Genomic DNA, 46,420 nt, shown 5'->3' on the forward strand with positions numbered 1-46,420 from the left:
GTTGAAACACTTTTACCAAACACGACGCTATGCCTATCTCCGGGCGGCGCGGCGCGCGGCCCAGTCGGGCGCGGCGGCGACGACCGCGCCGGAGGTGTCGTAGAGCGCGGCCCAGCCGTGGACGTGCGCGGCGAGCTTCGACAGCAGCTCGGCGGGCCCGTCGGCGGACAGGGCGGCCCGCGTCAGTTCGCGCTGCGCCTCGAAGCCGGCGGTCACGGCCCGGTACTGGTCGGCGGCGAGGGCGGCGGAGACGGCCTTGCTGATGGCCAGGAACGGGGTCCGCCTCGGCACCTCCAGCAGCGGCAGGTCCTCCTCCCGGGCGGCCTCGACGAGCGCGTCGGGGACGGCGTCGTAGTTCACCCCGACGGCGAAGCCGATGCCGACGACGCCGGCGGCCGCGAGCCGGCGCACGTAGCGGCGCATCTCCTCGGGATCGTCCGCGTCCAACTTCATGGCGGTGACCAGCAGCAGCTCGCCACCCTCCATGTAGGGGACCGGGTCGGCCAGCTCACTGACGTGGGCCCAGCGCACGGGCGTGTCGAGGCGGGTCTCACCGGCCCGGACGCTGAGCTTGAGCGCCGAGTGCTGGACGAGCGAGGCGAGGGTGAGCGGCATCGGGTACCAGGTGCCTTACGCGGGAGGACGGGTGACGGGTATCGGGGTTTTCGCCGTGTCGTATGAACGACTCTCTCGATTCTGCCACCCCGTACGGGTTCGCTCAGCCCTTCCCGGCCAGCCGCAGAAGCAGCGGAGCGGCCCGTTCCCCCCGTACGGAGGTCAGCGACAGCACCGCGCAGCCGGGCGGTACGGCGTGCGCGAGGTCGGAGGCCGACCAGCGCTCCCGCTCCACCTGGCGCACGGTCACCGCGTCCGTGGTGACCGCCTTGCCCGTGACGAGCTTGCGGAAGGCGTGGATGGCCCGGGTCAGCGGCTGGTCGGCGAAGACCGTCCGGTGCGTGACGTCGCGGGTCTCGACCCACTCGGTGCCCCAGGCCTCGGCGAAGCGCTTGCCGTCCCAGGTGGTGACCCCGGAGAAGGCCATCCGGCAGCCGACCGCGCCGAGCAGCGGGGTGCGCAGGCCCTCCGGTACGTCATCCAGGGTGCGCAGGGTCAGCAGCACCCCGGCGTTCGCGGACCGCAGCCGCTGCACGCCGCGCACGGTCTCGGGAGCCAGGGTGTGCGAGGCGTCGTCGAGGGCGAGGAAGGCGAAGAGCGAGCGGTCGCCACGGGCCGCGGCGGCCGCGTTGAACTGGGCGAGGAGCAGCCGGGACAGCATCCGCGAGGCGTCGGCGTGGCCGCGCTCGGGAAGGTCGACGCGGACCCGGATCGGGTGTTCCAGGGCGCGCATCGAGAACGGCCGGCCCTGGCCGCCGGTATCGAAGAACCCGGCGAACGCGGGCCGGTCGAGGAGGGCGAGCCGGTCCGCGAGAGCCGGGCCGGGGTCGCCGTGGGCCCCGTGCTGGCGGGTCCGGGCGTCGAGCTCGCGGAGCATGGCGTGCCGCCCGGCGCCGTCGGCGTCCTCCAGCGCCCGCCGGAGCGCGGCGAGGGCGGGCGGCAACCCGTCGAGCAGCTCGCGCAGCTCGGGCACGGCGGGGAACCGGCCGTGGGCGGCGTGGAACGGCCCGAGCAGCTGCGCGAGCGCGGTGGCGGAACGGCGCACGTCGACGCCGGGGACGTCCCCGACGAAGGCCTCGGCGAGCAGGGTGGCGGCCTCGTCGGGGTCGACGGCGCCGCCGTAGAGGTCGAGGTCGTAGAGGGAAGCGGGATCCCCGACGCGGACGACGACGTCGTACGCCGCGTCCGGCCCGAGCCGCGCCCCGGCCGCGCCGACGGCGACGACGGCGACCTGCCCGGCCAGCGCCTGCAGGGCGAGGCTCTCGACGACCGGTCGCACGAGCCGGGAGGTCTTGCCGCTGCCGGAGGGGCCGACGGCGAGGAGGGAGGTGCCGAGCACACCGGGGTCGAGGGCGAGGGAGGTACCGCGTCGGGCGTAGGGGTTGCGCTCGCCGTCCTCGACGGTCCCGAGCAGCACCTGCCGGGCCAGCAGGTCGTGCCGAGCGGCCCGCGCCGGCAGGTCCCGGGCCCCGGACGGGTGCACGCAGGCGGCGGCCCCCTTGTCCCGCACGGCCTCCGCGAACGCCTGCCGCCGCGAGGGCTCGACCCGCACGGACTCCCAGGCCCGCCGGATCCGCACGTAGTCGACGTCGTTCATCCGCCCACCGACGACCTCCCCCCGAAGCCGATCGGCAACGTCCCCCAACCCGGCTTCCCGAACCTCGGGCCAGGCGACGGGGTCACCAGAAGGGTCCGCCGGTACCGCCACGGGGGGCGCGGTATCCGGTCCGAGCGGCATGGGCCCGCGGGCAAGCCGGAGGAAATACACGATGATCGGCGCTGAGACCACGAGGTAGGACAAGTTGCCCACCAGGGTGACCATTCCCGCGCTCATGTCCTGGTACGGCAGATGATCCGCGACGAGACCGAGCAGCGGCAGCGTCCTCGTCCAGATGAGCAACAGCACAAACAGGGCCCCCGCAGTCGCCCCCACGACCCTGGCCCGGCGTCCGCGCGCCGCGACCAACCGGACGAAGGCCAGGCGCCAGGACCCGAGACGGCTGAACCACACCACCAACAACACCGTCACCAGCGTCATGTACGCCTGCAGCGCGGCGACACCACGCCCGTCCACCGGAGCACCCCGCAGCTCCCACCAGTCCCGGGGAGTGAAGAGCTTGAGGGGCAGGTCCGTGTAGGGGATGTAGTTATTGCTCAACAGCGACCAGATGAGCACACACGCCAGAAACGAGATGACCGCTCCGCTCAGCAGCGCGCGGTCGGCGGCGGGTTCCTCCTGGACTCTTTGGCGGGGCTGGTGACCCGGCCGCCAGATCCCCGGCTCAGCCAAGGGCCTCGGCGTTCGGAGCCAGTCGGCCAAGGGCGAAGCCGCACCGGCCCCCGGCGGCCTCGTCGGCATCGGCGGTGCCCCAGCCGGCGCCCCAGCCGGCCGGGGCACCTGCCCCGCCCGGGTCGCCTGTCCGTCGTACGCACCGTCGGTGTCCATGAACCCCTGCCCCCTACCCGTGCCGTGCGCTGCGCTGCGGCGCTCAATCTAGTGCCCGGCCGGGGCCTTCGGCCCGTGGCCGGGCACGATCCACGAGACACCGGCGGGTCGCGTCCTATGGCCGTCGCGGACAAGGACACGCCGGCACCACTCCCGAACGGAGCATGCCTTACCCCCTCTCCCGGACCTAACCTGCGGACAAAGACACAAGTGCGTCCGAAAACACCCCCCAGGAGCCCCCTATGACCGCTGTCCCGCAGGAGCGCCGCATCGTCACCGCGATCCCCGGCCCCAAGTCGCAGGAGCTGCAGGCCCGCCGCCTTTCGACGGTGGCCGGCGGCGTGGGCTCCGTGCTGCCCGTGTTCACGGCCCGCGCGGGCGGCGGGATCATCGAGGACGTCGACGGCAACCGCCTGATCGACTTCGGTTCCGGCATCGCTGTGACCTCGGTCGGCGCGTCCGCCGAGGCCGTCGTGCGCCGCGCCTCCGCGCAGCTCGCGGACTTCACGCACACCTGTTTCATGGTCACGCCGTACGAGGGCTACGTCGAGGTCTGCGAGGCCCTCGCCGAGCTGACCCCGGGTGACCACGCGAAGAAGTCGGCGCTGTTCAACTCCGGCGCCGAGGCCGTCGAGAACGCCGTCAAGATCGCCCGTTCGCACACCAAGCGCCAGGCGGTCGTCGTCTTCGACCACGGCTACCACGGCCGTACGAACCTGACGATGGCGCTGACCTCGAAGAACATGCCGTACAAGCAGGGCTTCGGTCCGTTCGCCCCCGAGGTCTACCGCGTCCCGGTCGCCTACGGCTACCGCTGGCCCACCGGTGCCGAGAACTGCGGCCCCGAGGCCGCCGCCCAGGCGATCGACCAGATCAGCAAGCAGATCGGCGCCGACAACGTCGCCGCGATCATCATCGAGCCGGTCCTCGGCGAGGGCGGCTTCATCGAGCCGGCCAAGGGCTTCCTGCCGGCGATCGTGAAGTTCGCCAACGACAACGGCATCGTCTTCGTCGCCGACGAGATCCAGTCCGGCTTCTGCCGCACCGGCCAGTGGTTCGCGTGCGAGGACGAGGGCATCGTCCCCGACCTGATCACCACCGCCAAGGGCATCGCGGGCGGCCTGCCGCTCGCCGCCGTGACGGGCCGCGCCGAGATGATGGACTCCGTCCACGGCGGCGGTCTGGGCGGCACCTACGGCGGCAACCCGGTGGCGTGCGCGGGCGCGCTCGGCTCGATCGAGACCATGAAGGAGCTCGACCTCAACGCCGCGGCGAAGAAGATCGAGTCCATCATGAAGTCCCGCCTGACGGCCATGCAGGAGAAGTACGACATCATCGGCGACATCCGCGGCCGCGGCGCCATGATCGCGATCGAGCTGGTCAAGGACCCCGCGTCCAAGACCCCGAACCCGGAGGCGGCCGGCGCGCTCGCCAAGGCCTGCCACGCCGAGGGCCTGCTCATCCTCACCTGCGGCACCTACGGCAACGTGCTCCGTTTCCTCCCGCCGATCGTCATCGGCGAGGACCTGCTGAACGAGGGCCTGGACATCCTGGAGACCGCGTTCGCGGGCATCTGATCCACGGGCACCTGATCGAACGGCTAGAACGTCCGGTCGCAACATCCCGACCCTACCGGCGGTAACCGTCGGGCACTGTGAAGAAGCTGTGCGGGGCCGATGACGGGAGCGCGTTCCCGCTGTCGGCCCCCCTTCCGTTGGCGTACGGTTTCTGCAGATGAGTGAGACAGACCGTTCGCGGGAAACCGAGGACGACACCAGTACCGGGCTTCCCCAGCGCCGTACTGGGCATGCGTTCGCGCACACTCCTCACCGATCGGACGGCCGTCCGCCCCAAACCCCCCGGGGCGCGCGGCAACCCGATCCGGGCGGCCGTCCCGGAACCATCCCCCCTGTTCCGGGACGGCCGGCCATTCTCCTCCTCGTGGGCCTCTGCCCCCTCCTCTTCGCCCTGATCACCTGGCAGGTCCTGGTGACCGGGCCGCTGCTGACCCCTGATCGGGCGCTGAGCCGCGCGCTCGTCCGCGCGGTCCCCGACGCGGTCACCGAAGCCCTCGCGGACATCGGCAACATGCCCGTCGCCCTGCCCGTCCTCCTCGTCGCGATCGCGTACGCCCTGTACCGCGGGGACCGCCGCGGGCCGCTCGCGGCCGCCGTGGCGATGGCCCTGGTGCCGGCGCTCGTCATCCCCCTCAAGGAGTGGACCGCCCGGCCGGGCCCGCTGGAGCCCTGGGCGGCCGGCTACTTTCCCTCGGGCCACACGGCCACCGCCCTGACGGCCTACGCGGGCGCGGCCCTGCTCGTCTCCCCGTACGCACGCCGCCACTGGCCCCTGCCCCTCGCGGCCGTCCTGACCGCCCTGACCGCGACGGGCCTGATCCTGCGCGGTTTCCACTGGCCCCTGGACGTCCTGGCCAGCCTCCTCCTGTGCGCCCCGCTCCTCGTGTGCGTCCACCGGGCGGTGGCGTACGGCCGGCCGCCGCGAGGGGCCGGCCGACCGGGTCAGCCGCCGAAGTAGGAGTCGAAGTTGCGGCTGAACTCCCAGCCGCCGAAGCGGTCCCAGTTGATGGACCAGGTCATCAGGCCCCGCAGAGCCGGCCAGGTGCCGTGGGTCTGATAGCCGCCGCAGTTCTGCTTCTTCATGAGGCAGTCCAGCGCCTTGGTCACCTCCGCCGGGGAGGTGTGGCCGTTGCCCGCGTTCGTGGTCGCCGGGAGGCCGATGGCGACCTGGTCGGGCCGCAGGGGCGGGAAGACGCGGGCGGTGTTGCCGGCGACGGGGAAACCGGTGAGCAGCATGTCGTTCATGGCGATGTGGAAGTCGGCGCCGCCCATGGAGTGGTACTGGTTGTCGAGGCCCATGATCGGTCCGGAGTTGTAGTCCTGGACGTGGAGGAGGGTCAGGTCGTCGCGCAGGGCGTGGATGACGGGGAGGTAGGCGCCGGCGCGCGGGTCCTGGCCGCCCCAGGGGCCGGAGCCGTAGAACTGGTGGCCGAGTTGGACGAAGAACGTCTCGGGGGCCATGGTCAGGACGAAGTCGGGGCCGTACTTGGCCTTGAGGGTCTTCACCGCGGCGATCAGGTTGACGATCACCGGGGTGGTGGGGGCGCGGAAGTCGGTGTCGCCGGTGGCGAGGGAGAGGGAGTGGCCCTCGAAGTCGATGTCGAGGCCGTCGAGGCCGTACTCGTCGATGATCTTGCCGACGGACGTGACGAAGGCGTCGCGGGCGGCAGGGGTGGCGAGCTGGACCTGGCCGTTCTGGCCGCCGATCGAGATCAGGACCTTCTTGCCCGCGGCCTGCTTGGCCTTGATGGCGGCCTTGAACTCGGCCGGGGACTCGACGTTCGGGCACTCGGCGACCGGGCAGAGCCGGAAGCGGATGTCCCCCGAGGTGACGGAGGTCGGTTCACCGAAGGCGAGGTTGATGACGTCCCAGGAGGCGGGGACGTCGGCCATGCGTACGTAGCCCGATCCGTTGGCGAAGCTTGCGTGGAGGTAGCCGACGAGGGCGTGCGCGGGAAGGCCGGGGCCGCCCGGGCCGCCGCCGTCGGGGGGCGTGGTGGCGGAGGCCGGGGCGCTGCGCGGGGATTCGCCCGCCGCGTTCACGGCGCTGACCTGGAAGGTGTGCGTGGTGGCGGGGGCGAGCCCGGTGACCGTGGCCGAGGTGCCGGCGGCGGTCTGCGGGTCGGCGCCCGCGCGGTGGATCCGGTAGGAGGTCGCTCCGGTGACCGGGGCCCAGGTGAGGGCCACCGATCCGGCGGAGGCGGCGGTCGCGGTCAGGCCGGTGGGGGCGGCCGGCGGCTGGGGTTGGCCCGGGCCGCCGGGGTCCGGGCCGATCAGGGTGACGCCGTCGGTGTGGTGGGCGGGCCGGCCGTACCAGCCGTGGGTGTACACGGTGACCGAGGTGGTCGAGGGGCCGGTGCGGAAGCCGGTGGTGAGCTGCTTCCAGGCGCCCGCGCTCTGGGTCCAGACCGAGGTGTCGGTGGTGCCCGTTCCGGTCGCCCCGAGGTAGACGTAGGCGCCCTGGACCCAGGCGGCGAGCGTGTAGGTCGAGTCGGGCTTGACGGTGACGGTCTGGGAGCAGCGGGCGTTGTCCTGGCCGGCCGGGGTCGCCCTGAGCGCCGAACCGCCGCTGTGGACGGGGGTGGTGACGGTGGCTCCGCTTCCGCCGGAGCAGCTCCAACCGTCGAGGCCGGCCTCGAAGCCGCCGTTGCGTACGAGATCGGCGTCCGCCGCCGCGGCCGGCGGGCCCGCGGCGAGGAAGCCGGCCGCCGCCAGGGCGGCGGCCGTAAGGATGGACCAGGTTCTGCGCACAACTGCCTCCGGAACGTGGGGTGATGGAGGGGGTCAGCGGCGCCCAAGATGGTCCAGACCAATGCGCTTGTCAAGGCTTCCACCCCTCCGGCCCCCGCGGACCGGTCGCGCCGGCGGACGCGGCGGTCGCCGCCGCCTCGTGCATGGCGAGTTCCAGGACGGCCGGGTCGGTGAGGGTTCCGCTGCCGTCCGGGACCACCAGCCAGCGGACCCCGCCCGTCGCCCGGCCGGGGTACGGGACCACGATCCAGGTGCCGCACCCGGCTCCCCGTACGCCGGTGCCGAGCCAGCGCGAGGCCGTCCCCGGGGGTACGAGGAAGCCGACCCGGGAGTCCCCGAAGTCGGCCAGTACCGGGCCCGGTCCGCCGGGCAGCAGGCGCAGTACGTCGAGGGCGGCCAGCCCCAGTTCCCCCGGGAGGATGAGCACGTCCCAGCCCCGGCCGGCCGGGAGGAGGGTGACCCCGAGGGGGTTGCGCTCCCACTCCCGGCGGCAGGCGTCGGGATCCGGCGCCACCGATACCAGCCATTCCACTGCCGTCTTGGTGCCCGCGAGCGTCATCGCCCGGCCTCCGTTCGTCTCGTGCGGTGAGGGGTTCTCACCGGGAGAGAGCGGGGCCGGGACGGATTATGACGCGGGTTGCGTTACTCCGCGGTAGTGAGGCGGGTCACACGGCGATCGCGCGTGCGCCCGGCGCGCGGCGGTGGGCTCATCCGTTGATCGTCCGGCCGCACCGGACGAAGCCTCCGACCGGCCGCGGATCGGCGCGCCGGCGGATCAGCGGGGCCGCGGATCGGCGCGCCGGCGGATCAGCTGTCGAACCCGAGGCCCAGTCGGTCCAGCGTCCTGAGCCAGAGGTTCCGGTGCCCGCCCTTGGCGTCCGCGCGGGCCAGCGACCACTTCGTGAGGGTGATCCCGGTCCAGGCGAAGGGCTCCGGCGGGAACGGCATCGGCTTGGAGCGCACCATCTCCAGCCGGGTGCGTTCGGTGGGGACGCCGTCCAGCAGGTCGAGCATCACGTCCGCGCCGAAGCGGGTGGCGCCCACCCCCAGGCCGGTGTACCCGGCCGCGTAGGCGACCTTCCCGGAGTGCGCGGTGCCGAAGAAGGCGGAGAAGCGCGAGCAGGTGTCGATGGCGCCGCCCCAGGCGTGGCTGAATCTGACCCCTTCCAGCTGCGGGAAGGCGGTGAAGAAGTGCTCCGCGAGCTTGAGGTAGGTCTCGGGGCGGTGGTCGTACTCGGAGTCCAGCTTGCCCCGGTAGGGGTAGATCGCGTCGTAGCCGCCCCACAGGATCCGGTGGTCCCGGGTGATCCGGAAGTAGTGGAACTGGTTGGCGCTGTCACCCAGCCCCTGCCGGTTGCGCCAGCCGATGGCGGCGAGCTGCTCCTCCGTCAGGGGCTCGGTCATCAGCGCGTAGTCGTACACCGGGACCGTGAACGGCCGGATCCGCTTGACCAGCGACGGGAAGATGTTGGTGCCGAGCGCGACCCGGCGCGCGAGGATCACCCCGTACGGGGTCTCCACGGTCATCCCGGCCCCGGCCGGTGCCATCCTCAGGCCGCGGGTGTTCTCGTAGATCCGTACGCCGAGGTCCAGGCAGGCCCGCTTGAGGCCCCAGGCCAGCTTCGCCGGGTTGAGCATGGCGACGCCGTCGCGGTCCCACAGGCCGGCGAGGAAGGTGGGCGAGTCGACCTCGGCCCGCAGGGCGTCGCCTTCCAGCCATTCGGAGCCGTCGCCGAGGCCGAGGCGGCGGGCCTCCTCGTGGAGCTCGCGCAGTTCCTCGACCTGGTGCGGTTCGGTCGCCACGTCGATCTCGCCGGTGCGCTCGAAGTCGCAGTCGATGCCGTAGCGGGCGACGGCCTCCTCGATGGCGTCGAGGTTGCGGGCGCCCATCTCCTCCAACTTGGCGAGGTCCTTGGGCCAGCGGGCCAGCCCGTTGGCGAAGCCGTGCGTGAGGGAGGCGGCACAGAAGCCGCCGTTGCGCCCGGAGGCGGCCCAGCCCGCCTCCCTGCTCTCGATCAGGACGACGTCCCGGCCGGGGTCGCGCTCCTTGGCGAGCAGCGCGGTCCACAGACCGCTGTAGCCGCCGCCGATGACGAGCAGGTCGCAGCGCTCGTCGGAGGTGAGGGCGGGCTGTGGGGCGGGCTTGCCGGGGTCGTCGAGCCAGTACGAGACGGGCTTCGCTTCGGAAAGTGAGTTCGCGACACTACGCATGGCGACTGGGGCCATGTCTTCCAACTCCCTACAGGGGTCTACTTCGGTTGCGCCTTCTTGCGGCGGTTGCCGACCATCTGGCCGGCGAGGACCACCAGCACCGCGATGACGAACATCGCCGTGCCGATGACGTTGATCTGCACGGGCGTGCCGCGCTGGGCCGATCCCCACACGAACATGGGGAAGGTGACGGTGTTGCCCGAGTTGAAGTTGGTGATGATGAAGTCGTCGAACGAGAGCGCGAAGGAGAGCAGCGCTCCCGCCGCGATGCCGGGCGCCGCGATGGGCAGCGTGACCCTCAGGAACGTCTGCACCGGGCCCGCGTAGAGGTCTCGGGCGGCTTCCTCCAGGCGCGGATCCATCGACAGCACGCGCGCCTTGACGGCGGCGACGACGAAGCTCAGGCAGAACATGACGTGGGCGATCAGGATGGTCCAGAAGCCCAGGCGGATGCCCATGTTCAGGAAGAGCGCGAGCAGTGAGGCGGCCATCACGATCTCCGGCATGGCCATCGGCAGGAAGATCAGCGAGTTGACCGCGCCGCGCGCCCGGAACCGGTAGCGCACGAGCGCGAAGGCTATGGCGGTGCCGAGGACGGTCGCGCCGATGGTGGCCCACAGGGCGATCTGGAGGGACAGTGCCAGGGAGCCGCACAGGTCGGCGACCCCGCAGGGGTCCTTCCAGGCGTCGAGCGAGAACTCCTGCCAGGAGTAGTTGAACCGGCCGGTGGGGTTGTTGAAGGAGAACAGCGTGACGACGAGGTTCGGCAGGATCAGGTAGGAGAGCGTGCACAGTCCCGCGATGACGACGAGATGACGGCGCAGCCAGGCCAGGGGCTTGTTCATCAGACCAGGTCCTCCGTTCCCGCTCGGCGGATGTAGATGGTCACCATGATCAGCACGATGGCCATGAGGATGAAGGACAGCGCGGCCGCCGTGGGGTAGTCGAGGATCCGCAGGTACTGCGACTGGATGACGTTGCCGATCATCCGGGTGTCCGTGGAGCCGAGCAGTTCGGCGTTCACGTAGTCGCCGCTCGCCGGGATGAAGGTCAGCAGGGTCCCGGAGACGACGCCGGGCATCGACAGCGGGAAGGTCACCTTGCGGAACACCGTGGCCGGACGGGCGTACAGGTCGCCGGCGGCCTCGTGGAGGCGGGTGTCGATGCGCTCCAGCGAGGTGTACAGCGGCAGGATCATGAACGGCAGGAAGTTGTACGTCAGGCCGCAGACGACGGCGAGCGGGGTGGCGAGGACCCGCTCCCCCTCGGTCATGCCGAGCCAACTGGTGACGTCGAGGAAGCCGATGCCGTTGAGGACGGCGACCACGGGTCCGCCGTCGGCCAGGATCGTCTTCCAGGCCAGGGTGCGGATCAGGAAGCTGGTGAAGAACGGGGCGATGACGAGCACCAGCAGGAGCCCCCGCCAGCGGCCGGCCTTGAAGGCGATCAGGTAGGCCAGCGGGTATCCGAGCAGCAGGCACAGCGCCGTCGCGGTGCCCGCGTACAGCAGGGAGCGCAGGAACTGCGGGTAGTACTCGGTGAAGGCGTCCCAGTACGTCCGGAAGTGCCAGGTGACCTCGAAGCCCTCTTCGAGGGAGCCGGTCTGCACGGAGGTGGAGGCCTGGTAGACCATCGGCAGCACGAAGAAGACGAGCAGCCACAGGATGCCGGGGAGCAGCAGCCAGTACGGGATCAGTCGCTTGCGCAGCGACGGCTTGTGCACCGGCGGTTCCGGTGCGACCGGGGCGGGCGCCTGGGTCGGCGCGGTGGTGGCGCTCACGCGCTCTCCTCGGCGGTCTCGACGCCCGCGTCGCCCATCGTCCCCGCGAGCATGGACTGGGCGGCGTCCAGTCCGAAGGTGTGCTCCGGGTTCCAGTGGAGGACGACTTCGGCGCCGGGGACCAGGCGGGCGTCGCGTTCGATGTTCTGCGCGTACACCTCCAGTTCCGGGCAGACCGGGCTGTCGATGACGTACTGGGTGGAGACGCCTATGAAGGAGGAGTCCGCTATGCGGCCGGTGATGGTGTTGCGGCCCGCGGCGATGGTGTGCTCCTCGTCCGCGTGGACCAGGGAGATCTTCTCCGGGCGCACGCCGACCAGGAGTTTTCCGCCCGCGCGGGGCGTGGTCGAACATCGTGCGGCGGGCAGCCTGAGCCGGGTGCCTGCCGAGCTGACGGTGACGTCGGCGGAACCCGCCTCCAGCACTTCCGCCTCGATGAGGTTGGAGGTGCCGAGGAAGTTGGCGACGAAGGTGGTCCGCGGGTTCTCGTAGAGCTCGGCGGGGGCGCCCAACTGCTCGACGCGGCCGCCGTTCATCACGGCGACCGTGTCGGCCATGGTCATGGCCTCCTCCTGGTCGTGCGTGACGTGGACGAAGGTGATGCCGACCTCGGTCTGGATGCGCTTGAGCTCCAACTGCATCTGGCGGCGCAGCTTGAGGTCGAGGGCTCCGAGCGGCTCGTCGAGGAGGAGGACCTGCGGGTGGTTGATGAGGGCCCGTCCGACGGCGACGCGCTGCTGCTGGCCACCGGAGAGCTGGTGGGGCTTGCGCTGCGCGAACTGGCCGAGCTGGACGAGCTCCAGCATGTCGTCGACCTGCTTCTTGACGGACTTGACGCCCCGGCGGCGCAGTCCGAACGCGACGTTCTCGAAGATGTTGAGGTGCGGGAACAGCGCGTAGCTCTGGAAGACCGTGTTGACCGGGCGCTTGTACGGCGGCAGGTGCGTGACCTCGCGTTCGCCGAGGCTGACCGTGCCGGTGGAGGGCTCCTCCAGGCCGGCGATCATGCGCAGGGTGGTGGTCTTCCCGCAGCCCGAGGCGCCGAGCAGGGCGAAGAAGGAGCCCTGGGGGATGGTGAGGTCCAGCGGGTGCACTGCGGTGAAGGATCCGTAGTGCTTGCTGATACCGGCGAGGCGGACGTCCCCGCTCGCGGTCTTGTCAGTCATGGGCCTGGGCCTTCGGTGGTCTCGTCGGAAGGGGCGGGAGGCACGGGTGCGGGAGGCGGTGCACCGTGCGGGAGGCGGATCCGTCAGGCGCCGATGAGCTTGGCGAACTTCTCCTCGTACGCGGTCTCTTCCTCGCTCGTCAGGGAGCGGAAGGCGTGGGCCTTGGCGGCCATCGCCTTGTCCGGGACGATCAGCGGGTTGTCCGCGAGCGCGGGATCGATCTTCGCGAGCTCTTCCTTGACGCCTTCGACCGGGCAGACGTAGCTGATGAAGGCGGCGAGCTGGGCGGCGATCGTGGGCTCGTAGTAGAAGTCGATGAGCTTCTCGGCGTTGGTCTTGTGCCGGGCCTTGGCGGGGACCAACAGGTTGTCGCTGGAGGTGATGTATCCGGGGGCCGGGATGGCGTACTTGATGTCCGGGTTGCCGGCCTGGAGCTGGATGACGTCGCCCGCCCAGGCGAGGCAGGCGGCGAGGTCGCCCTTGTCGAGGTCGGCGGTGTAGTCGTTGCCGGTGAAGCGGCGAATCTGCTTGGTGTCCACGCCCTTCTGGAGCCGGCCTATCGCCCCGTCGAAGTCGGCGGTGGTGAACTTCGCCGGGTCCTTGCCCTGGTCGAGGAGGGTCATGCCGACGCTGTCGCGCATCTCGGTGAGGAAGCCGACGCGGCCCTTGAGGGTGGGGTCGTCCAGCATCTGCGTGACGGAGTCGACCGTCTTGCCGTCGGTGGCCTTGGAGTTGTAGGCGATGACGGTGTCGATGCCGGTCCACGGGTAGCTGTAGGAGCGGCCCGGGTCCCAGTCGGGGCCGCGGAACTGCGGGATCAGGTTGGCGTAGGCGTGCGGCAGGTTCGCCGGGTCGAGCTTCTGCGCCCAGCCGAGGCGGATGATGCGGGCGGCGAGCCAGTCGGTGACGACGATGAGGTCACGGCCGGTGTCCTGACCCGCGGCCAGTTGCGGGCGGACCTTGCCGAAGAACTCGACGTTGTCGTTGATGTCCTCGGTGTACTTGACCTTGATTCCGGTGCGCTTGGTGAACTCGCCCAGGGTCGGACGGCTCTTCTCGTCGTCGCTGGTGTCCATGTACTCGGTCCAGTTGGAGAAGTTGAGCTCCTTCTCCTGTGCCGAGCGGTCGTCGGAGGCCGCGGCCGTGTCGCCCTCCCGCTTGGCGGGCGGGATCCCGCAGGCGGTGAGGGCGGACAGGCCTCCGAGGGTGAGCGCGCCGACTCCGGACGCGCGCAGCAGGGAGCGGCGGGTCAGGGCGCCGCGCCCGCTGGTCAGACTGCGTCGCATCGCGGCGAGTTGCGCCGCCGAGAGACGGTCGGGCTCGAACTGCTCCATGCGCGTTGCCCTTTCGGGATGGGTGTGCCGCTGGTCAGGCGGTAATCGGCTATCGGTCCCCGAAGATCGTGCGGTGCCAGTCCTTCGCGGCGACCGCGGTGTTGTCATACATCACGTGCTTGACCTGCGTGTACTCCTCGAACGAGTACGAGCTCATGTCCTTGCCGAAACCGCTCGCCTTGTAGCCTCCGTGCGGCATCTCGCTGATGATCGGGATGTGGTCGTTGACCCAGACGCAGCCCGCTTTCATCTCGCGGGTGGCCCGGTTCGCCCGGTACAGGTCGCGGGTCCAGGCGGACGCGGCGAGCCCGTACGGGGTGTCGTTGGCCAGGTCGAGGCCCTCGTCGTCGGTGTCGAACGGCAGCACGACCAGGACCGGGCCGAAGATCTCGGACTGGACGACCTCGCTGTCCTGCGCGGCGCCGGTGATCAGCGTCGGCCGGTAGTACGCGCCGTCGGCGAGTGCACCGACCGGGATCTCGCCGCCGGTGACGACGGTGGCGTACGCGCGGGCCCGCTCCACGAAGGCGGCGACCCGGTCGCGCTGGGCGTGCGAGACCAGCGGGCCGAGGTCGGTGCCGGGCGCGAAGGGGTCGCCCAGGCGGACGGTCTCCATCAGCTCGGCGACCCGGGCGACGAAGGCGTCGTGCAGCGGGCGCTGGACATAGGCGCGGGTGGCCGCGGTGCAGTCCTGGCCGGTGTTGATGAGCGAGGCGGCGACCGCTCCGTGGGCCGCGGCCTCCAGGTCGGCGTCGTCGAAGACGAGGAACGGCGCCTTGCCGCCGAGCTCCAGGTGGAGCCGCTTGACGGTGGCGGTGGCGATCTCCGCGACCCGCTTGCCGACGCCGGTGGATCCGGTGAAGGAGGTCATGACCACGTCGGGGTGGCCGACCAGGTGCTCGCCCGCGTCCCGTCCGGCCCCGGTGACGATGTTGATCACACCGTCGGGCAGGCCCGCCTCCTTCGCCGCCTGCGCGAACATCAGGGAGGTCAGCGGGGTCAGCTCGGCGGGCTTCAGGACGATGGTGTTGCCCGCGGCGATGGCCGGGAGGATCTTCCAGGCGGCCATCTGGAGCGGATAGTTCCAGGGTGCGATGGAGCCGATGACGCCGATGGCCTCGCGGCGTACGTACGAGGTGTGGTCGCCCGAGTACTCGGCGGCCGCCTGGCCCTGGAGGTGGCGGGCGGCGCCCGCGAAGAAGGCGGTGTTGTCGATGGTCCCCGGTACGTCGAACTCCGTGGACAGCTTGAGCGGCTTGCCGCACTGCAGTGACTCCGCGTGGGCGAAGTCCTCCGCCTGCGCGGCCAGCACGGCGGCCAGCCGGTGCAGGGCGTCCGAGCGCTCCCCCGGGGTGGCGCCCGACCACACGGGGAAGGCGCGCTTGGCGGCGGCGACGGCGGCGTCGACGTCCGCCGTGCCGGCCAGTTCGTAGGTGAGGACGTCCTCACCGGTGGCGGGGTCGACGACGGTGTGCGAACGGCCCGAGGTACCGGACCTGAGCTGCCCGTCGATGTACTGCGCGCCGTCTGCGAAGCGGTCCTTAACCTGGAAGCGGTTACCCATCACGCTCTCACGCTCTCCGTAGCTACAGCTCGAATTGAGTGCCGATCCTGGCAGAGGTGTTCCCCTCCGCCAAGGGATTCCGTTGTTGCCTTTTGATTACGCGACGGAATCGGTCGACCATGTGTCGAGGCGCGCCCGAAATCCCGTACGAAGTGTCAGTGGTGACTGTCAGACTCGCGTGCATGGAGATGGTCGACAAGTTGATCGAGCAGGTCAGGCGCGGTGAGAAGGTCAAGTACCTGCCGTTCTGGGGGCACCGGCCGAATCCGGACGGGCGGCTGGGGCCGAGCTGCTTGAGCCAGTGGTGGCCGTCCGCTTTCACTGTGGGTGATGTCCGGTATCCCACCGCCGAGCACTGGATGATGGCCGGCAAGGCTCGACTGTTCGCGGACCCGGAGGCGGAGCGGGCCGCGCTGGAGGCCGGGAGCCCCGCGCAGGCGAAGGCGGCCGGGCGGCTGGTGCGCGGCTTCGACGACGCGGTGTGGGCGCGGGAGCGGTTCGCGCTCGTCGTCGAGGGCAGCGTCCACAAGTTCGGCTCGGACCCGGCCCTGCGCTCCTACCTGCTGGGCACCGGCACGCGGGTGCTGGTCGAGGCGAGCCCGATGGACCGGATCTGGGGCATCGGCCTCGCGGCCGACGACGAGCGGGCACTGGATCCCACGCGCTGGCGCGGGCTGAACCTGTTGGGATTCGCCCTGATGGAGGCCCGGGAGCGGCTGCGCGAAGGCACCGCGTGAGCGGGCGGGCGCGGCAGCGGGTGGCCGCCGTCATCATCCGGGACGGATGCGTCCTGATGGTCCGCGAGCGCGGCAAGGGACCGTCCGGCCTTCACGACGGGCCGGAGTACTGGACCCTGCCCGGCGGCGGTGTGGAGGCCGGCGAGGACCTGGCGACGGCCGTGCGCCGGGAGGTGGCCGAGGAGACCGGCCTGCGCGCCCTGGAGGTGCGGTACGCGTACGAGGCCCCCTATCCCTCGGGGTGGACCTCCTGTTTCCGGGTCGAGGTGGCGCCCGGGGAGCCCCGGCTCGGGGTGGACGGCCACCTGGAGTGCGCGTGCCCCCGGATGGTCGGGCTCACCTGGATGCCGCTCGCGCGGAGCGCGCCGGACGGCCCCTGGATGGTGCCGACCCTGCTGTCGGCCGTCCCGGACTGACCCCGCCCCGCGCGGGCGGGTCGTGCGGGCGCGGTAGGGCCGCGCGGGCGGTCGGGCGGCACGGGGACCGTACCGGTCAGACGCGCTCGCGGACCTGCGAGACCGAGGGCGGGTCGCCGCCGTCGGAGCCCTCCTCGGTGGTGTCGAACACGACCAGCAGGGTCATGACGAGGCCCAGCATGATGCCCACGGACCCGAGGATGACGCCTGCCAAGGCCATGCCTCCGCCACCGGCCTGACCGCGGCTCGCCTTCCCCCATCCCAGGGCGCCGAAGACGACCGCGGCTATGCCCAGGGCGATCGAGCCGACCATGGTCACGCAGAGCACCACGGAGGCGATGCCGAGCACGAGCGCGGTCACGGCCATGCCGCTGCTCGCGGGCGGCCCCTGCGGCGGGTACGCGTACCCCGGCGGGCCCGGGTACGGATGGCCGGGAGGCCCGGCGACCGGCGGCGCCGCGTACCCGGGGTAGGCGTACCCCGCCCCGGCCGGGTACGCCGGGCCCGCCGGATCCGGCTGCGCCGGGTACCCGTAGGCGGGCGTCGGCCCGGGGCCGTACGCGGAGGGCGGGGGCGGCTCGTACGGTGCGGGAGAGGCGTACCCGGAGGGGCCGGGCGCGCCGGGTATCCCGGTCATCGTCACCTGCTCGTGCACCGGGGGCACGGGCGGTACGGGCGGCCCGCCCGGGTTCGCCGGCGGCCGGCCCGGGTTCGCCGCCGACTGCTCGGGCGGCGCCCACGGGTCCCTCGGTTCCGGGCTGTGGTCGGTCATCGCGGCGCCCCCCTTCTCGTACAGCCATGCTAGGCGCTGCCGCCGACACCCCCCGGCGCTGCCTACGATGAAGCCGACCTGACCGCACCCGCGTCCACACGGAGGCACCCATGCCCGACCTGCACCCCTTCATCGCCGGGCTGCCCAAGGCCGAACTGCACGTCCACCACGTCGGCTCGGCCTCCCCGCGCATCGTGGCCGAACTCGCCTCCCGCCACCCCGATTCGAAGGTCCCGACGGACCCCGAGGCGCTCGCCGACTACTTCACCTTCACGGACTTCGCCCACTTCATCGATGTCTACCTGTCGGTCGTCGACCTGGTCCGCACCCCGGAGGACGTACGGCTGCTGACGTACGAGGTGGCGCGTGACATGGCTCGGCAGAACATCCGGTACGCCGAGCTGACCATCACCCCGTACTCCTCCACCCGCCGCGGCATCGAGGAGAAGGCCTTCATGGAGGCCATCGAGGACGCCCGCAAGGCGGCCGAGACCGAGCTCGGCGTCGTCCTGCGCTGGTGCTTCGACATCCCCGGCGAGGCCGGGCTGGAGGCGGCCGCCGAGACCACCCGCCTCGCTGTCGACCTGCGCCCCGAGGGCCTGGTGTCGTTCGGGCTCGGCGGCCCCGAGATCGGCGTCCCGCGCCCGCAGTTCAAGCCGTACTTCGACCGCGCCCGCGCCGCCGGACTGCACAGCGTGCCGCACGCCGGCGAGACCACCGGACCGCAGACCGTCTGGGACGCCATCCACGAGCTGGGCGCCGAGCGCATCGGCCACGGCACCACCTCCACCCAGGACCCGGAGCTGCTGGCCTACCTCGCCGAGCACCGCATCGCGTTGGAGGTCTGCCCGACCTCCAACCTCGCCACCCGCGCCGTCGCCGACCTCGACGCGCACCCGGTGAAGGAGATGGTCGCCGCGGGCGTCCTCGTCACCATCAACAGCGACGACCCGCCGATGTTCGGATCCGACCTCAACAACGAGTACGCGGTGGCCTCCCGCCTCCTGGAACTCGACGAGCTCGGTCTGGCACAGCTCGCGAAGAACGCCGTCGAGGCCTCGTTCATGGACGCCGCCGGCAAGGCGAAGCTGAGCGACGAGATCGACACGTACACCGCCGCTTGGCTCGCACGCTGACCCAACTGCTCGCGCCTGCCACCAGAATGGGGGCATGAGCACCCTCACTGCCGTCGGGCACCGCGGCGACCCCTATCGCTTCCGTGAGAACACCCTCGCCTCCGTCCGCTCCGCCTTCGCCCGGGGGGCGGACGCGGTGGAGGTCGACGTCCGGCTCACCCGTGACGGGGTACCGGTCCTGCTCCACGACGACACCCTCCAGCGGCTGTGGGGCCACGACGTACGGCTCGACGCCGTCACGGCCCCGCAGCTCAAGGAGCTGACGGAAGGTCGGGTCCCGACCCTGCGGGACGCCCTGATGGCGGCCGGGGCCGGCCGGTTGATGCTCGACCTGCCCGGCGCCTCGACGGAGGCCGTACGCGCCGTCGTCGGCCTGGTGCGCGAATGCGGGGCGGGCGAGCGCACGTATTACTGCGCGGGTCCCGGCACCATGCTGGCGGTGCGCGCCGCCGATCCGGGTGCGGAGATCGCGCTGACCTGGACGACGCTGTCGCCGCCGCGCCGGGTGCTGATCGACGCGGTGGCACCGCGCTGGCTCAACTACCGCTTCGGGCTGGTCGACCGCGAGCTGGCGGACGCCCTGCACCGGGACGGGCTGCTCGTGTCGGCGTGGACCGCCGACACCAAGCGGTCGATGCGGGCGCTCGTGGCGGCCGGCGTGGACTCGATCACCACGAACCGGTTGGACGCGCTGGCGGCCGTGCGCACCGACCTCGGCCGTTGACGCGCGGGTGATACGCGAACTGACGGAGCGGGTCCGCCGCGCCGATCCCCGGTGGCAGGACCTGGGGCTGATGTTGCTGGTGCAGCTGGTCTCCTCCATGCCGTTCGTGCTGCCGGAGCAGCCGGGCGGGTCGCCGAGGAGCTGGGCGGCGTACGCGTTCACGACGGCCGGCCTGCTGCCGCTCATCTGGCGGCGGCGGGCTCCGGTGACGGTCCTGGCGGCCATCTCCGCCGTCGGCTTCGCCTACAACCTGGGCATGGACGGCCCCGGGCAACCGCTGCCCTACGGACCGTTGATCGCCTTCTACACCGTGGCCGTCCTCTGCCCGCGACGGACCAGGCTGGTGGTGTCCGCGGCCGTCGTGGTGGCGGCCTGCCTCGCCGTGTACTGGAACACGGGGTCGGCCCGCGAGTTGTTCTTCACCCTGTTCGTGGGCGGCTCCGCGTACGCGCTGGGCCGGTCCCGGCACACCCGTCAGGCCTACACGGCCGCCGTCGAGGACCGGGCGGAGCAGTTGGAGCGGGCGAACCGGATCGAGGCGGAGCAGGCCGCGGCGCGCGAGCGGGCACGCATCGCGCGGGAGATGCACGACATCCTCTCGCACGCGGTCAGCATCATGATCGTGCAGGCCGAGGCGGGCCCGCTGGCGGTACGCCGCGCTCCGGCCCGCGCCGAGGCCGCCTTCGAGGCCATCGCGGAGACGGGGCGGGACGCGATGGCGCAGCTGCGGACCATGCTGGGCGTGCTGCGCACGGACGAGTCGGCCCCGCGTGCGCCGCAGCCGGGGATCGGGGCCTTGCCCGCCCTGTTGGACCGGGTGCGGGCCGGCGGGCCGAGGGTGTCGTACGAGCGGACGGGCGAGGTCCGCGAGCTGCCGGCGGCGCTGGAGGCGACGGTCCACCGGGTGGTGCAGGAGGCGCTGACCAACGTGGTCAAGCACGCCGGGGCCGCCTCGGTGGACGTGACGCTGGCGTACGGGCCGACGGAGCTGACGGTGACGGTCGCGGACGACGGCCGGGGCCCGGGCGGGGCGACGTCGGCCGGGGCGGTCGGTGGGCACGGGCTGATCGGCATCCGCGAGCGGGCGGCGGCGCACGGCGGGACGGCCTGGTCGGGGCCGGGTCCGGGCGGCACCGGATTCGTGGTGCGGGTCGCTCTTGTAACGTCGCCGATGGAGGTGGGGACTTGACGATCCGTGTGGTGGTGGCCGACGACCAGGAGCTGGTGCGCAGCGGCTTCGCGATGATCCTGGACGTCCAGGAGGGCATCGAGGTCGTGGCGGAGGTCGGGGACGGGGCGGCGGCCGTGGAGGCCGTGGAACGGCTGGCCCCGGACGTGGCGCTGCTGGACATCAGGATGCCGGTGCTGGACGGGATCGAGGCGTGCCGGAGCATCACGGCGCGCAGCACGTGCCGGACGGTGATGCTGACGACCTTCGACTCGGACGAGTACGTGTACGAGGCGCTGCACGCGGGGGCGAGCGGGTTCCTGCTGAAGGACGTCCGGCGGGACGACCTGGTGCACGCGGTACGGGTGGTGGCGGCGGGCGAGTCCCTGTTGGCGCCCTCGGTGGCGCGGCGTCTGATCGAGGAGTACACGGCGGCCACGGCCCGGCCCCCGGCGGCCCGGGAACTCTCCGCGCGCCGGCTGGAGGTGCTGACGGCCCGGGAACGGGAGACCCTGCTGCACCTGGGGCGGGGCATGTCGAACGCGGAGATCGCGGCGGCGCTGGTGGTGAGCGAACACACCGTGAAGTCGCACGTGGGGAACGTGCTGGCGAAGCTGGGGCTGCGCGACCGGATCCAGGCGGTGATCTGCGCGTACGAGACGGGGCTGATAGCGGCGGGGGCCACGGCCGGGGCGGGGGTGCCCGGGGCCCGGGGGGTCGCCGGCGGTGCGCAGGGTTCTCCCTCCGGGGAGTGAGGGGCGGCGTGTCGTCTCCCCCGCGTCGGTGAGTTGTCGTACCGCTGAAGACCCCTCTCATCGGTGATCCGCAACCGGCCCCGTGAGCAGCAACATTGTGGTCATCGGGGCAGCGAGCCCCGCGGAGCGCACCACAGGGGGAACCACCATGAACGCAACCACGCGCACGCTGATCGCCGCCGCCCTGGTCATGGGGATCGCGTCCGGGCCCGCGGTCGCGGCGCACGCCGCGGCGGCGCCGGCGCCCTCGGCCGTGTCGGCGGCCGCCGGCCGGCCCGTCTTCTCCACGCCGCCCGACGCGGCGGCGCTGGAGCGGGCCATCGCGGGCCTCGGGGCTCAGCACGAGCATGCGACGGCCGCGCTGGTCCGGGTGGGTGGCACGAGCGGTGAGTGGCGTGGCGGTTCCGGTGTCGCGGACGTCCGTACGGGGCGTCCGGCGATCACGGACGGCCGCTTCCGGGCCGGGTCGGTGACGAAGACCTTCACCTCGGCGGTGGTGCTGCAACTGGCCGCCGAGGGCCGACTGCGGCTGGACGGCACGGTGCAGGAGTACCTGCCGGGCCTGTTGCCCGGATCGTTCAAGCCGGTCACCGTGCGGCAGTTGCTGAACTACACGAGCGGGATCCGCCCGGCCGACCATCCGGGCGACACCTTCGAGGCGGCGTACGCCCACCGGTTCGATGTGGAGGATCCGCGCGCCATGATCGCCAACGCGGTGGCGAAGGGACCGGAGTTCGACCCGGGGACCAAGCAGCACTACCTGAACATCGACTACACGATCCTGGGCGTGCTGATCGAGAAGGTGACCGGCACGTCCTACGAGAAGGCGGTGACCGCCCGGATCCTCAAGCCGCTGGGTCTGCGCGACACTTCGCTGCCGAGCCGGACGCAGACGCGCATACCGGGTGCGCACAACCGGGGCTACCAGGCGGTGCCGCTGCCCGACGGCGGCCGCAAGTTGGTCGACGTCTCGGTGTGGGGTTCCTCCTGGGAGTGGGCCGCCGGGGACCTGATCTCGACCACGGCGGACCTGGAACGCTTCACGAAGGCCCTGTTCGGGGGACGTCTGGTACCGAAGGCCCAGTTGGAGGAGATGTTCACGGTGCCGGCCGTGACGGACTTCGAGACCGGGCGACCCGCTGAACTGACGGCCGGGATGAAGCGGTTCGTCCTGCCCGGCGGCAAGGAGGCCTGGGGCAAGACGGGCGGGCGGCACGGCTACAACACGGTGATAGGCGGCACCCGTGACCTGTCGCGCACCCTCGTCTACTCGGTGAACTCCACCGACGCCAAGGGCCGGAACATGAACAAGGTCGCCGAGGCCATCGTGTACGCGGCCTTCGCCAAGTAGCCTCTCCAGCGCCGGGGTTACGGCTGGGGCTGCGGCCGCACCCCGGGACGCGGCGCCTCCGTCGGCACGGCCTCGCTGGTCACGGCCTCGGCGGTCAGGGCCTCGGTGGTCAGGGCCTCCAGCCGCTTGATCATGCGACGGAGGATCAGCAGGGGTATCACCCCGAAGACCCCGAACGACATGTCGATGACCGACCACCAGAAGGGGATGCCCCGGACGGGGCCGCAGATCAGCGCCAGCGGGATGATCCCGGCGCAGGCCACCATGCCGGCCTCGACGATCCAGATGTTGCGCACGGGGTCGCGGTGGACTCCGTAGAAGAAGACGGCGATCACCAGGTGGGCGAAGGCGAGCCAGTCGGTGCCGTAGAGGAGGAAGGGGTACTCGGCGTCGGCCCGGACGAGGCCGTCCCCGACCCGCTGCAGCCACTCGTTGGAGACCAGGGCGTTGGCCCACCGAAGCTCGGTGACCAGTGGGAAGGCGGTGAGTCCGCTCAGGACGAGGCAGACGAGGAACAGGGCAAGCCAGGCACGGATCCGCCGCTCAAGGGCGCTTCTCTCGCTCATGGAAGCCACCCTACTCCCAGAATTGAACACGTTCAGCCAATTCTGTGAACGCGTTCAATTCCGCTGCCGGCGGTTCGCATCACAGTCCGACGATGGAGTTCCAGCGCCTGGCGAGGGTCCGGCGTTCGACCGAGGAGATGTCCCGGGCCACGACGAGACGCCCGCGCATGTCCTCGTCGGGGAAGATCAGCGGGTTCTCCGCGAGTTCGGCGGTCTCCTTGTCCGGGGAGCCGGCCAGCACCTCGCGGGCGGCGGGTACGGGGCAGACGTAGTTGACCGCGGCGGCCAGCTCCGCCGCCACCTCGGGGTCGTAGTAGTGGTCGACGAGGGCCTCGGCGTTGACCTTGTGCCGGGCGAGATTGGGGATGAGCAGGCTCTCGGCCCAGAGCTCCGCGCCCTCCTCGGGAACGACGAACTCGATGTCGGGGTTGTCGGCCTGGAGCTGGATGGCGTCGCCGGAGTACGCCTGGCAGGCCAGGACGTCCCCCTTGCTCAGGTCGGAGGTGTAGTCGTTGCCGGTGAAGCGCCGGATGTGCTTCTTGCGCACCAGCTCATCGACCTGGTCGCACATCCGGTGGAAGTCCGATTCGGTCCACCGCGTGACGTCGACGCCGTTGCCCTGCATCAGCAGCGCGAAGGACTCGTCCAGCCCCGAGAAGAGCGTCACCTTGCCCGCGAGGTCCGGCTTCCAGAGGTCGGCGACCGACTTGATCTCGCGGCCCAGCGCCTTGCGGTTGTACGCGATGCCCGTGATCCCCGACTGCCAGGGGACGGTGTGCAGCCGACCCTCGTCGAAGGCGGGGGAACGCAACTGCGGGTCCAGGTACTTGGTGACGTTGGCCTGCGTGGAGCGGTCCATTTCCTGGGCCCACCCCAGGTGGACGAAACGGGCGGCCATCCAGTCGCTGACGACCACGAGGTCGTGCCCGGTGGCCTGGCGGTTCATCAACGCCGGGCTGATCTTGCCGAAGAACTCGTCGTTGTCGTTGATCTCCTCGGTGTACCGGACCTCGATGCCGGTCCGCTCGGAGAAGGCGTCCAGCGTCGGGCGGCTCTCCTCGTCCTCCTCATCGGTGTCGATGTAGAGGGGCCAGTTCGAGAAGGCGACGCTCCGGTCCCGGGCCGAAAGGTCCTCGCCCCGGCGCCGCTCCTGAGGGACGTAGGCGGCGGGCACACCGCAGCCGGTGAGGGCGGCCAACAGGCCCGCGGCACCGAGGCCGCGCAGCGCCGCGCGGCGGGAGAAGGCGAGTTCAGGCATGCGCACAGCCTCGAACAAGCCGAAGGGGCGGGCAATAGACAAGGTGTCTACTGCCCGCCCCTTCAGAGCCCTGCGGTGATCAGTGTGATCACCGCCCCGGACCGGCGCGCCGTGATCAGCCGTCGAGCGAGGTCATGACGTGCTTGATGCGGGTGTAGTCCTCGAAGCCGTAGGCGGAGAGGTCCTTGCCGTAGCCGGACTTCTTGAAGCCGCCGTGGGGCATCTCGGCGACGAGCGGGATGTGGGTGTTGATCCACACGCAGCCGAAGTCGAGGTTCTTGGACATCCGCATCGCGCGGCCGTGGTCCTTGGTCCACACGGAGGAGGCGAGGGCGAACTCGACGCCGTTCGCGTACTCCAGGGCCTGGGCCTCGTCCGTGAAGGACTGGACGGTGATGACGGGGCCGAAGACCTCGTTCTGGATGATCTCGTCGTCCTGCTTCAGGCCCGAGACGACGGTCGGGGCGTAGAAGTAGCCCTTGTCGCCGACCTGGTGGCCGCCCGCCTCGACCTTGGCGTGGGCCGGGAGGCGCTCGATGAAGCCCGCGACCTGCTTGAGCTGGTTCGGGTTGTTCAGCGGGCCGTAGAGCACGTCCTCGTCGTCCGGCTGCCCGGTCTTGGTGTCGGAGGCCGCCTTGGCGAGCGCGGTCACGAACTCGTCGTGGATCGACTCGTGCACGAGCACGCGGGTGGCGGCGGTGCAGTCCTGACCGGCGTTGAAGTAGCCGGCGACCGCGATGTCCTCGACGGCCTTGGCGATGTCGGCGTCCTGGAAGACCACGGCGGGAGCCTTGCCACCGAGCTCCAGGTGGACGCGCTTGACGTCCTTGGAGGCGCTCTCGGCGACCTGCATGCCCGCGCGCACCGAGCCGGTGATGGAGGCCATCGCCGGGGTGGAGTGCTCGACCATTGCCTTGCCGGTCTCGCGGTCGCCGCAGATGACGTTGAAGACGCCCTTGGGCAGGACGGAGTCGATGATCTCCGCCATCAGGACGGTGGAGGCCGGGGTGGTGTCCGACGGCTTGAGCACCACGGTGTTGCCCGCGGCGATCGCCGGGGCGAACTTCCACACGGCCATCATCATCGGGTAGTTCCACGGCGCGACCTGGGCACAGACGCCGACGGGCTCGCGACGGATGATCGAGGTCATCCCGTCCATGTACTCGCCGGCCGAGCGGCCTTCGAGCAGGCGGGCGGCGCCGGCGAAGAAGCGGATCTGGTCCACCATCGGCGGCAGCTCCTCGCTGGCCGTGAGGCCCAGCGGCTTGCCGGTGTTCTCCGACTCGGCGGCGACCAGCTCGTCCGCGCGCGCCTCGAAGGCGTCCGCGATCTTGAGCAGGGCCTTCTGCCGCTCGGACGGGGTCGTGTCGCGCCAGCCCGGGAAGGCTGCAGCGGCGGCGGCCATGGCCGCGTCCACATCGGCCCGGCCGGACAGGGGGGCCGTCGCGTACGCCTCGCCGGTGGCGGGATTGACCACCTCGGTGGTCCGCCCGTCGGCGGCGTCCTTGAACTCCCCGCCGATGTAGTTGCGCAGACGACGCAGTTCGGTGGTCACTACAGCCACTCTCCTGATCACATGTCCAATGATTGAGACGAATCCCAAGCCTAGCCCCTCGGGTGACGCTTTCGACAGAGCCAGACACACCGAACTACGAAATCCGTGCAATCGAGGACCTCACACAACGGATTTCATCGCCTACGGGTTGCGGAACAGACGACTCCTCGTGCACAGTGAGGTCGTGGTCAGTCGAAGCGCAGATTCCAGGAACAGACAACCGTCCCCTTCGGTCGATGCTGTGTCCCTGGCGATCATCGAGCAACTGCAGGAGGACGGCCGCCGTCCCTATGCATCGATCGGCAAGGCCGTCGGCCTGTCCGAGGCGGCCGTACGCCAGCGCGTACAGAAGCTGCTCGACCAGGGAGTCATGCAGATCGTCGCCGTCACCGACCCGCTCACCGTGGGCCTCCGACGGCAGGCCATGGTCGGCATCAACGTCGAGGGAGACCTCGACCCGGTGGCCGACGCGCTGACCGACATGGCCGAGTGCGAGTACGTGGTGATGACCGCGGGGTCGTTCGACCTGATGGTGGAGATCGTCTGCGAGGACGACGACCACCTGCTCGAAACGATCAACAAGAAGATCCGCACGCTCCCCGGCGTGCGATCAACCGAAAGCTTCGTTTACCTGAAGCTGAAGAAGCAGACCTACATGTGGGGAACCAGATAACCGTGAGCCAGGACCTCTCCAAGACCGCGTACGACCACCTGTGGATGCACTTCACCCGCATGTCGTCCTACGAGAACTCCCCCGTCCCCACCATCGTCCGGGGCGAGGGCACCTACATCTGGGACGACAAGGGCAAGCGCTACCTGGACGGCCTCGCGGGCCTGTTCGTGGTCAACGCCGGTCACGGCCGCAAGGAACTGGCCGAGGTCGCCTACAAGCAGGCGCAGGAACTCGCGTTCTTCCCCATCTGGTCGTACGCGCACCCCAAGGCCGTCGAGCTCGCCGAGCGCCTCGCCCACTACGCCCCCGGTGACCTGAACAAGGTCTTCTTCACCACCGGTGGCGGCGAGGCCGTCGAGACCGCCTGGAAGCTGGCCAAGCAGTACTTCAAGCTCCAGGGCAAGCACACCAAGTACAAGGTCATCTCGCGTGCGGTCGCCTACCACGGCACCCCGCAGGGCGCCCTGTCCATCACCGGTCTGCCGGCCCTCAAGGCCCCCTTCGAGCCGCTGGTCCCCGGCGCGCACAAGGTGCCGAACACCAACATCTACCGCGCCCCGATCTTCGGTGACGACCCGGAGGCCTACGGCCGCTGGTGCGCCGACCAGATCGAGCAGGAGATCCTCTTCGAGGGCGCCGACACCGTCGCGGCCGTCTTCCTGGAGCCGGTGCAGAACGCCGGTGGCTGTTTCCCGCCGCCGCCCGGCTACTTCCAGCGCGTCCGCGAGATCTGCGACGAGTACGACGTGCTCCTCGTCTCCGACGAGACGATCTGCGCGTTCGGCCGCCTCGGCACGATGTTCGCCTGTGACAAGTTCGACTACGTGCCGGACATGATCACCTGCGCCAAGGGCATGACCTCGGGCTACTCCCCGATCGGCGCCTGCATCATCTCGGACCGCCTCGCGGAGCCCTTCTACAAGGGCGACAACACCTTCCTGCACGGCTACACCTTCGGCGGACACCCGGTGTCCTCCGCGGTGGCCCTCGCCAACCTCGACATCTTCGACAAGGAAGGCCTGAACCAGCACGTGCTGGACCAGGAGGGCAACTTCTTCAACACCCTGAAGAAGCTGCACGACCTTCCGATCGTCGGCGACGTCCGCGGCAACGGCTTCTTCTACGGCATCGAGCTCGTCAAGGACAAGGTCACCAAGGAGTCCTTCACGGACGAGGAGACGGAGCGCGTGCTCTACGGCTTCCTCTCCAAGGCTCTCTTCGAGAACGGCCTGTACTGCCGCGCCGACGACCGTGGGGACCCGGTCATCCAGCTGGCCCCGCCGCTGATCGCGGACCAGGGCACCTTCGACGAGATCGAAGGCATCCTGCGCTCGGTGCTCACCGAGGCATGGACCAAGCTGTAGCAGCACCCGGCACGACCGTCCGGTCCGACAACGACCGCCCGGCGCGCGACCGGTCCGAGCACGACTGGTCCGAACACACGGCCCGGATCCTCCGTTCGAGTGAGAACGCGAGGGTCCGGGCCGTGTGCTGTCACCATCCAAGCGGTTCATCTCTTTACATCTCATTGCGGCGCCAGTGACTGAAAGGGCTCCGCTTCGTTCCCCCGGACGGAGGTGTACGCCATGGTGGCTCCACCGGACACTGCCCCGCCTGACAATGACGTCCTGTGGGCGCGGTCCCTGCACTACTCCCACAGCGGTTCCCCCGGCCTGATCGGGGTCTCCGTCGAAGTCCGGCAGGGCGAGATCCTGGCCGTGACCGGCCCGCGCGGCAGCGGGAAGACGACCCTGCTGCGCTGCCTGACCGGACAGCTGGTCCCCGAACAGGGCGAGGTCTGGTTCAACAGCGTTCCCGTCCACACCATGGGAGCCCTGGCCCGCGAGCGCCTGCGCCGCGACCGGTTCGCGTGGATCGGGCCCGAGCCGCAACTGCTGCCCGAGCTCAAGGTGTGGGAGAACGTGGCCCTGCCCCTGCTGCTCGCCGGCGCCGCGAACCGCGCAGCCAAGCACGCCGCCTGCGAATGGTTGGAGCGCCTGGACATCGGCGCCTTCGCCCGCAAACGCCCCGGCGCCCTGAACCGGGCCGAGTCCCAGCGGGTCGCGCTGGCCCGGGCCCTCGTCTCCGAGCCGGCCGTGCTCTTCGCCGACGAGCCGACGGCCCCCCTGCACCGCGCCGAGCGATCCCTGCTCCTGCGCACCCTCACCACGGCGGCCCGTTCGCACGGCATCACCGTGCTGCTGGCCACCCACGACGAGGAGACGGCCGCCGCGGCCGACCGCACCACGGCCCTGCTCGACGGCCGCCCGGCCTCCGCCGCGGCCGCACCCCCACAGGCGACGGAGGACCAGGCCGCGTGCTCGCTCTCCGCCTAGCCCGCGGTTCCCGGCCCCTCGTACAGATGCGGCGGCTGCTCGTCGCCACCGCGTCGGCCGGCACCGGATTCCTCTTCCTGTACGTCCTCGCGGGGGCGATGGACCGGCCTGCCGGATCGTTCCCCCGCCTGCTGTGGGCACTGGTGCCGCTGGCCGCCACCGTGCAGTTCGCCGTGGCGGTGGCCCGGACCGACCCGGCGACCCGGCCCCGCCAGGGGCTGGACGCCGTCGGACTGGGCCCCGTACGGCTCGGCCTGGCCGCGGCGGTCTCCACCGCCGTCGCCTGCACCCTGGGCGGCGTCCTGGCGCTGGCCGCCTTCCTGCACCTGCGCGGCGACCTGACCGGGCTGCCCTTCGACGGCGCCGGTGCCCGCCTGCTCCACGCCGAGCAGCCGTTGCCCCTGGCGGCCGCGCTCACCCTGCTGGCCCTGATCCCGCTGACCGCTTCCGCCGCCACGGCCCTGGCCCTGCGCCACCGCGCCTCGCCCACCGGACCGGCCCCCCTGACCGGGGTGCCCTGGGGGGTCGCGCTCACCGCGTGCGGACTCACCGTCGAGGCCTACACCGGCCCGAACGGCGCCGCGATGCCGGCGGGCTGGGCCCTCATCGTCGCCGGGCTCGCCCTCGCCGGGCCGGGACTGGCCTACACCTGCGGAACCCTCGTACAGGCCGCCCGACCGGGCGCGCTGCGGCTGCTCGCCGGACGGGCCCTGCAGGAGGAGGCGCCCCGGCTGGGCCGCCCCCTCGGGGTGCTGTGCGCGGTCGCCGCGGCCGCGCTGACGGCCCTGGCGCTGCGCGAAGGTACCGGGCCACTGCCCCCGCTGGGTCCCCTGACCTGGCCGGCCGCGGCACTGGTGGCGCTCTGCGCGGCCGCGACCCTTCTCACATCGGCGGTCGAATCCAGGCAGTCCCGGTCGGCCGCCCGGGCCGCCCTCCTCGACCTCGGAACCCCCGGAACGGTGCTGCGTACGGCCGCTACGGTGCGCGCCGGAGCACTGCTGGCGGTGTGCCTTCCGCTCAGCTGGGGTGTGGCGCAACTGACGTCCCTGGCGTTGACGCGCTGACGGAAACGGCCCTTAGTGTGGGCCGAATGGTCAACGCAGACATCGAGATCGAGACGCTCGCCGAATTCGACCGCGTCGCCGCCAGGGGTTCCCTGAGCGGCTACCGGATCCAGTCGGTCAACCTGTTGGAGCGGACCTTCGCGCTGCTGTCGGCCGACACCTCCGCGGCCGTCTTCCTGGGCTGCCCGATGGAGCCCGACGCATCGGTGAAGGTCCGCGCCGACGGCGCGCTCGTCTTCCCCCCGGTGCCGGACCTGCCGTTCAACCCTTACCGGGGCCTGCTCTACACGGCCGAGGAACTGTTCTCGGGGCTGGACGAGGGGTACGGGGCGACCCCGGACGCCCAGGCGTACGCCTGGTTCCAGGAGACCGGGACCGACGGCGACGTCTTCTCCTCGATGCTGCGTTCGATCCACGACGACGCCGTCTCCGACGCCCTCGACGAGCATCTGGCGGGTGCCCGGGTGGTGGGCGTGATGGGCGGCCACGCCATGGCCCGCGGCGGTGCGGACTACCGCGGTGCGGCGGAGCTGGGCCGAAACCTCACCCGGTCCGGGTTCACGGTCGCCACCGGTGGCGGGCCTGGCGCCATGGAGGCCGCGAACCTCGGCGCCTACCTGGCCCCCGCCGCCGACGAGGCCCTGCCCGAGGCACTGGCGCTGTTGGCCGAGGTCCCCTCCTTCGTCCCGTCGGTGTCCGACTGGGCCCGCGCGGCCTTCGCCGTACGGGAGCGCTGGCCCGACGGCGGCGACTCGACCGGGATCCCGACCTGGTTCTACGGGCACGAGCCGCCGAACGCCTTCGCGGGGCACATCGCCAAGTACTTCGCGAACGCCACCCGTGAGGACGGGCTGCTGGCCCGGTCGAACGCGGGCGTCGTGTTCCTGCCCGGCGCGGCCGGCACCGTCCAGGAGATCTTCGACAACGCGACGCCCAACTATTACGCGTCGCGCGGGGAGCCGACCCCGATGGTCCTGGTGAACCGTACGCACTGGACCGAGCACCTGCCGGCCTGGCCGCTGCTCACGGCGCTGGCCCGCGGCCGTGCGATGGAGTCCCGGATCGCGCTGGTGGACTCGGTGGACGAGGTCCCGGCCGCACTCGCCGCAATGGGCTGACCCCCGGAGGCAACTTCTCATCCGTTTCTCACGTCTGGCAGAGGTAACGCGAAAACCTGCCAGACGTGAACGGAGCCCTCTGTGCTCATAGGCCTGCTGACCGCTGTCGCGGCGTCCATCTGCTACGGCACGGGATCCGTCCTGCAAGCCGTGGGCTCGCGGCGGGCGGCCCGGATGTCCCCGGCCGCCGCCGGGGTGACCGCGCACGGCGGACCCAACCTGACTTCCACCGCCAAGGCCGCGATGACCTGGGAGTTCATCGTCGGCACCATTCTCGACTTCGTGGGGTTCGGGCTCGGCGCGCTGGCCGCGCGCATGCTGCCGCTCTTCCTCTCGCAGACCGTCATCAGCGCCAACCTCGTGATCACGGCCGTGCTGAGCGTGAAGATGCTCGGCATCCGGCTCACCCGCAAGGAGTGGACCTCGATCGGCGTCGTCTGCACGGCGCTGGTGCTGCTGGCCACGGCGGCGGGTCACGAGGGCGGCCACCACGCTCCCATGTCCACCCACTGGTGGCTGCTGGGGATCACCCTCTTCCTGATGATCGGCGGCACGGTCGCCGTCCGTCTCCTCGGCGGGAACGCGGCGATCCTGGCGGGTCTGCTGTCGGGCCTCGGCTTCGGCGCCCTGGGCGTCGGAGTCCGCATCCTGAACGGGATCGACCCGTTCGACCTCGGCTCCTTCCTCGGCGACCCGGCGCTGTACGCGATCCTGGCGGCCGGCTTCGGCGGCATGTACCTGCACACCGTCGCCCTGCAGATCGGCTCGGTGAACGGGGCGACCGCGGCCCTCGTCGTCGGTGAGACCGTGCTCCCCGGGGCCATCGGCGTGATCTGGCTCGGCGACGCCTCCCGGCCGGGCCTGGCCTGGCTGGCCGTCCTCGGCTTCGTCCTGGCGGTGGCCGGTGCGGTCGCCGTGGCCTGGTTCGGCAAGCACGGGACCGAAGAGGAGGAGGGGGCCGTCGCGGCTCCCGTCCCCGAACCGGTCCGCTGACCCGGCGTCGCACCCGGCTCCTCCCTCACCCGACCGGCCGCCCCCTGGTGGCGGCCGGTCCGCCGCCGGCGCTTGCTGGACGGGGGAGAGAGCGAGAGGTCCATGGAGGAATCCACGACCGCGCGGTTGCGCACCCCCCGGGCCGCCGGCACGGCCGGGATCGCCTTCGCGGTACTGCTCGCGGGGGCGATCACGCTGATGCGCATCGCCGTCCCGGAGGGCGGCGCCCCCGACGCCGCGGTCGATCCCGGTGACCGGTGGGCCGTACGGCTGGCCCTGGAGATCGTCCCGTTCGCCGGGATCCTGTTCCTCTGGTTCATGGGCGCCCTGCGCGCCCATGCCGGGGACGACGAGGACCGGTTCGTCTCCACCGTCTTCCTCGGTAGCGGGTTCGTGTTCGTCGCCACCCTGTTCGTGTCCGCCGGCGCCGCGGGCACCGTGCTGGAGGAGGGCACGGACACCGCCTTCGGGCGCGACTACGCCTACACGATCCTGACCACGTACGCGATGCGCATGGCGGCCGTCTTCGTCTTCGCCACCTCCAGCATCGGGCGCCGGCTGGGAATCTTCCCGCGCCCCCTCGCCCTGCTGGGATACGTGACGGGCCTGGTCCTGATCGTCATCGGCTCCGGCGTGCCCTGGAGCGAGATGATCCTCCCCGCCTGGGCACTGGTCGTCGGCGCCTACATCGTGCGCTCCGCCCGCCTGTAGCCGACCGGCAGGACCCGCCGGCGCCCGGCAGGCGGACCCTGTCTCCCCCGTGCATTCTGGATGGGAAAGCTGCGGGGGACTCGGGGACGAACGGGGATGTTCGGGCCACGGAAGGGCTGGTGCCTCATGAGGCTTGTCGTCGACCTCAACCGCTGTCAGGGATACGCGCAGTGCGCTTTCCTCGCTCCGGACGTGTTCTCCATGCACGGCGAGGAATCGCTGCTGTACGACCCCGAGGCGGACGAGGAGCAGCGCGAGAACGTCATGCGCGCCGTCGCGGCCTGTCCCGTCGGGGCCATCCTCATCGAGCTCGACGATTCGGACATGTCGGCGCTCACCCCGGAGGCGCACGGTGCACGCTGACGGGAACCTCGAACGGCTCAAGCGCGACGGACGCATCGTCGTCGTCGGCGCTTCGCTGGCCGGCCTGCGGGCCGCCGAGACCATGCGTGACAAGGGCTTCACGGGTTCGCTGACCATGATCGGCGATGAACCCTACGAGCCCTACGACCGGCCCCCGTTGTCGAAGCAGGTGCTGCTGGGCAAGGCGACCGCGGACCACACCGCGCTCCCCCGGCGCCGGGACATCGGCGCCGAGTGGCGTCTGGGGGTCCCCGCGTCCGGACTGGACATGGCGGGCCGCCGGGTCCTCCTCGCCGACGGCGGGGCGGTGGAGTACGACCGGCTGCTCATCGCCACCGGGGTACGGGCCAGGCCCTGGCCGAACGAGGAGGAGGGCGCGCTCAGCGGCGTCTTCGTCCTGCGCACCCGTGACGACGCCGTCGCGCTGGAACGCAGTCTCGCGGCCGGTCCCCGCCGGGTACTGGTGATCGGGGCCGGATTCACCGGTTCCGAGATCGCCTCGGCCTGCCGGGAACGCGGCCTGCCCGTCACCGTCGCCGAACGCGGGGCGGCGCCGCTGGTCGGCGCGCTCGGCGGGGTCATCGGCGAGGTCGCGGCCGAGATGCACCGCGAGAACGGCGTCGACCTGCGGACCGGGATCATGGTGACGGGTCTGGAGGGCGATCCCGCCGGTCGGGTCCGCACCGCGCACCTGTCCGACGGTTCGTCCATCGAGGCCGACGTGGTGGTCGTCTCGCTCGGTGCCCAGCGCAACACCGAATGGCTGGCCGGTTCCGGGCTGGGCGCGGGTCCTCGCGGCATCGCCTGTGACGCGGGCTGCCGGGCCTTCGACATCCGGGGCATCGTCACCGACGACATCTACGTGGCGGGTGACGTGGCACGGTCCCCGCACGCCCTGTTCGGCTACCAGTTCCTGTCCTTGGAGCACTGGGGCAACGCCGTGGCCCAGGCCGAGACGGCGGCGCACAACATGCTGAGCGAGAGCGCGGACCGTCGCCCCCACATGTGGGTGCCAGCGTTCTGGTCCTCGCAGTTCGGCGTCAACATCAAGTCGGTCGGGGTGCCCTCGATGGGGACCGAGATCATGATCACGCAGGGTTCGCGTTCCGAGCGGCACTTCGTCGGCGTGTACGGCTACCAGGGCCGGGTGATCGGGGCGGTGACCTTCGACAACTGCCGCTGGCTGCCCTTCTACCAGCAGATGATCGAGGCCACGACGCCGTTCCCGCCGCCGTTCCCGACCGTGGACCGCAGGCCCGAGGGGCAGAAGCCGGTGCCCGCGGACTTCCCGGACCCGTCGGTGCCGACGCACGGCCCGACGATCACCCTCAGCGGGTACTCCCCGGACGACCGGAAGATGACCTTCACCCCCGCCCGCCACTGAACCGCACGTGCACCGCCAGCCCTGCCGCCAGCCCTGCCCCGAGGATCCCGAGGAGCACGAGGACCTGCCATGACACAAGCCATCCTGCGGGAGATCATGGACTACGCGAACCGCGCAGATCCGTATCCGCTGTACGAAAAGCTCCGCGAGACGCCGGTGGCCCACGACGGGGACGGGCCGTACGTGATCAGCACGTACTACGAGATCCAGAGCCTCCTGCACGACCCGCGGATCAGCTCCGACGCCTCCAACCTGGCGTCCACCGCGAGCGACCCGCCAGCCGGGGGCGAGGAGGAGGGGACGACGCTGCCGCCCTCCTTCCTCAAGCTCGACCCGCCCGACCACGACCGGCTCCGCCGGATGACGAACCGGCCGTTCGGCCCGCCGCACTCCCCGCACAAGGTGCACGACATGCGGGACGAACTGGGCGGCATCGTGTCCGGGCTGATCGACGGCATCGTCACCGCGGACTCGATGGACCGGATCGACCTGGTCGACCAGTTCGCCTATCCCTTCCCTGTCACGGTGATCTGCCGGCTGCTCGGTGTGCCCCCGGAGGACGAACCGCGCTTCCACGTGTGGGCCGACACCATCGCCGCCAGCCTCGACCCCGACCCGGACGCCGACCCGACGAAGCGCCGCGTTCCGGCCGACGCCCGGATGGAACTCGGCATGTACCTGGCCGGTCTGATCGAGGAGCGCCGCAAGAACCCTGGCGACGACATGCTGTCGCACCTGGCGACCGCGGACGGCCCCGACGGCGCCATGACCACGATCGAGGCGTTGAGCACCTCGGCGCTGCTGCTGATCGCCGGCCACGAGACCACGGTCAACCTCATCACCAACGGGATGCTGACCCTGCTCCGCCACCCCGACGTCCTGGAGCGGCTGCGCCAGGACCCGGAGCTCTCCGTTCCGATCGTCGAGGAGCTGCTGCGCTACGAGCCGCCGGTGCAGTTGCTGCCGCAGCGCACCACGCTGTCCGAGATCGAGGTCGCCGGTGTGACCATCCCGAAGGGTGCCTCGCTCTGGCTGGTCCTCGCCTCCGGGAACCGCGACCCCAAGAAGTTCGAGAACCCTGACCGCTTCGACCCCGACCGCGGGGACATCCAGCACCTCGGCCTCGGCAGCGGGATCCACAGCTGCTTCGGGGCGCCGCTGGCCCGGCTCGAAGCCCAGCTGGCGCTGAGCGAGCTGGCCCGCCGGCTGGTGAACCCGCGGCTGCTGGAGGACCCGCCGCCGTACCGCCAGAACGCGGTGCTGCGCGGCCCCCGCCACCTGCCGATCGCCTGCGACGGCATCCGCGACTGATTCCGTTCGTCAGCCGTCCGACGGGGTTCGTTCGCGGGACCCCCTCGGCGGCCCGACCGGGGTCGGCCGCGATCCGTCGGCGGTCCGACCGGGGTCAGCCGGAGGCCGCCGGCAGTACGACCACCTCGGCCGGTGAGAAGGCCACCGACACCCGGTCGCCCACCGCCGGCGCCCCCGCCAGCCCGCATTCGGCCTCCAGGACGGGCCCCGTCCCGGGTCGCAGCAACAGCGCGACGTGCGTACCGCGGAAGGTGCGGGACAGCACCTCGCAGCGCAGCCCCTCCTCCCGCAGGATCACCCCGGCGGGCCTGATCAGCAGTCGCCGTTCGCCCTCCGCCGACCCGGCCGGTACGGGGACCTTCCCCCACGGGGTGGCGGCGCCCCCCGCCGACACGGTCGCCGGGACCACGTTCTCGAAGCCGAGGAACCTGGCGACGAACTCCGACGCGGGTCGCTGCCACACCTCCAGCGGGGTGCCCGCCTGCGCGATCCGTCCGTCCCGCATCACCACGACCCGGTCGGCCAGCGCGAAGGCCTCCCCCTGGTCGTGGGTCACGGCCAGCACGGTCGTGCCCAGCCGGGAGAAGAGCCCCTGGAGCTCGACGACGAGCCGCTCGCGCAGCCCCCGGTCCAGCTGACCCAGCGGCTCGTCCAGCATCAGCAGCCGCGGCGACGGGGCCAGCGCCCGGGCCAGCGCGACCCGCTGCTGCTCGCCCCCGGACAGCGAGGCGACGGCCCGGTCCTGGGCCCCGGGGAGCCCGACCAGCTCCAGCAGCTCGGCGACCTGGCCCTCGTAGGCCTTCTTCGTGGAGCCGCGCATCCGCAGGCCGAAGGCGACGTTCCCGCCGACGTCGCGGTGCGGGAACAGCTGGTGGTCCTGGAACATCAGCCCGACGCCCCGCCGGTGCACGGGCACCGCGTCCTGGTCGGTCCCGTCCAGCAGGACCCGTCCGGCCGACACCCGCTGGAGACCGGCCACCACCCGCAGCAGGGTGGACTTGCCGCTCCCGCTGGGCCCGAGCACGCACACGATCTCGTGCTCGGCGACCTCCAGGTCGACGTCGTCCACGACCGCGCGCTCGCCGAAGCGGACCGTCACCCCTTCGAGTCGGAGCAGGGTCATCAGAACTCTCCCGAGGTCTTGTCGGGGCGCAGCCGCTCCAGCACCAGCAGGGACACCGCGCACACCAGCATCAAAATCGTGCTCAGGGCCATGGCCTGCCCGTAGTTCAGCTCACCGGCCCGTCCCAGCAGCCGGGCGACGGCCACGGGCAGGGTCGGGCTGTCCGGCCGCGCGATGAACACGGTCGCCCCGAACTCGCCGAGGGACACCGCGAAGGCGAAGCCCGCCGCGATCAGCAGCGCCCGCCGCACCAGCGGCAGGTCCACCTCGCGCCAGGCCCGCAGCGGGGAGGCGCCCAGGACGGCGGCGGCCTCCCGCAGCCGTTCGTCCACCGCCCGCAGCACCGGCAGCATGGTCCGTACGACGAAGGGCACCCCGACGAGCGCCTGCGCGAGCGGCACCAGGATCCAGGAGGTCCGCAGGTCCAGCGGGGGCTCGTCCATGGTGATCAGGAAGCCGAAGCCGACGGTCACGGCGGACACCCCGAGCGGGAGCATCAGGAGCGCGTCGAAGCCGCGTACGAAGCGCCCCCCGCGCCGGGTCAGCGCGGCGGCGGCGAGGCCCCCGATGAACAGGGCGATGGCGGTGGCGGCCAAGGCGTAGCGCAGTGAGTTCCCGATCGCCTCCAACGGCGGCACCAGGAACGTTCCGCCTCCGGCGCCCGCGTCCTGCAGGGCCCGGTAGAAGCCGAAGCCGTAGCCACCGGGGGCGTCGAAGGAACGCTCGACCAGGACGCCCAGGGGCAGCACGATCAGCAGCAGCACCGTCAGCAGCACGCCGCCGAGCAGGCTCCGCTGGGCCCAGCCGCGCGGCCGGTGCGCCGTGCGCGCCGGGTCGACCAGCCTCAGGGCGGTCTCCCGCCGACGCACGGTCCAGGCGTGCAGGGCGAGGATCGCGCCCACCGCGGCGAACTGCACCATCGTCAGGACGGCGGCCGTGGGCAGGTCCAACAGCTGCGCGGTCTGCCGGTAGACCTCCACCTCCAGGGTGGAGTACGCGGGACCGCCCAGGATCTGCACGACACCGAAGGAGGTGAAGGTGAACAGGAAGACCATCAGCGAGGCGGCGGCGACCGCGGGCCCCAGCGCCGGCAGCGTCACGCGGCGCCAGGCCCCGAAGCGCCCCGCGCCGAGGACCCGGGCCGCCTCCTCCTGACGGGGGTCGAGCTGGGCCCACAGCCCGCCGACCGTCCGGACGACGACTGCGTAGTTGAAGAAGACGTGCGCCAGCAGGATCGCCCAGACCGTGGTGTCGAGGCGGGTGCCCCACACCTCGTCCAGCAGACCGCCGCGCCCGACCAGCGCGAGGAAGGCCGTGCCGACGACCACCGTCGGCAGCACGAACGGAACGGTGACCACCGCGCGCAACAGTTGCTTGCCGGGAAACTCGAAGCGCGCGAAGACGTACGCCCCCGGGAGGGCGATCAACAGGGTGAGCAGCGTGGAGGCGAGGGCCTGCCAGGTGGTGAACCACAGCACGTCGGCGATGTCGGGCTGGGTCAGCACCTCGCCGATCCGGCCGAACTGCCATCCGGAGTCCGTCTTGAGCCCGCGGCCGACGATCGCGGCCACGGGGTAGGCGAAGAAGAGCCCGAAGAAGACGAGCGGCACCGCCATCAGGCCCATCCTGACGGCGGAGGCGCGCCCGTTCTCCTTCGAGGAGCTCCCGCGTCCTACTTCACGACGAGCGAGGACCATGCCTTGACCCACTGCTCACGGTTCTTGGCGATGGCGTCCGGGGTGACGTTCTCCGGCTTCTCGATCACCACACCGTGCTTCGTGAAGATCTCCGGCAGCTGCGCGTCCTTGACCACCGGGTTCACGAACATCTGGAGCGGCATGTCCTCCTGGAACTTCTTGCTCACCAGGAAGTCGAGGAGCGCCTTGCCGCCCTCGGGGTTCTTCGCGCCGTTCAGCAGGCCCGCGAACTCGACCTGGCGGAAGCAGGTCCCGGTGGAGACGCCCGTGGGGGCCTCGGCCGGCTGCGGCTCGCCGTAGAGCACCTCGACCGGCGGGCTGGAGGCGTACGAGACGACCAGCGGGCGGTCGCCCTTGGCCTTCTTGCCGCCCGCGGAGCCCGAGAAGCGCTCGTTGTAGGCCTGCTCCCAGCCGTCGACGACCTCGACGCCGTTGGCCTTGAGCTTGCTCCAGTAGTCCTTCCAGCCGTCCTCGCCGTACTTGCCGACGGAGGCGAGGAGGAATCCGAGACCGGGCGAGGACGTCGCGGCGTTCTCGGTGACCAGCAGGTTCTTGTACTCCGGCTTGATCAGGTCGTCCAGCGTCTGCGGCGGGGCGAGCTTCTTGTCGGCGAAGTACTGCTTGTCGTAGTTGACGCAGATGTCACCGGAGTCGATCGGGGTGACGCGGTGCTGCGGGTCGAGCATGAACTCGGTCTTGATCCCCTCCATGCCCTTGACCTGGTACGGGGTGAAGATCCCGTTGTCGAGGGCCCGCGAGAGCAGCGTGTTGTCGACCCCGAAGAAGACGTCGCCGCGCGGTGACCCCTTGGTGAGGATCTCCTGGTTGAGCGCCGCGCCCGCGTCGCCGGACTTCAGCCGCTTGACGGTGTAGCCGCTCTGCTGCTCGAACTCCTTCAGGACCGAGTCGGTCACGTTGAAGGAGTCGTGGGAGACGAGGGTGACCGTCTTGGACTTCGGGGCGTCGCTCGCGCCGGCGGTCTTGTCCTTGGCGTCGCCGCCGCAGGCGCTGAGCGTGGTGACGCCGAGCGCGGCCGCGAGCGCGGCGCCCGCGATCTTCTTGGTGGTGCTCACTGGTTGGTTCCTCCTGGGATGACCAGGAGAAGACGCGGCCCTGCCCGGCGCTCTGCGAGAGCGGACGCCGGGCAGGGCGCAACAGCATGAGTGGTGACCGAACTTCCTACCCCGAATGACCGGGGCGAGGTTCAGAGGGTCTGCGGATGACGGATACCGCACTCTCAGCGCTGTGGCGCTCCCCTGTCGGAATATGAAATTGGTTCGGCCACAGGGTACCCCTGCGGCCGAATGTGATCGACCATGGCCGAATTTCGGCCTTATCGCTCCGAGGCGGCCAGCTGGCCGCAGGCGCCGTCGATCTCCTGACCGCGGGTGTCGCGCACGGTCACCGGCACGCCGTGACGGGCGATGGCCTCGACGAAGGCCTTCTCGTCCTCGGGCCGGGAGGCGGTCCACTTCGAGCCCGGGGTCGGGTTCAGCGGGATCAGGTTGACGTGGACGCGCTTGCCCTTGAGCAGCTTGCCGAGCAGGTCACCGCGCCAGGCCTGGTCGTTGATGTCGCGGATCAGGGCGTACTCGATGGAGATCCGGCGGCCGGACTTCTCGGCGTACTCCCAGGCCGCGCCCAGGACCTCGCGGACGTTCCAGCGGGTGTTCACCGGGACGAGGGTGTCGCGCAGCTCGTCGTCCGGGGCGTGCAGCGACACCGCGAGACGGCACTTGAAGCCCTCGTCGGCGAACCGCAGCATGGCCGGGACCAGGCCGACGGTGGAGACGGTGATCCCGCGCTGGGACAGGCCCAGGCCGTCGGGCTCCGGGTCGGTGAGCCGGCGGATGGCGCCGACCACGCGGTTGTAGTTGGCCAGCGGCTCGCCCATGCCCATGAAGACGATGTTCGACAGGCGCGCGGGGCCGCCCGGCACCTCTCCGTCGCGCAGGGCGCGCATGCCGTCGACGATCTGGTGCACGATCTCGGCGGTGGAGAGGTTGCGGTCGAGGCCGGCCTGGCCGGTGGCGCAGAACGGGCAGTTCATGCCGCAGCCGGCCTGCGAGGAGATGCACATCGTGACCCGGTCCGGGTAGCGCATCAGCACGGACTCGACGAGCGTGCCGTCGTGCAGCTTCCACAGGGTCTTGCGGGTGGTGTCGTTGTCACAGCTGATGTGCCGCAGGACGTTCATCAGGTCGGGCAGCAGCTCCTGCTGGAGCTTCTCCCGCGATGCCGCGGGGATGTCGGTCCACTCCGCCGGGTCGTGGGCGTAGCGGGCGAAGTAGTGCTGGGAGAGCTGCTTGGCCCGGAACGGCTTCTCGCCGATCGCGGCCACCGCCTCCCGGCGCTCGGCCGGGGTGAGGTCGGCGAGGTGCCGGGGCGGCTTCTTGACCCCGCGAGGGGCGACGAAGGTGAGCTCTCCCGGAACGGGGCGGGCCATGGCAGGTACTCCTTGTAAGACGAAAGGCGCGCCGCAGAAGCAGCGCGCCCTTCAAGAGTAACCGCCCGGCCCGGCCGGAGCTTTTCCTCCGTTGCCGCCCCGGTATGGCGGCAGGCGGTGGATCAGCCGGTGATCAGCGGTTGACCGGCCGGTGGAGCGGCCCGGTCGATCATCCGGTGCCGACGAAGGCCGCCAGGAGCAGCCACACGACCGGGGCGGTCGGCAGGAGCGAGTCGAGCCGGTCCATGATGCCGCCGTGGCCCGGCAGCAGGGTGCCCATGTCCTTGATGCCCAGGTCGCGCTTGATCATCGACTCGCCCAGGTCGCCCAGGGTCGCGCTGACCGCGACGGCCAGCCCGAGGATCAGACCCTGCCACCATGCGCCCCCGTCGATCAGGAACTCCATGCACAGCGCGCCGGCGGCCATCGCGAAGGCCACGGCGCCGAACAGTCCCTCGCGGGTCTTCCCGGGGCTGATGCGCGGCGCCAGTTTCGTCTTTCCGAAGCGCCAGCCCACCGCGTAGGCCCCGGTGTCGCTGACGACGGTCAGGACCAGGAAGGTGACCACGCGCTGAGGGCCGTCGTCCGCGGTGAGCAGCATCGTGACGAAGGTGGCCAGGAAGGGCACGTAGAACGCCGCGAAGACGCCGGCGGTGACGTCCTTGAGGTAGTCCTCGGGCGGTTCCGTCATCCGCCACACCAGGACCGCGAGCGCGGTCAGGGCCATCGCGACCCAGGCGCCCTCGGCCCCGCGGACGTAGCCGGCGATGACCATGGCGGCGCCACCCACCGCGAGCGGGACGAGCGGCGCCTTGATGCCCTTCTTCTCCTGGAGCCGGGAGGTGAGCTCCCACAGGCCCACCACGACCGCGACGACGACGACGCCGACGAAGACGGCCTTGACGATGAACAGCGAGGCGAAGATCACCGCTCCGAGGCCGACGCCGACCCCTATGGCGGCACGCAGATCCCGCCCCGCGCGCTTCTTCTGCGGCGGCGGGGAGGCGTCCTGCGGTGCCTGCGAAGGCGGAGGCGGAGGGCTGGGCATGGGCTCCTGCAACGGCGTCTCGGCGCGGAGCGGGGGGCCGCCCGCGAAGGCGGCCCCCCGATCGCGTGCTTCCCGGTCGTCGAAGGCACGGCCGGCGGCATCGGGCACGATGGGCATGGGCCGAGTGTGCGGGCCCACCAGCGCATCGTATGCGGGACCCGCCGGAACCGGCTCCGTGGCCCAGGGAGAGTCGTTCATCAGACCTCGAGGAGCTCGGATTCCTTGTGCTTGAGCAGCTCGTCCACCTGCGCGACGTACTTCGCGGTGGTGTCGTCGAGCTCCTTCTCCGCGCGGCGCACCTCGTCCTCGCCGGCCTCCTTGTCCTTGACGAGCTTGTCAAGGGCGTCCTTGGCCTTGCGGCGGACGGAACGGATGGAGACCTTGGAGTCCTCGGCCTTGTTCTTGGCGACCTTGATGTACTCCTTGCGGCGGTCCTGCGTCAGCTCGGGGAAGGTCACCCGGATGATGCGGCCGTCGTTGCTCGGGTTGACACCGAGGTCGGAGTCGCGGATCGCCTGCTCGATGTTGCGCAGCGCGGACGCGTCGAACGGCGTCACGATGGCCATGCGCGGCTCGGGGACCGCGAAGGACGCGAGCTGGTTGATGGGCGTGATGGCACCGTAGTAGTCCGCCACGATCTTGTTGAACATCGCCGGGTGCGCACGGCCCGTGCGAATCGCGGCGAAGTCCTCCTTCGCAACGACGACGGCCTTCTCCATCTTCTCCTCGGCCTCGAGGAGGATTTCTTCGATCACCACGTGCTCCTGCATGTCAGATATGGATGGTTCGGGCGGGCGGGGCGGGTTCGGGCCGCCCGGACCGGGCCGGTGGGCGGCCCGGTCACGGAACGCTCAGGCCCGGGTGCCCTGGTCGCTCACGAGCGTGCCGATCTTCTCACCCTTGACGGCGCGGGCGATATTGCCCTCGGCGAGGAGTTCGAAGACCAGGATCGGGAGCCGGTTGTCGCGGCACAGCGTGATGGCGGTGGCGTCGGCGACCTTGAGGTCCCGGGACAGCACCTCGCTGTACTCCAGCGCGTCGAACTTCACCGCGTCCGGGTTGGTCTTCGGGTCGGAGTCGTAGACCCCGTCGACGCCGTTCTTGCCCATGAGGAGGGCCTCGGCGTCGATCTCCAGGGCGCGCTGGGCGGCCGTGGTGTCGGTGGAGAAGTAGGGCATGCCCATGCCGGCGCCGAAGATGACGACGCGGCCCTTCTCCAGGTGCCGGACGGCACGGAGCGGGATGTAGGGCTCCGCGACCTGACCCATGGTGATGGCGGTCTGTACCCGGCTGTCGATGCCTTCCTTCTCCAGGAAGTCCTGGAGGGCGAGGCAGTTCATGACGGTGCCGAGCATGCCCATGTAGTCGGACCGCGCGCGGTCCATGCCGCGCTGCTGCAGCTCGGCGCCGCGGAAGAAGTTGCCGCCGCCGATGACGATCGCGATCTCCGCGCCGTCACGGACCACGGCCGCGATCTCACGGGCGATGGCGTGCACGACGTCAGGGTCGACACCCAGCCCGCCGCCGCCGGAGAAGGCTTCGCCGGACAGCTTCAGCATGAAGCGGCGACCCTTCTTGCCGTGGTCGCTCTTGTCGTCGGAAGCGGTGTGGGGGTCCACGCCCTGATTCATGGAGATCTCCTCGTGCACATACGAAGAAGGCCATTGCCGGTGGGTCCTCGCGGTTCCCTCTTCGGCAATGGCCTCCTCGTCAGATCTGCGGTCGCCTCGCGCGTGCGCGGACGACTGCTTCAGACCCTATCGGGGTCCGGTGTCCGTCGCTTACGGACGGACTCAGATGCCGACCTTGATGCGCGCGAAGCGCTTCAGGGTGACACCGGCCTCGTCCAGAACCTTCTGGACGGACTTCTTGTTGTCCAGCGCGTACGGCTGGCCCAGGAGCGTGACGTCCTTGAAGAAGCCGTTGACGCGACCCTCGACGATCTTGGCGATCGCGGCCTCGGGCTTGCCCTCGGCGCGGGTGACCTCTTCGGCGACACGGCGCTCGGACTCGACGACGTCGGCCGGAACCTCGTCGGCGGTCAGGTACTTCGGCGCGAACGCGGCGATGTGCTGGGCGATGCCCTTGGCCAGGTCGGCGTCGGCCTTGTCCAGCTCGACCAGGACACCGATCTGCGGGGGCAGGTCGGGCATGGTGCGGTGCATGTAGGAAGCCACGAAGGCGCCCTGGTACTGCGCGAAGCGGTCCAGGACGATCTTCTCGCCGAGGTTGGCGTTGGCCTCGTCCACGAACGCCTGGACGGTCTTGCCGGCCTCGATCTCGGACGCCAGCAGCGCCTCGATGTCCGCCGGGGAGGTGGCGGCCACGTGAGCGGCGAGCTGGTCGGCGACGACCAGGAACTTCTCGCTCTTGGCGACGAAGTCGGTCTCGCACTTGAGCTCGAGCAGCACACCGGAGGTGGCGTCGGCGGCGATCAGGGAGGTGACGGCACCGTTCTCGGCGGAACGGCCCTCGCGCTTGGCGACACCCTTCAGGCCCTTGACGCGCAGGATCTCGTTGGCCTTGGTGACGTCACCGTCGGCCTCGACGAGCGCGTTCTTGCAGTCCAGCATGCCGGCGCCGGTGAGCTCGCGGAGCTTCTTGACGTCAGCGGCGGTGTAGTTCGCCATGAGTCTGTGATTCTCTCTCGAAGTCGTAGATCTACGGGTGAACGGCGGAGGAGTCGCGCTTGTGGCGCGGCTCCCCCGCCGTCATCGTCCGTGCTGCGAGTGCCCGGCGGATGAACGCCGGGCTCTCTCAGAGGGTCAGGCCTGCTCGGCGTCGGCGGCCGGAGCCTCGACGACGGGCTCGGCGACGGCCTCGGCCGCGGGGGCCTCGGCGGCAGCGTCAGCCTCGACGACGGCCTCGGCCGCGGGGGCCTCCGCGTCGTCGGCCTTCTTCTCGCCCTCGAGCAGGTCGCGCTCCCACTCGGCGAGCGGCTCGGCAGCGGCCTTCTCGCCCGGCTTCGAGTCACCGGTAGCGGCACCGGAGCGGGCGATGAGGCCCTCGGCGACGGCGTCGGCGATCACGCGGGTGAGCAGGGTGACGGAGCGGATCGCGTCGTCGTTGCCCGGGATCTTGTAGTCGACCTCGTCGGGGTCGCAGTTGGTGTCGAGGATCGCGACGACCGGGATGTGGAGCTTGCGCGCCTCACCGACGGCGATGTGCTCCTTCTTGGTGTCGACGATCCAGACGGCGCTGGGGACCTTCGACATCTCGCGGATACCACCGAGGGTCTTCTCCAGCTTGATCTTCTCGCGCGAGAGGACCAGGAGCTCCTTCTTGGTGAGACCCGAGGCGGCGACGTCCTCGAAGTCGATCGCCTCAAGCTCCTTCAGACGCTGGAGGCGCTTGTAGACGGTGGAGAAGTTGGTGAGCATGCCACCGAGCCACCGCTGGTTGACGTACGGCATGCCAACGCGGGTCGCCTGCTCGGCGATGGCCTCCTGGGCCTGCTTCTTCGTACCGACGAACATGATGGAGCCACCGTGCGCGACGGTCTCCTTCACGAACTCGTAGGCGCGGTCGATGTACGACAGCGACTGGAGCAGGTCGATGATGTAGATGCCGTTGCGCTCCGTGAAGATGAAGCGCTTCATCTTCGGGTTCCAGCGACGGGTCTGGTGACCGAAGTGGACGCCGCTTTCCAGCAGCTCCCGCATCGTTACGACGGCCATGGCCATCTCCTTGGTTTCTCGGTTTGGTTCCTGACGCCCCGACGCGCCCTGCCCCGAAGAGGGACCGAGAGGCGCTTTCACCCGACCTGGTACGGGTCGGTGCTGGGGCGTGCGAAGTCGACCCGGTGACCCGGATCGCCACAAGAAGTGTACGGGACCCGCCGGTATGCCGGGTGACGCCGTTGTCCACATCCCCACGGCCGTCCACAGGCACGAACGCCCGCGACCCCGGAGGCGGGACGCTGTGCCGCATGACGAAACTGCTGCTCACCCTGCTCCTGACCCTGACGCCTCTGGCCCTCACACCGGGTTTCCACCCCGTGCTCCCACCCCTCGCGGCGGGCGTCCACCCCCTGCCGGCACCCCGGGCCCCGACGCCGGAGACCACCGCCGCGACCACGACCGGGGCCCTCGGTCCGGGGGACCGCCCCGCGCTCCTCCCCCAGCCCCTCTCCGCGTACGTCCGCCGCTTGCCCGCCGCCCGGGCCCCCGCCCCACCGGAGCACTCGTCGCGCTCGACCCGTACCGGGGCCGCCACCCCGGCGGGCAGCGGTCCCCCGCGCCCGCCCGGTGCACACGGGCCGTCCCCACTTA

General features: G+C 71.0%; 41 protein-coding genes, 2 pseudogenes and 1 riboswitch. Of the genes and pseudogenes, 20 read left to right on the plus strand and 23 right to left on the minus strand.

Annotated elements, in window-relative coordinates; genetic code table 11:
* Nucleotides 1-39 precede the first annotated feature (39 nt).
* Together NOD94_RS19850 and NOD94_RS19855 are read right to left on the minus strand one after the other, a co-directional pair.
* Nucleotides 40-615: pseudogene (locus tag NOD94_RS19850) on the minus strand (PucR family transcriptional regulator ligand-binding domain-containing protein); the annotation flags it as partial.
* A 103-nt stretch (nucleotides 616-718) separates the two neighbouring features.
* Nucleotides 719-3,061: an ATP/GTP-binding protein gene (locus tag NOD94_RS19855; protein ID WP_281207329.1), complete on the minus strand. Its 2,343-nt coding sequence runs from the start codon at nucleotides 3,059-3,061 to the stop codon at nucleotides 719-721.
* Nucleotides 3,062-3,303: 242 nt separating this feature from the next.
* Here NOD94_RS19855 and gabT point away from each other — a divergent pair, with 242 nt between their 5' ends.
* Both gabT and NOD94_RS19865 read left to right on the plus strand, forming a co-directional pair.
* Nucleotides 3,304-4,638: a 4-aminobutyrate--2-oxoglutarate transaminase gene (gene gabT / locus NOD94_RS19860; protein WP_281207330.1), complete on the plus strand. Its 1,335-nt coding sequence runs from the start codon at nucleotides 3,304-3,306 to the stop codon at nucleotides 4,636-4,638.
* 364 nt (nucleotides 4,639-5,002) lie between these two features.
* A complete protein-coding gene (locus NOD94_RS19865; RefSeq protein WP_319193829.1) occupies nucleotides 5,003-5,596 on the plus strand; it encodes a phosphatase PAP2 family protein in 594 nt (197 codons plus the stop codon).
* On the opposite strand, the gene NOD94_RS19870 is transcribed toward NOD94_RS19865, so the two are convergent.
* The 8 genes from NOD94_RS19870 to NOD94_RS19905 all read right to left on the minus strand — a co-directional run bounded on the left by NOD94_RS19870 (nucleotide 5,581) and on the right by NOD94_RS19905 (nucleotide 15,444).
* Complete coding sequence (locus tag NOD94_RS19870) at nucleotides 5,581-7,389, minus strand: glycoside hydrolase family 18 protein (RefSeq protein ID WP_281207332.1); 1,809 nt, start codon at nucleotides 7,387-7,389, stop codon at nucleotides 5,581-5,583. The two genes, NOD94_RS19865 and NOD94_RS19870, sit on opposite strands and share 16 nt — an antisense overlap.
* Before the next feature lie 70 nt (nucleotides 7,390-7,459).
* Nucleotides 7,460-7,948 (minus strand): hypothetical protein, encoded by a 489-nt coding sequence (locus NOD94_RS19875; RefSeq protein ID WP_281207333.1) that lies wholly within the window; start codon nucleotides 7,946-7,948, stop codon nucleotides 7,460-7,462.
* Nucleotides 7,949-8,196: 248 nt separating this feature from the next.
* Nucleotides 8,197-9,615: an FAD-dependent oxidoreductase gene (locus NOD94_RS19880; protein ID WP_281207334.1), complete on the minus strand. Its 1,419-nt coding sequence runs from the start codon at nucleotides 9,613-9,615 to the stop codon at nucleotides 8,197-8,199.
* A gap of 23 nt (nucleotides 9,616-9,638) precedes the next feature.
* A complete protein-coding gene (locus NOD94_RS19885) occupies nucleotides 9,639-10,445 on the minus strand; it encodes an ABC transporter permease (RefSeq protein ID WP_281207335.1) in 807 nt (268 codons plus the stop codon).
* Nucleotides 10,445-11,380 (minus strand): ABC transporter permease, encoded by a 936-nt coding sequence (locus NOD94_RS19890; protein WP_281207336.1) that lies wholly within the window; start codon nucleotides 11,378-11,380, stop codon nucleotides 10,445-10,447. The genes NOD94_RS19885 and NOD94_RS19890 overlap by 1 nt, the downstream gene beginning before the upstream one ends.
* On the minus strand, nucleotides 11,377-12,546 hold the full coding sequence (locus tag NOD94_RS19895; protein WP_281207337.1) for an ABC transporter ATP-binding protein: 1,170 nt from the start codon (nucleotides 12,544-12,546) through the stop codon (nucleotides 11,377-11,379). The genes NOD94_RS19890 and NOD94_RS19895 overlap by 4 nt, the downstream gene beginning before the upstream one ends.
* 83 nt (nucleotides 12,547-12,629) lie before the next feature.
* Nucleotides 12,630-13,880 carry a spermidine/putrescine ABC transporter substrate-binding protein gene (locus NOD94_RS19900; RefSeq protein ID WP_281207338.1) on the minus strand — a complete coding sequence of 417 codons (1,251 nt, stop codon included), beginning with the start codon at nucleotides 13,878-13,880 and terminating at the stop codon, nucleotides 12,630-12,632.
* Between the two features lie 49 nt (nucleotides 13,881-13,929).
* Nucleotides 13,930-15,444, minus strand: a complete 1,515-nt coding sequence (locus tag NOD94_RS19905; protein ID WP_281207366.1) for a gamma-aminobutyraldehyde dehydrogenase — start codon at nucleotides 15,442-15,444, stop codon at nucleotides 13,930-13,932.
* 182 nt (nucleotides 15,445-15,626) lie between these two features.
* Here NOD94_RS19905 and NOD94_RS19910 point away from each other — a divergent pair, with 182 nt between their 5' ends.
* Both NOD94_RS19910 and NOD94_RS19915 read left to right on the plus strand, forming a co-directional pair.
* The gene (locus tag NOD94_RS19910; RefSeq protein ID WP_281207339.1) at nucleotides 15,627-16,181 is read left to right on the plus strand and encodes an NADAR family protein; all 555 of its coding nucleotides are present in this window, start codon (nucleotides 15,627-15,629) and stop codon (nucleotides 16,179-16,181) included.
* Nucleotides 16,178-16,597: an NUDIX hydrolase gene (locus NOD94_RS19915; RefSeq protein ID WP_281207340.1), complete on the plus strand. Its 420-nt coding sequence runs from the start codon at nucleotides 16,178-16,180 to the stop codon at nucleotides 16,595-16,597. The genes NOD94_RS19910 and NOD94_RS19915 overlap by 4 nt, the downstream gene beginning before the upstream one ends.
* Before the next feature lie 76 nt (nucleotides 16,598-16,673).
* Here NOD94_RS19915 and NOD94_RS19920 read toward each other — a convergent pair whose 3' ends face one another.
* Entirely contained in the window at nucleotides 16,674-17,369 is a 696-nt protein-coding gene (locus tag NOD94_RS19920) for a DUF4190 domain-containing protein (protein ID WP_281207341.1), read from the minus strand.
* 110 nt (nucleotides 17,370-17,479) lie between these two features.
* Here NOD94_RS19920 and NOD94_RS19925 point away from each other — a divergent pair, with 110 nt between their 5' ends.
* The 5 genes from NOD94_RS19925 to NOD94_RS19945 all read left to right on the plus strand — a co-directional run bounded on the left by NOD94_RS19925 (nucleotide 17,480) and on the right by NOD94_RS19945 (nucleotide 22,503).
* Entirely contained in the window at nucleotides 17,480-18,505 is a 1,026-nt protein-coding gene (locus tag NOD94_RS19925) for an adenosine deaminase (RefSeq protein ID WP_281207342.1), read from the plus strand.
* 34 nt (nucleotides 18,506-18,539) lie between these two features.
* Nucleotides 18,540-19,229: a glycerophosphodiester phosphodiesterase gene (locus NOD94_RS19930; RefSeq protein WP_281207343.1), complete on the plus strand. Its 690-nt coding sequence runs from the start codon at nucleotides 18,540-18,542 to the stop codon at nucleotides 19,227-19,229.
* 70 nt (nucleotides 19,230-19,299) lie between these two features.
* Nucleotides 19,300-20,418, plus strand: a complete 1,119-nt coding sequence (locus NOD94_RS19935) for a sensor histidine kinase (protein ID WP_281207367.1) — start codon at nucleotides 19,300-19,302, stop codon at nucleotides 20,416-20,418.
* Nucleotides 20,415-21,152 (plus strand): response regulator transcription factor, encoded by a 738-nt coding sequence (locus tag NOD94_RS19940; RefSeq protein ID WP_281207344.1) that lies wholly within the window; start codon nucleotides 20,415-20,417, stop codon nucleotides 21,150-21,152. Before NOD94_RS19935 ends, NOD94_RS19940 begins: the two co-directional genes overlap by 4 nt.
* A gap of 148 nt (nucleotides 21,153-21,300) precedes the next feature.
* Nucleotides 21,301-22,503 carry a serine hydrolase domain-containing protein gene (locus NOD94_RS19945; RefSeq protein WP_281207345.1) on the plus strand — a complete coding sequence of 401 codons (1,203 nt, stop codon included), beginning with the start codon at nucleotides 21,301-21,303 and terminating at the stop codon, nucleotides 22,501-22,503.
* Nucleotides 22,504-22,520: 17 nt separating this feature from the next.
* Here NOD94_RS19945 and NOD94_RS19950 read toward each other — a convergent pair whose 3' ends face one another.
* The 3 genes from NOD94_RS19950 to NOD94_RS19960 all read right to left on the minus strand — a co-directional run bounded on the left by NOD94_RS19950 (nucleotide 22,521) and on the right by NOD94_RS19960 (nucleotide 25,882).
* On the minus strand, nucleotides 22,521-23,069 hold the full coding sequence (locus NOD94_RS19950) for a hypothetical protein (RefSeq protein WP_281207346.1): 549 nt from the start codon (nucleotides 23,067-23,069) through the stop codon (nucleotides 22,521-22,523).
* Between the two features lie 79 nt (nucleotides 23,070-23,148).
* On the minus strand, nucleotides 23,149-24,327 hold the full coding sequence (locus NOD94_RS19955; protein WP_281207347.1) for a spermidine/putrescine ABC transporter substrate-binding protein: 1,179 nt from the start codon (nucleotides 24,325-24,327) through the stop codon (nucleotides 23,149-23,151).
* Nucleotides 24,328-24,442: 115 nt separating this feature from the next.
* Complete coding sequence (locus tag NOD94_RS19960) at nucleotides 24,443-25,882, minus strand: gamma-aminobutyraldehyde dehydrogenase (RefSeq protein WP_281207368.1); 1,440 nt, start codon at nucleotides 25,880-25,882, stop codon at nucleotides 24,443-24,445.
* 169 nt (nucleotides 25,883-26,051) lie between these two features.
* Between NOD94_RS19960 and NOD94_RS19965 the strand changes: the two genes are divergently transcribed.
* The 10 genes from NOD94_RS19965 to NOD94_RS20010 all read left to right on the plus strand — a co-directional run bounded on the left by NOD94_RS19965 (nucleotide 26,052) and on the right by NOD94_RS20010 (nucleotide 35,835).
* Nucleotides 26,052-26,555, plus strand: a complete 504-nt coding sequence (locus NOD94_RS19965; RefSeq protein ID WP_281207348.1) for an Lrp/AsnC family transcriptional regulator — start codon at nucleotides 26,052-26,054, stop codon at nucleotides 26,553-26,555.
* Nucleotides 26,540-27,919 carry an aspartate aminotransferase family protein gene (locus tag NOD94_RS19970; protein ID WP_030227477.1) on the plus strand — a complete coding sequence of 460 codons (1,380 nt, stop codon included), beginning with the start codon at nucleotides 26,540-26,542 and terminating at the stop codon, nucleotides 27,917-27,919. The genes NOD94_RS19965 and NOD94_RS19970 overlap by 16 nt, the downstream gene beginning before the upstream one ends.
* 222 nt (nucleotides 27,920-28,141) lie before the next feature.
* The gene (locus NOD94_RS19975; protein WP_281207349.1) at nucleotides 28,142-28,891 is read left to right on the plus strand and encodes an ATP-binding cassette domain-containing protein; all 750 of its coding nucleotides are present in this window, start codon (nucleotides 28,142-28,144) and stop codon (nucleotides 28,889-28,891) included.
* Nucleotides 28,873-29,955, plus strand: a complete 1,083-nt coding sequence (locus NOD94_RS19980; RefSeq protein WP_281207350.1) for a hypothetical protein — start codon at nucleotides 28,873-28,875, stop codon at nucleotides 29,953-29,955. The genes NOD94_RS19975 and NOD94_RS19980 overlap by 19 nt, the downstream gene beginning before the upstream one ends.
* A 26-nt stretch (nucleotides 29,956-29,981) precedes the next feature.
* Nucleotides 29,982-31,073 carry an LOG family protein gene (locus NOD94_RS19985; protein ID WP_281207351.1) on the plus strand — a complete coding sequence of 364 codons (1,092 nt, stop codon included), beginning with the start codon at nucleotides 29,982-29,984 and terminating at the stop codon, nucleotides 31,071-31,073.
* An 81-nt stretch (nucleotides 31,074-31,154) separates the two neighbouring features.
* Nucleotides 31,155-32,066, plus strand: coding sequence for a hypothetical protein (locus tag NOD94_RS19990; RefSeq protein ID WP_281207353.1), 912 nt, complete (start codon nucleotides 31,155-31,157; stop codon nucleotides 32,064-32,066).
* A gap of 102 nt (nucleotides 32,067-32,168) precedes the next feature.
* Nucleotides 32,169-32,777, plus strand: coding sequence for a hypothetical protein (locus tag NOD94_RS19995; protein ID WP_281207354.1), 609 nt, complete (start codon nucleotides 32,169-32,171; stop codon nucleotides 32,775-32,777).
* A gap of 126 nt (nucleotides 32,778-32,903) precedes the next feature.
* On the plus strand, nucleotides 32,904-33,140 hold the full coding sequence (locus tag NOD94_RS20000) for a ferredoxin (protein WP_281207355.1): 237 nt from the start codon (nucleotides 32,904-32,906) through the stop codon (nucleotides 33,138-33,140).
* Complete coding sequence (locus NOD94_RS20005) at nucleotides 33,130-34,524, plus strand: FAD-dependent oxidoreductase (protein ID WP_281207356.1); 1,395 nt, start codon at nucleotides 33,130-33,132, stop codon at nucleotides 34,522-34,524. The genes NOD94_RS20000 and NOD94_RS20005 overlap by 11 nt, the downstream gene beginning before the upstream one ends.
* A gap of 69 nt (nucleotides 34,525-34,593) precedes the next feature.
* Complete coding sequence (locus NOD94_RS20010; protein WP_281207357.1) at nucleotides 34,594-35,835, plus strand: cytochrome P450; 1,242 nt, start codon at nucleotides 34,594-34,596, stop codon at nucleotides 35,833-35,835.
* Between the two features lie 94 nt (nucleotides 35,836-35,929).
* Here NOD94_RS20010 and NOD94_RS20015 read toward each other — a convergent pair whose 3' ends face one another.
* The 9 genes from NOD94_RS20015 to rpsB form a co-directional block, all read right to left on the minus strand.
* Nucleotides 35,930-36,958 (minus strand): ABC transporter ATP-binding protein, encoded by a 1,029-nt coding sequence (locus NOD94_RS20015; RefSeq protein ID WP_281207358.1) that lies wholly within the window; start codon nucleotides 36,956-36,958, stop codon nucleotides 35,930-35,932.
* Complete coding sequence (locus tag NOD94_RS20020; RefSeq protein ID WP_281207359.1) at nucleotides 36,958-38,574, minus strand: iron ABC transporter permease; 1,617 nt, start codon at nucleotides 38,572-38,574, stop codon at nucleotides 36,958-36,960. Before NOD94_RS20020 ends, NOD94_RS20015 begins: the two co-directional genes overlap by 1 nt.
* 56 nt (nucleotides 38,575-38,630) lie before the next feature.
* Nucleotides 38,631-39,728 carry a thiamine ABC transporter substrate-binding protein gene (locus NOD94_RS20025; protein ID WP_281207360.1) on the minus strand — a complete coding sequence of 366 codons (1,098 nt, stop codon included), beginning with the start codon at nucleotides 39,726-39,728 and terminating at the stop codon, nucleotides 38,631-38,633.
* A gap of 85 nt (nucleotides 39,729-39,813) precedes the next feature.
* Nucleotides 39,814-39,923: riboswitch (TPP riboswitch) on the minus strand.
* Between the two features lie 65 nt (nucleotides 39,924-39,988).
* A complete protein-coding gene (rlmN, locus tag NOD94_RS20030; RefSeq protein ID WP_281207361.1) occupies nucleotides 39,989-41,101 on the minus strand; it encodes a 23S rRNA (adenine(2503)-C(2))-methyltransferase RlmN in 1,113 nt (370 codons plus the stop codon).
* 169 nt (nucleotides 41,102-41,270) lie between these two features.
* Nucleotides 41,271-42,347 carry a phosphatidate cytidylyltransferase gene (locus tag NOD94_RS20035; protein ID WP_281207362.1) on the minus strand — a complete coding sequence of 359 codons (1,077 nt, stop codon included), beginning with the start codon at nucleotides 42,345-42,347 and terminating at the stop codon, nucleotides 41,271-41,273.
* Nucleotides 42,347-42,904, minus strand: a complete 558-nt coding sequence (gene frr, locus NOD94_RS20040; protein WP_281207369.1) for a ribosome recycling factor — start codon at nucleotides 42,902-42,904, stop codon at nucleotides 42,347-42,349. The genes NOD94_RS20035 and frr overlap by 1 nt, the downstream gene beginning before the upstream one ends.
* Nucleotides 42,905-43,000: 96 nt before the next feature.
* On the minus strand, nucleotides 43,001-43,780 hold the full coding sequence (pyrH, locus tag NOD94_RS20045) for a UMP kinase (RefSeq protein ID WP_281207363.1): 780 nt from the start codon (nucleotides 43,778-43,780) through the stop codon (nucleotides 43,001-43,003).
* A 162-nt stretch (nucleotides 43,781-43,942) separates the two neighbouring features.
* Nucleotides 43,943-44,779 carry a translation elongation factor Ts gene (tsf, locus tag NOD94_RS20050; RefSeq protein WP_281207364.1) on the minus strand — a complete coding sequence of 279 codons (837 nt, stop codon included), beginning with the start codon at nucleotides 44,777-44,779 and terminating at the stop codon, nucleotides 43,943-43,945.
* A gap of 135 nt (nucleotides 44,780-44,914) precedes the next feature.
* On the minus strand, nucleotides 44,915-45,826 hold the full coding sequence (gene rpsB, locus NOD94_RS20055) for a 30S ribosomal protein S2 (RefSeq protein WP_281207365.1): 912 nt from the start codon (nucleotides 45,824-45,826) through the stop codon (nucleotides 44,915-44,917).
* 251 nt (nucleotides 45,827-46,077) lie between these two features.
* Between rpsB and NOD94_RS20060 the strand changes: the two are divergent.
* A pseudogene (locus NOD94_RS20060) lies at nucleotides 46,078-46,420 on the plus strand (hypothetical protein); the annotation flags it as partial.

It is taken from the genome of Streptomyces sp. Isolate_45, from assembly GCF_024721315.2.
GTDB lineage: Bacteria > Actinomycetota > Actinomycetes > Streptomycetales > Streptomycetaceae > Streptomyces.

Coding starts and splice junctions, on each gene's coding strand:
- NOD94_RS19855 (WP_281207329.1), bottom strand. CDS start 3,061: ATGGACACCGACGGTGCGTACGACGGACAGGCGACCCGGGCGGGGCAG.
- gabT (WP_281207330.1), top strand. CDS start 3,304: ATGACCGCTGTCCCGCAGGAGCGCCGCATCGTCACCGCGATCCCCGGC.
- NOD94_RS19875 (WP_281207333.1), bottom strand. CDS start 7,948: ATGACGCTCGCGGGCACCAAGACGGCAGTGGAATGGCTGGTATCGGTG.
- NOD94_RS19880 (WP_281207334.1), bottom strand. CDS start 9,615: ATGGCCCCAGTCGCCATGCGTAGTGTCGCGAACTCACTTTCCGAAGCG.
- NOD94_RS19885 (WP_281207335.1), bottom strand. CDS start 10,445: ATGAACAAGCCCCTGGCCTGGCTGCGCCGTCATCTCGTCGTCATCGCG.
- NOD94_RS19895 (WP_281207337.1), bottom strand. CDS start 12,546: ATGACTGACAAGACCGCGAGCGGGGACGTCCGCCTCGCCGGTATCAGC.
- NOD94_RS19900 (WP_281207338.1), bottom strand. CDS start 13,880: ATGGAGCAGTTCGAGCCCGACCGTCTCTCGGCGGCGCAACTCGCCGCG.
- NOD94_RS19905 (WP_281207366.1), bottom strand. CDS start 15,444: ATGGGTAACCGCTTCCAGGTTAAGGACCGCTTCGCAGACGGCGCGCAG.
- NOD94_RS19910 (WP_281207339.1), top strand. CDS start 15,627: ATGGAGATGGTCGACAAGTTGATCGAGCAGGTCAGGCGCGGTGAGAAG.
- NOD94_RS19920 (WP_281207341.1), bottom strand. CDS start 17,369: ATGACCGACCACAGCCCGGAACCGAGGGACCCGTGGGCGCCGCCCGAG.
- NOD94_RS19925 (WP_281207342.1), top strand. CDS start 17,480: ATGCCCGACCTGCACCCCTTCATCGCCGGGCTGCCCAAGGCCGAACTG.
- NOD94_RS19930 (WP_281207343.1), top strand. CDS start 18,540: ATGAGCACCCTCACTGCCGTCGGGCACCGCGGCGACCCCTATCGCTTC.
- NOD94_RS19935 (WP_281207367.1), top strand. CDS start 19,300: ATGTTGCTGGTGCAGCTGGTCTCCTCCATGCCGTTCGTGCTGCCGGAG.
- NOD94_RS19945 (WP_281207345.1), top strand. CDS start 21,301: ATGAACGCAACCACGCGCACGCTGATCGCCGCCGCCCTGGTCATGGGG.
- NOD94_RS19950 (WP_281207346.1), bottom strand. CDS start 23,069: ATGAGCGAGAGAAGCGCCCTTGAGCGGCGGATCCGTGCCTGGCTTGCC.
- NOD94_RS19955 (WP_281207347.1), bottom strand. CDS start 24,327: ATGCCTGAACTCGCCTTCTCCCGCCGCGCGGCGCTGCGCGGCCTCGGT.
- NOD94_RS19975 (WP_281207349.1), top strand. CDS start 28,142: ATGGTGGCTCCACCGGACACTGCCCCGCCTGACAATGACGTCCTGTGG.
- NOD94_RS19985 (WP_281207351.1), top strand. CDS start 29,982: ATGGTCAACGCAGACATCGAGATCGAGACGCTCGCCGAATTCGACCGC.
- NOD94_RS19995 (WP_281207354.1), top strand. CDS start 32,169: ATGGAGGAATCCACGACCGCGCGGTTGCGCACCCCCCGGGCCGCCGGC.
- NOD94_RS20000 (WP_281207355.1), top strand. CDS start 32,904: ATGAGGCTTGTCGTCGACCTCAACCGCTGTCAGGGATACGCGCAGTGC.
- NOD94_RS20010 (WP_281207357.1), top strand. CDS start 34,594: ATGACACAAGCCATCCTGCGGGAGATCATGGACTACGCGAACCGCGCA.
- NOD94_RS20015 (WP_281207358.1), bottom strand. CDS start 36,958: ATGACCCTGCTCCGACTCGAAGGGGTGACGGTCCGCTTCGGCGAGCGC.
- NOD94_RS20020 (WP_281207359.1), bottom strand. CDS start 38,574: ATGGCGGTGCCGCTCGTCTTCTTCGGGCTCTTCTTCGCCTACCCCGTG.
- rlmN (WP_281207361.1), bottom strand. CDS start 41,101: ATGGCCCGCCCCGTTCCGGGAGAGCTCACCTTCGTCGCCCCTCGCGGG.
- NOD94_RS20035 (WP_281207362.1), bottom strand. CDS start 42,347: ATGAACGACTCTCCCTGGGCCACGGAGCCGGTTCCGGCGGGTCCCGCA.
- pyrH (WP_281207363.1), bottom strand. CDS start 43,780: ATGAATCAGGGCGTGGACCCCCACACCGCTTCCGACGACAAGAGCGAC.
- tsf (WP_281207364.1), bottom strand. CDS start 44,779: ATGGCGAACTACACCGCCGCTGACGTCAAGAAGCTCCGCGAGCTCACC.
- rpsB (WP_281207365.1), bottom strand. CDS start 45,826: ATGGCCGTCGTAACGATGCGGGAGCTGCTGGAAAGCGGCGTCCACTTC.